60 protein-coding genes and 1 pseudogene (1 of these 61 running past the window's edge) are annotated in these 54,308 nt (G+C 68.4%); 33 read left to right on the top strand and 28 right to left on the bottom strand.

The genetic code is table 11. The features are described from left to right. The 6 genes from ACRC20_RS13455 to ACRC20_RS13430 all read left to right on the top strand — a co-directional run. Window positions 1-256 carry the final stretch of a hypothetical protein gene (locus ACRC20_RS13455; protein WP_438686892.1) on the top strand. 776 nt of this gene lie to the left of the window's left edge, so only the last 256 of its 1,032 coding nucleotides appear in the window; its start codon lies off the left edge, out of view; its stop codon occupies window positions 254-256. Between the two features lie 69 nt (window positions 257-325). Then, a complete protein-coding gene (locus ACRC20_RS13450; protein WP_438686891.1) occupies window positions 326-601 on the top strand; it encodes a helix-turn-helix domain-containing protein in 276 nt (91 codons plus the stop codon). A gap of 91 nt (window positions 602-692) precedes the next feature. After that, on the top strand, window positions 693-1,001 hold the full coding sequence (locus tag ACRC20_RS13445) for a type VII secretion target (RefSeq protein ID WP_438686890.1): 309 nt from the start codon (window positions 693-695) through the stop codon (window positions 999-1,001). Between the two features lie 32 nt (window positions 1,002-1,033). Beyond that, a complete protein-coding gene (locus ACRC20_RS13440; RefSeq protein ID WP_438686889.1) occupies window positions 1,034-3,562 on the top strand; it encodes a hypothetical protein in 2,529 nt (842 codons plus the stop codon). A 15-nt stretch (window positions 3,563-3,577) separates the two neighbouring features. After that, the gene (locus tag ACRC20_RS13435) at window positions 3,578-4,123 is read left to right on the top strand and encodes a hypothetical protein (protein ID WP_438686888.1); all 546 of its coding nucleotides are present in this window, start codon (window positions 3,578-3,580) and stop codon (window positions 4,121-4,123) included. 24 nt (window positions 4,124-4,147) lie between these two features. Continuing rightward, entirely contained in the window at window positions 4,148-5,050 is a 903-nt protein-coding gene (locus ACRC20_RS13430; protein WP_438686887.1) for a hypothetical protein, read from the top strand. Window positions 5,051-5,056: 6 nt separating this feature from the next. Here ACRC20_RS13430 and ACRC20_RS13425 read toward each other — a convergent pair whose 3' ends face one another. The 5 genes from ACRC20_RS13425 to ACRC20_RS13405 form a co-directional block, all read right to left on the bottom strand. Then, complete coding sequence (locus tag ACRC20_RS13425) at window positions 5,057-6,157, bottom strand: LLM class flavin-dependent oxidoreductase (protein ID WP_438686886.1); 1,101 nt, start codon at window positions 6,155-6,157, stop codon at window positions 5,057-5,059. Between the two features lie 56 nt (window positions 6,158-6,213). Further along, window positions 6,214-6,657, bottom strand: a complete 444-nt coding sequence (locus tag ACRC20_RS13420; protein ID WP_438686885.1) for a nitroreductase family deazaflavin-dependent oxidoreductase — start codon at window positions 6,655-6,657, stop codon at window positions 6,214-6,216. A gap of 109 nt (window positions 6,658-6,766) precedes the next feature. Continuing rightward, window positions 6,767-7,717, bottom strand: a complete 951-nt coding sequence (locus ACRC20_RS13415; protein ID WP_438686884.1) for an alpha/beta fold hydrolase — start codon at window positions 7,715-7,717, stop codon at window positions 6,767-6,769. An 8-nt stretch (window positions 7,718-7,725) separates the two neighbouring features. After that, window positions 7,726-8,670, bottom strand: coding sequence for an alpha/beta fold hydrolase (locus ACRC20_RS13410; protein ID WP_438686883.1), 945 nt, complete (start codon window positions 8,668-8,670; stop codon window positions 7,726-7,728). 3 nt (window positions 8,671-8,673) lie between these two features. Continuing rightward, window positions 8,674-9,123 (bottom strand): LapA family protein, encoded by a 450-nt coding sequence (locus ACRC20_RS13405; RefSeq protein WP_438686882.1) that lies wholly within the window; start codon window positions 9,121-9,123, stop codon window positions 8,674-8,676. 240 nt (window positions 9,124-9,363) lie between these two features. Here ACRC20_RS13405 and ACRC20_RS13400 point away from each other — a divergent pair, with 240 nt between their 5' ends. Further along, complete coding sequence (locus tag ACRC20_RS13400; protein WP_438686881.1) at window positions 9,364-10,077, top strand: SDR family NAD(P)-dependent oxidoreductase; 714 nt, start codon at window positions 9,364-9,366, stop codon at window positions 10,075-10,077. Window positions 10,078-10,090: 13 nt separating this feature from the next. Here ACRC20_RS13400 and ACRC20_RS13395 read toward each other — a convergent pair whose 3' ends face one another. After that, window positions 10,091-10,621, bottom strand: coding sequence for a MarR family winged helix-turn-helix transcriptional regulator (locus ACRC20_RS13395; RefSeq protein WP_438686880.1), 531 nt, complete (start codon window positions 10,619-10,621; stop codon window positions 10,091-10,093). 127 nt (window positions 10,622-10,748) lie between these two features. Between ACRC20_RS13395 and ACRC20_RS13390 the strand changes: the two genes are divergently transcribed. Further along, window positions 10,749-12,296 carry an NCS1 family nucleobase:cation symporter-1 gene (locus ACRC20_RS13390; RefSeq protein WP_438686879.1) on the top strand — a complete coding sequence of 516 codons (1,548 nt, stop codon included), beginning with the start codon at window positions 10,749-10,751 and terminating at the stop codon, window positions 12,294-12,296. A 71-nt stretch (window positions 12,297-12,367) separates the two neighbouring features. Further along, window positions 12,368-12,994, top strand: coding sequence for a TetR/AcrR family transcriptional regulator (locus ACRC20_RS13385; protein WP_438686878.1), 627 nt, complete (start codon window positions 12,368-12,370; stop codon window positions 12,992-12,994). A gap of 135 nt (window positions 12,995-13,129) precedes the next feature. On the opposite strand, the gene ACRC20_RS13380 is transcribed toward ACRC20_RS13385, so the two are convergent. Beyond that, window positions 13,130-13,351: a DUF3107 domain-containing protein gene (locus ACRC20_RS13380; protein WP_438686877.1), complete on the bottom strand. Its 222-nt coding sequence runs from the start codon at window positions 13,349-13,351 to the stop codon at window positions 13,130-13,132. 119 nt (window positions 13,352-13,470) lie between these two features. On the opposite strand from ACRC20_RS13380, the gene ACRC20_RS13375 reads away from it, so the two are divergent. From ACRC20_RS13375 to ACRC20_RS13360, 4 genes are all read left to right on the top strand, one after another. Further along, entirely contained in the window at window positions 13,471-14,373 is a 903-nt protein-coding gene (locus ACRC20_RS13375; RefSeq protein WP_438686876.1) for an SDR family oxidoreductase, read from the top strand. Between the two features lie 18 nt (window positions 14,374-14,391). Further along, window positions 14,392-15,312, top strand: coding sequence for an SDR family oxidoreductase (locus tag ACRC20_RS13370; protein ID WP_438686875.1), 921 nt, complete (start codon window positions 14,392-14,394; stop codon window positions 15,310-15,312). Between the two features lie 198 nt (window positions 15,313-15,510). Next, entirely contained in the window at window positions 15,511-16,317 is an 807-nt protein-coding gene (locus ACRC20_RS13365) for an SDR family oxidoreductase (RefSeq protein ID WP_438686991.1), read from the top strand. Window positions 16,318-16,366: 49 nt separating this feature from the next. Continuing rightward, a complete protein-coding gene (locus tag ACRC20_RS13360) occupies window positions 16,367-17,302 on the top strand; it encodes an SDR family oxidoreductase (protein WP_438686874.1) in 936 nt (311 codons plus the stop codon). 6 nt (window positions 17,303-17,308) lie between these two features. Here the strand turns inward: ACRC20_RS13360 and ACRC20_RS13355 are convergent, their stop codons facing one another. Next, entirely contained in the window at window positions 17,309-17,980 is a 672-nt protein-coding gene (locus ACRC20_RS13355; RefSeq protein ID WP_438686873.1) for a ferritin-like fold-containing protein, read from the bottom strand. Between the two features lie 100 nt (window positions 17,981-18,080). On the opposite strand from ACRC20_RS13355, the gene ACRC20_RS13350 reads away from it, so the two are divergent. From ACRC20_RS13350 to ACRC20_RS13340, 3 genes are read left to right on the top strand one after another with little or no spacing between them, the layout of a single operon-like run. Then, window positions 18,081-19,634 carry a DEAD/DEAH box helicase gene (locus tag ACRC20_RS13350; RefSeq protein WP_438686872.1) on the top strand — a complete coding sequence of 518 codons (1,554 nt, stop codon included), beginning with the start codon at window positions 18,081-18,083 and terminating at the stop codon, window positions 19,632-19,634. Window positions 19,635-19,658: 24 nt separating this feature from the next. Continuing rightward, window positions 19,659-20,957 carry an Rv3212 family protein gene (locus ACRC20_RS13345; RefSeq protein ID WP_438686871.1) on the top strand — a complete coding sequence of 433 codons (1,299 nt, stop codon included), beginning with the start codon at window positions 19,659-19,661 and terminating at the stop codon, window positions 20,955-20,957. 51 nt (window positions 20,958-21,008) lie between these two features. Continuing rightward, complete coding sequence (locus tag ACRC20_RS13340; RefSeq protein WP_438686870.1) at window positions 21,009-21,644, top strand: acid phosphatase; 636 nt, start codon at window positions 21,009-21,011, stop codon at window positions 21,642-21,644. A 57-nt stretch (window positions 21,645-21,701) separates the two neighbouring features. On the opposite strand, the gene ACRC20_RS13335 is transcribed toward ACRC20_RS13340, so the two are convergent. Then, window positions 21,702-22,199: a nitroreductase/quinone reductase family protein gene (locus tag ACRC20_RS13335; RefSeq protein ID WP_438686869.1), complete on the bottom strand. Its 498-nt coding sequence runs from the start codon at window positions 22,197-22,199 to the stop codon at window positions 21,702-21,704. Window positions 22,200-22,380: 181 nt separating this feature from the next. Next, a complete protein-coding gene (locus tag ACRC20_RS13330) occupies window positions 22,381-22,809 on the bottom strand; it encodes a formate--tetrahydrofolate ligase (protein ID WP_438686868.1) in 429 nt (142 codons plus the stop codon). 31 nt (window positions 22,810-22,840) lie between these two features. On the opposite strand from ACRC20_RS13330, the gene ACRC20_RS13325 reads away from it, so the two are divergent. Further along, on the top strand, window positions 22,841-23,830 hold the full coding sequence (locus ACRC20_RS13325; RefSeq protein WP_438686867.1) for a diacylglycerol/lipid kinase family protein: 990 nt from the start codon (window positions 22,841-22,843) through the stop codon (window positions 23,828-23,830). A gap of 338 nt (window positions 23,831-24,168) precedes the next feature. Further along, window positions 24,169-24,423 (top strand): WhiB family transcriptional regulator, encoded by a 255-nt coding sequence (locus ACRC20_RS13320; RefSeq protein WP_438686866.1) that lies wholly within the window; start codon window positions 24,169-24,171, stop codon window positions 24,421-24,423. 230 nt (window positions 24,424-24,653) lie between these two features. Here the strand turns inward: ACRC20_RS13320 and ACRC20_RS13315 are convergent, their stop codons facing one another. Next, entirely contained in the window at window positions 24,654-25,526 is an 873-nt protein-coding gene (locus ACRC20_RS13315; RefSeq protein WP_438686865.1) for an HAD family hydrolase, read from the bottom strand. Between the two features lie 4 nt (window positions 25,527-25,530). Then, window positions 25,531-26,316: a lysophospholipid acyltransferase family protein gene (locus ACRC20_RS13310; RefSeq protein WP_438686864.1), complete on the bottom strand. Its 786-nt coding sequence runs from the start codon at window positions 26,314-26,316 to the stop codon at window positions 25,531-25,533. A gap of 61 nt (window positions 26,317-26,377) precedes the next feature. Here ACRC20_RS13310 and ACRC20_RS13305 point away from each other — a divergent pair, with 61 nt between their 5' ends. Then, on the top strand, window positions 26,378-27,340 hold the full coding sequence (locus tag ACRC20_RS13305) for a septum formation family protein (RefSeq protein ID WP_438686990.1): 963 nt from the start codon (window positions 26,378-26,380) through the stop codon (window positions 27,338-27,340). Between the two features lie 197 nt (window positions 27,341-27,537). Here ACRC20_RS13305 and ACRC20_RS13300 read toward each other — a convergent pair whose 3' ends face one another. The 7 genes from ACRC20_RS13300 to ACRC20_RS13270 all read right to left on the bottom strand — a co-directional run bounded on the left by ACRC20_RS13300 (window position 27,538) and on the right by ACRC20_RS13270 (window position 35,846). Beyond that, a complete protein-coding gene (locus ACRC20_RS13300) occupies window positions 27,538-28,251 on the bottom strand; it encodes a LamB/YcsF family protein (RefSeq protein WP_438686863.1) in 714 nt (237 codons plus the stop codon). Window positions 28,252-28,618: 367 nt separating this feature from the next. Beyond that, window positions 28,619-29,317: a hypothetical protein gene (locus ACRC20_RS13295; protein WP_438686862.1), complete on the bottom strand. Its 699-nt coding sequence runs from the start codon at window positions 29,315-29,317 to the stop codon at window positions 28,619-28,621. Between the two features lie 40 nt (window positions 29,318-29,357). Beyond that, window positions 29,358-30,200, bottom strand: coding sequence for a metal ABC transporter permease (locus tag ACRC20_RS13290; RefSeq protein ID WP_438686861.1), 843 nt, complete (start codon window positions 30,198-30,200; stop codon window positions 29,358-29,360). Continuing rightward, window positions 30,197-30,991, bottom strand: coding sequence for a metal ABC transporter ATP-binding protein (locus tag ACRC20_RS13285; protein ID WP_438686860.1), 795 nt, complete (start codon window positions 30,989-30,991; stop codon window positions 30,197-30,199). The genes ACRC20_RS13290 and ACRC20_RS13285 overlap by 4 nt, the downstream gene beginning before the upstream one ends. After that, a complete protein-coding gene (locus tag ACRC20_RS13280; protein ID WP_438686859.1) occupies window positions 30,975-31,976 on the bottom strand; it encodes a metal ABC transporter solute-binding protein, Zn/Mn family in 1,002 nt (333 codons plus the stop codon). Before ACRC20_RS13280 ends, ACRC20_RS13285 begins: the two co-directional genes overlap by 17 nt. 130 nt (window positions 31,977-32,106) lie before the next feature. Further along, on the bottom strand, window positions 32,107-33,942 hold the full coding sequence (locus tag ACRC20_RS13275; RefSeq protein WP_438686858.1) for an acyl-CoA dehydrogenase: 1,836 nt from the start codon (window positions 33,940-33,942) through the stop codon (window positions 32,107-32,109). Between the two features lie 68 nt (window positions 33,943-34,010). Continuing rightward, window positions 34,011-35,846 (bottom strand): acyl-CoA dehydrogenase, encoded by a 1,836-nt coding sequence (locus ACRC20_RS13270; protein WP_438686857.1) that lies wholly within the window; start codon window positions 35,844-35,846, stop codon window positions 34,011-34,013. A gap of 111 nt (window positions 35,847-35,957) precedes the next feature. Here ACRC20_RS13270 and ACRC20_RS13265 point away from each other — a divergent pair, with 111 nt between their 5' ends. Genes ACRC20_RS13265 through ACRC20_RS13255 form a run of 3 tightly spaced genes read left to right on the top strand, consistent with a single transcriptional unit; the run spans window position 35,958 to window position 38,026 of the window. After that, window positions 35,958-37,025, top strand: a complete 1,068-nt coding sequence (locus ACRC20_RS13265) for an isopenicillin N synthase family dioxygenase (RefSeq protein WP_438686856.1) — start codon at window positions 35,958-35,960, stop codon at window positions 37,023-37,025. A 10-nt stretch (window positions 37,026-37,035) separates the two neighbouring features. After that, window positions 37,036-37,530, top strand: a complete 495-nt coding sequence (locus ACRC20_RS13260) for a glutathione peroxidase (protein ID WP_438686855.1) — start codon at window positions 37,036-37,038, stop codon at window positions 37,528-37,530. A gap of 55 nt (window positions 37,531-37,585) precedes the next feature. Continuing rightward, a complete protein-coding gene (locus tag ACRC20_RS13255) occupies window positions 37,586-38,026 on the top strand; it encodes an acyl-CoA thioesterase (RefSeq protein WP_438686854.1) in 441 nt (146 codons plus the stop codon). A gap of 28 nt (window positions 38,027-38,054) precedes the next feature. Here ACRC20_RS13255 and ACRC20_RS13250 read toward each other — a convergent pair whose 3' ends face one another. From ACRC20_RS13250 to ACRC20_RS13240, 3 genes are read right to left on the bottom strand one after another with little or no spacing between them, the layout of a single operon-like run. After that, window positions 38,055-39,359 (bottom strand): MFS transporter, encoded by a 1,305-nt coding sequence (locus tag ACRC20_RS13250; RefSeq protein ID WP_438686853.1) that lies wholly within the window; start codon window positions 39,357-39,359, stop codon window positions 38,055-38,057. 35 nt (window positions 39,360-39,394) lie between these two features. Next, complete coding sequence (locus ACRC20_RS13245) at window positions 39,395-41,107, bottom strand: DUF7832 domain-containing protein (protein WP_438686852.1); 1,713 nt, start codon at window positions 41,105-41,107, stop codon at window positions 39,395-39,397. 56 nt (window positions 41,108-41,163) lie between these two features. Next, window positions 41,164-41,781 (bottom strand): TetR/AcrR family transcriptional regulator, encoded by a 618-nt coding sequence (locus ACRC20_RS13240; RefSeq protein WP_438686851.1) that lies wholly within the window; start codon window positions 41,779-41,781, stop codon window positions 41,164-41,166. A 217-nt stretch (window positions 41,782-41,998) separates the two neighbouring features. Here ACRC20_RS13240 and ACRC20_RS13235 point away from each other — a divergent pair, with 217 nt between their 5' ends. Then, on the top strand, window positions 41,999-42,970 hold the full coding sequence (locus ACRC20_RS13235; protein ID WP_438686850.1) for a WXG100 family type VII secretion target: 972 nt from the start codon (window positions 41,999-42,001) through the stop codon (window positions 42,968-42,970). Window positions 42,971-43,082: 112 nt separating this feature from the next. Beyond that, window positions 43,083-43,430, top strand: a complete 348-nt coding sequence (locus ACRC20_RS13230; protein WP_438686849.1) for a hypothetical protein — start codon at window positions 43,083-43,085, stop codon at window positions 43,428-43,430. Between the two features lie 8 nt (window positions 43,431-43,438). Here the strand turns inward: ACRC20_RS13230 and ACRC20_RS13225 are convergent, their stop codons facing one another. Beyond that, window positions 43,439-43,789, bottom strand: a complete 351-nt coding sequence (locus tag ACRC20_RS13225; protein ID WP_438686848.1) for a metallopeptidase family protein — start codon at window positions 43,787-43,789, stop codon at window positions 43,439-43,441. Between the two features lie 23 nt (window positions 43,790-43,812). On the opposite strand from ACRC20_RS13225, the gene hpxO reads away from it, so the two are divergent. After that, on the top strand, window positions 43,813-44,973 hold the full coding sequence (gene hpxO / locus ACRC20_RS13220; protein ID WP_438686847.1) for an FAD-dependent urate hydroxylase HpxO: 1,161 nt from the start codon (window positions 43,813-43,815) through the stop codon (window positions 44,971-44,973). Here the strand turns inward: hpxO and ACRC20_RS13215 are convergent. Together ACRC20_RS13215 and ACRC20_RS13210 are read right to left on the bottom strand one after the other, a co-directional pair. Beyond that, window positions 44,963-45,913, bottom strand: a complete 951-nt coding sequence (locus ACRC20_RS13215; protein ID WP_438686846.1) for an LCP family protein — start codon at window positions 45,911-45,913, stop codon at window positions 44,963-44,965. The genes hpxO and ACRC20_RS13215 overlap by 11 nt on opposite strands. Further along, the gene (locus ACRC20_RS13210; RefSeq protein WP_438686845.1) at window positions 45,910-47,238 is read right to left on the bottom strand and encodes a citrate synthase; all 1,329 of its coding nucleotides are present in this window, start codon (window positions 47,236-47,238) and stop codon (window positions 45,910-45,912) included. The genes ACRC20_RS13215 and ACRC20_RS13210 overlap by 4 nt, the downstream gene beginning before the upstream one ends. Before the next feature lie 134 nt (window positions 47,239-47,372). On the opposite strand from ACRC20_RS13210, the gene ACRC20_RS13205 reads away from it, so the two are divergent. From ACRC20_RS13205 to ACRC20_RS13185, 5 genes are all read left to right on the top strand, one after another. Next, window positions 47,373-47,972, top strand: coding sequence for a 5-oxoprolinase subunit B family protein (locus tag ACRC20_RS13205; protein WP_438686844.1), 600 nt, complete (start codon window positions 47,373-47,375; stop codon window positions 47,970-47,972). Between the two features lie 15 nt (window positions 47,973-47,987). Then, window positions 47,988-48,836: a biotin-dependent carboxyltransferase family protein gene (locus ACRC20_RS13200; RefSeq protein ID WP_438686843.1), complete on the top strand. Its 849-nt coding sequence runs from the start codon at window positions 47,988-47,990 to the stop codon at window positions 48,834-48,836. A gap of 211 nt (window positions 48,837-49,047) precedes the next feature. Continuing rightward, entirely contained in the window at window positions 49,048-49,701 is a 654-nt protein-coding gene (locus ACRC20_RS13195; protein WP_438686842.1) for a sensor domain-containing protein, read from the top strand. A gap of 52 nt (window positions 49,702-49,753) precedes the next feature. Next, on the top strand, window positions 49,754-50,416 hold the full coding sequence (locus ACRC20_RS13190; RefSeq protein ID WP_438686841.1) for a sensor domain-containing protein: 663 nt from the start codon (window positions 49,754-49,756) through the stop codon (window positions 50,414-50,416). A 12-nt stretch (window positions 50,417-50,428) separates the two neighbouring features. Continuing rightward, window positions 50,429-50,767 (top strand): hypothetical protein, encoded by a 339-nt coding sequence (locus tag ACRC20_RS13185; RefSeq protein WP_438686840.1) that lies wholly within the window; start codon window positions 50,429-50,431, stop codon window positions 50,765-50,767. Here the strand turns inward: ACRC20_RS13185 and pdxH are convergent. Then, window positions 50,764-51,435: a pyridoxamine 5'-phosphate oxidase gene (pdxH, locus tag ACRC20_RS13180; RefSeq protein ID WP_438686839.1), complete on the bottom strand. Its 672-nt coding sequence runs from the start codon at window positions 51,433-51,435 to the stop codon at window positions 50,764-50,766. The two genes, ACRC20_RS13185 and pdxH, sit on opposite strands and share 4 nt — an antisense overlap. A 38-nt stretch (window positions 51,436-51,473) precedes the next feature. Here pdxH and serC point away from each other — a divergent pair, with 38 nt between their 5' ends. Next, window positions 51,474-52,592, top strand: a complete 1,119-nt coding sequence (gene serC / locus ACRC20_RS13175) for a phosphoserine transaminase (RefSeq protein WP_438686838.1) — start codon at window positions 51,474-51,476, stop codon at window positions 52,590-52,592. Between the two features lie 50 nt (window positions 52,593-52,642). Next, window positions 52,643-52,759 (top strand): annotated as a pseudogene (locus ACRC20_RS13170) (phosphoserine transaminase); the annotation flags it as partial. Here the strand turns inward: ACRC20_RS13170 and ACRC20_RS13165 are convergent. Beyond that, the gene (locus tag ACRC20_RS13165) at window positions 52,756-53,214 is read right to left on the bottom strand and encodes an SRPBCC family protein (RefSeq protein ID WP_438686837.1); all 459 of its coding nucleotides are present in this window, start codon (window positions 53,212-53,214) and stop codon (window positions 52,756-52,758) included. The pseudogene ACRC20_RS13170 and the gene ACRC20_RS13165 sit on opposite strands and share 4 nt — an antisense overlap. Before the next feature lie 70 nt (window positions 53,215-53,284). On the opposite strand from ACRC20_RS13165, the gene ACRC20_RS13160 reads away from it, so the two are divergent. Then, window positions 53,285-53,776, top strand: coding sequence for a tetratricopeptide repeat protein (locus ACRC20_RS13160; protein ID WP_438686836.1), 492 nt, complete (start codon window positions 53,285-53,287; stop codon window positions 53,774-53,776). Here ACRC20_RS13160 and ACRC20_RS13155 read toward each other — a convergent pair. Then, a partial coding sequence (locus ACRC20_RS13155; protein WP_438686835.1) for an LLM class flavin-dependent oxidoreductase occupies window positions 53,773-54,308 on the bottom strand: 536 nt, incomplete at its 5' end. The genes ACRC20_RS13160 and ACRC20_RS13155 overlap by 4 nt on opposite strands.

The raw sequence follows: 54,308 nt of genomic DNA, 5'->3' as shown, positions 1-54,308 counted from the left end.
CGCCGACCAGGGGCCCGACACGCCCCCGCCCGAGAGCGGCGGGCCCCCGAAAGGGGGAGCCGGCCAGTCGGGCGCATCCCCGCCCGACCAAGGCACTGCCAAAGGCAGCATCGACGACATCGGCCCGGACCGGCTGCCCGCCCCAGGAGTGGGCCCGGTCGAGCACAAATTGAACCCGCAAAGCGCGGGCGATCCAGCGGACAAGCTCAAACAAGCACAGGCAGACGCGAACGGCTCCGGCGAGGACCGCGAGTAGCGCGCATACTCACGGGTCTCTGGCCTCTCGGCTCGTGCCACTTGCCGAAACGCGTGATATTGTGCCTATATGGGAGAGCTCAACGAAACTGTGAGCCTGGAGATCCGGGGACACCTGGCCAGGCTCCAGTTGACGCGGTCGGAGGCCGCGGAGGCTCTCGGGGTGAGCTCGCGGGCCATGACCGATCTGCTGGGGAACCGCCGCACATGGCGGGTGGACGAGATCGACAAGGTCGCCGAGTGGCTCGAGGTCAACCCCGAGGACTTGTTCTTCCCAAAGCGCGACGGCGCGGACGACCGCTCCCATCGGCAGCCGCCGAAGAAGGGGGCTGCGGACGACTCATGAGGCGCGCACAGCACACGACGACACGGACAACAGCACAGCACTGACGGATTGTAGGGACCGAGGGAAGGAAACAACGATGTCATGGGTAAAGATGTCGGACCCCGACGGGGTTCGCAAGCACGGGGACAAGTTTCACAAGGCGAGCGAGCACGTTGACTCCGTCACCGACCGGATGGACAATATCAACTTGGGCAGCTCGGTTGTCGGGGAGTACTGGCAGGAGCACGGGGAAGCGCTTCAAAAGACTATTCCAATAGTGCAAGACCCCTGGCGAGGACTCGCGAAAAACCATAAAAACTACGGCAACAACCTGCACTTTGCGGTGGACACCTACCAGGGCACCGATGAAACCCATGCGGACAACTTGAAGAACACAGAAATACCCGACGGGAAGCTCTGAGCGCGCGCAGGGACTGAGAGAGGACTGGGGAATTGGGAAAAGTAATGTTTTTTGAAGGTTTTGAAGAGCTGCCAACAAGCGGAGCCGTGCGCAAGCCGCCTCTCAAGAAAGGCAAGCACCGCACCCCTCACGAGCGCCGCGACGACAGGCACGGGCATGGCTCCAACGGCAGCACCCAGCAAGATCAACGGCAGCACCAGCACGCGGGCGACGGGAGCCGCCAAAACCAAACCAACCAGCAGCAAAGCGGCCATCACAACTCCCAGCACACCGACAACCGCGACCAGAGCAACCACTACAACGACAATCGCGACCACAGGCAATACAACGACAACCGCGACCACAGCAGGCACCACACCGACAACCGCGACCAGAGCAAACACTACGACCCCAATATCAGCATCGGCACAGGCGGTGGCGACAAGAACGACGGGGGCCGTGGCAATGACGATGGCGACTATGACAGCGGCAGCGGCCACAACGACGACGGTGACGGATACGACGGCGACGACGAATCCCCCGCGGACGATCTCAATCCGGACGACGGCGGCGGCAAGACCGACTACGACAGGCAGACGGAACACGGCAAATACAAGACTGGGGCCGATGTCCTCACCCCCACCAAGTCTTCCGTATGGGGTGGCGACGTCGACGTCCTCGAGGTGCTCTACGGCTACATCAAGTCTCGTGTGGCGAACAAAGGCGCGCTCAATGCCAACGGCATTCAATGGAACGAAGAGTACGACAACATCGACAAAGTCAAGAGCTGGTACGAATCCGGAAAAGATATCAATCTTGCCGCTATTTGGGACGCCTCGAAAATCCTTCTGGACGCGCACGGTAATTACAAAGCCGCCCAAGACGAGCTGAAAAGCAACATGTCGAGCATAGAATCGTCTTGGGCGGACAACGCGCAAAAGGCCGCGAGCGAGCGCTTCGACCAAGACCATCAGCTGACTCAGGAGAACCTGACGCATCTCCACAGCAAGGCAACAGCCGTGAACGACGTGGGCGACGACATCGTGGACGCTCTTGAGCAGAAACGCGACGCCATCGGGGAAAGCGCGACCAAGCTCGCAAGCGACTACATCAAGAACAACAATTCTGATTTTGATTTGCGAATCTCCAGCGGTATCGCTGTCATGCAGTGGAAATGTCCTTCTTTCCATAAGAAGAGCGAACACCATGGCGTCGACATGCGGAGCGACAAGTCTTTCGATTTCGACCCGAGCGGGAAGGGCGTGAGCGCCAAAGACATCGCTGGCTACTTGAAGGCTAAAAAAGGCTACGAGAAGGACCAGTCAGGCTTGATGGACGCCGCTATGGACGCGGTCGGCGACGCAGTCGGCGCTGTTTGGAACGAAGTGAAAGACATCGCCACCAACCCCGAGGTGGTCTGCGGCGTCATCGGTGGCGTCGCCGGTTCCGTCCTTGGGCCTGCGGGCACCGTGGCCGGGGCGGCTTTGGGAGCCTCGATGGGCAGCGCGTTCGAGCAAAAGCCCGCCAACCCCCAGGTCGAGTCCGACGAGGCAGGTGTGCGAAAACTAGGACAAGACGCCGCGGGCGACCTCGCGGACATGGGCGTGCCGAAATACGCGCAGTACCACGCCGAGGAGTACCACGCCGCGTCGTATGTGAAGAGCGATCTCATCAGTTGCGTGCAAGACATCGACCTTGTTTGCAGATACATGAACCGTATGCATGACGCCTTTGTGGATTCCGTCGGACAAGGTTACGACACCCTGAAAGAGGCGCTCAGCGGCACTGATGGCGATAAATACTCCAACGGGACCGGCGGCGGCGGAACCGGCGGCGGCGGGACGGGAGGCGGCGGAACCGGAGGTGGTGGGACCGGCGGCGGCGGAACCGGCGGCGGGACGCCTGCCGCGTCTGACCTCTCCAGCGGCGGGAGCGATGTCGGCTCCGGAACCGGGGGGTCGGGAGGTTCTGGTTCCGGCGGCGGGGCCGGGGATATCGGAAAGGCGCTCGGCGAGGTCGGGAAATCACTCGGCGAGGTCGGGAAATCACTCGGCGAAGCAGTCAGCGGCCTCGGCTCCGCGCTCGGCGGAGCCCTGCAGGGGCTGATGGGCAGCATCGGGCAAATCATCCAAGCCGCCACCCAAGCCGCCCAGCAGCAACAGCAGCAGGACAAAGACAAAGACAAAGATGAAAAAGACAAGAAAGACGACGAAGACAAGGACGAGGAAGACAAACAAGACGGCGACGAGGACGGCTCGGACCAGGAAGACAAAGACGGCGAAGCCGCAGACGACAAGAAGGACAAAGACGGCGAGCACAAGCCCGCCGGGGCGTCCCCAGCTGGCGCGTCCCTGAGCTCCGGCCCTGCCGCCAGCACGCAGCACGCCGCCCCTCTCGCCCAAGCCAGCCCTACTCTCGCCACCGCGCCCGCAGGAATGGGGCACGCTCCCGCCGCCGCCAGCAACGACGGCGCTGTCCACAAGCAGGCCAGCAACGACCACGGCGACTTCGAGGTCCAAGCCAACGTCCGCCAAGTCGGAGCCAGCGCTGGCGGCCAAGGCCATCTCACCGGGTTCGAATAAAACCAGGAGGACAACATGAACGTGCTCGAACAGCTGCTCGCAAAGCGACGGCGCTACCACGAAACTGTTCAGCGGCTCTCGGCAGAAACAATCCAGGCCTTGGACACGGTCAAAGCCAGCCAAGACAAGCTCGACCAGGCCGTTGAGGAGAAGATCGAGGAGATCAACGAGCGTATCGAGGATTCGAAATCTGAAGCCCAGAGGCAAGCGGAGCAAGACTGGTCCGGCGGCGGGCAGAAATTCGGCAACCTCGAAGAGGACGAGCCCGAGGCGAGCAAGCCGGTCCGCCGAGCTATGCGCGATGACGACTCGACGCGCAGTTTCGGAGCCAGTCACGACGAGGAGGAGGAATCCGAGCCCTATCGTCGTCCACAGCGCTGGGACGACGAAGACGAGTCCGAGTCGGAGAACACGCCCGAGCCCGTCTCCGCGAGGTCGGCCAAGCACAGTTGGGACGAGGAGGAAGAAGAGGGGGAGTCCCCCAGCGCCTCCCGAAGCGACGACTGGGGCGGCTCGACTCGACGATTCGGCAACTACGGAGACGACGAGGACCGCGACTAGAACCGCCACGGTACGATTTGCACTATGCGCATCACACTTGCAGGGAAAATCTTGATCGTCTGGCTGACGTTGGCTTCCGCGCTCACAAGCTGCTCCTTGCTCGAAAAAGCGCGTGAGATAAAGCGGGGCGGCAGCACGGCATCCAGCCAAGACAGCAACTCCACTACCCATGGCAATACCAGCCAGACCACGGTCGAAGCACTCAAGAGCCTTCCCCTTTTCAAGGACGTCGCCACGAGCATGGAGCAGCAAGACTGCGTATTCGACTTCGCGGACGCGAAAGAGCGAGAGCAATCTTTGAAGCGGTACATCAAAGAAGAAGTCGAATGCCTCAATCATGCGTGGCAAGAACCGCTCAAGGCCACTGGGTCAAGCCCTTCTCCTCAGCACCCGAACATCAGATACACAGACAAGACCGCATACGACACAGCATGCGAAAAAGGCTTGAGCGAAGCATCTGCTGAATGTTCACAGCAAGGACTCACCTTCCAGATAAGCAACACTTCCTACTATGCTGATTCTAATTCTCTCGATACAACCTGGGCCCTCGTCGAGGTGGTGTCCACCTATAGCTACTGGCTGCTCGACGCCCTCGGCGAAGAGGAAATCATGAACAACCTCGCGGACAAAACAGGCCCCCAGTCTTCACAAGGGCACGAGATCTACCGCCGCCACAACTTAAGCGCCTGGTGCCTGAGCGGAGTGTATGTCGGCGCTCAAACCGGACACAATCCAGATGAGCAAGAATTCTTTCATTCCGTTTACAACAACCAAAACAATGTCGTAGCCAACACGTCGTCTTCCCCTGAAAACGGGGACACCCCCACTGGCCAGCACCAACTCGACTGGTTCCGCAAGGGCGTCGACTCGGGCGGGCGGCCCTCCGCGTGCAACACCTGGGCCGCGCCCGCGTCCGAGGTCTCCTGACTTCGGCTAGCCCTTCGCGGCCAAGCCTTTCGCGCGGCCCTTGTCCTGCGGGCCCCAGAGCGTGGTCGTCACCTCGCGTTTGACGAGGGGGATGACTTCTTCCGCGAACCGGCGCAGCACGTCGTTCTGCTGCTCGACGTCGAGCACGTGGTTGATCGACACGGATTGCAGGACGTGTCCGAAGCTCTCGTGGTAGTCGAGGATCTTCTCGGCGACCCGCTCTGGCGAGCCGACGAGCGCTGGGCCGCGCGCCACGGCGTCCTCGATGGTCTCGAAGTCCAGGGTCTTGCCGAGCACGCGCTGCCCGCCTTGGCGTTTGAGCGCCTGGGCGACCTGGCCCTCGTAGAACGGCCGGTATTGCTCGACGGCGGCTTCGGTGGTGTCCGCGAGGAACAGCCCGCCCGAGCCGGAGCCGACGTACTGCGCCTCGGGGTCGTGCCCGGCTTCGTCGTAGAGCTCCCGGTACTTGTCGATGAGCGTTTTGTAGTTCTCCCTCGGCTGCAGCGCGTTGGCCGTCACGATGGGGTCGCCCCATTTCGCGGCGAGTTCGACCGCGAACGCGGAGGTGGCGGAGCCGTGCCAGATCCGGAACGGCCCGTCGTAGGGCCGGGGCAGCGTGGTCGCGCCTTCGAGCTTCGCCCGGTGCTTGCCCTCCCAGTCGACGTGCTCTTCGCGCAGGAGCCTGCGCAGGAGCTCGTAGTTCTCTTGCAGGTACTCGTACTGCTTGTCGATGTCCTTGCCCGCCAACGGGTATTGCAGGACTTCGTTGCCTTTGCCGATGACGATCTCCAACCGGCCCCGGCTCAGGTTGTCGATGGTGCAGTAGTCTTCCGCCACGCGGACCGGGTCGTGCAGGGAGAGCACGGTGACCCCGGTGGAGAGGAGGATCCGGCTGGTGGAGGCCGCGATCGCGCCGAGGATGACGGCGGGCGAGGACGAGAGCACCTCGCCCGCGTGGCGCTCCCCCACCGCGAACGAGTCGAAGCCGAGCCGCTCGGCGAGGACGGCGGTCTCGACGACCCGGTTCAGCCGGTCCGCTGGCGGCACCGTCTCGCCCGTGACCGGGCTCGGGGGGTTGAAGACGATATCGAGGACTTGGAAGCGCACGAGTAAAGCCTAGCGCCGAAACCACTCTTCGGATGTGCGGGCGATCTGGCGGCGGGCTAGCTCCGGGGCGGCCGGGCTTCGACGAAGTCGATGCGCACGGTCACCGGGGCGGTCCCTTGTGCGGCGATCCAAGGCCCGGAGGTGGAGGCTTGGCGGACGCGGGCGCGGACGTCGTCGTCGGGCACGAACGAGGCGACGCCGTCGCGCCACCGCTTTCCTTGCTGGATGCGGACGTTCGGGTTGGCCGCGATATTGGCGCCCCATCCGGAGAGGGTGCCGTGCCCGCAGATGACCCAGGCCCCGGACTCGTCGAAGATCGGCGACACCGGCACGCGCCGCAGCTCGCCGGTTTTGCGTCCGACTGTCTCTAATTCGGCGACCTGGTTCGTGGGCACCAAGCCCAGTTTGGCGAAGAACCTCACGGACGGGTTCAGCGCGTACCGGCCGACGGCCCGGATGACGCGGAACTTCCGCAGATCCTTCGCGGTGTGCTCTGCCATTGCGAAACGCCTTTCTCTGCCGAGCGCCTCCTTGGCGCTGCCACGGCACTATTCTATAGTAAATAGTATATTCCGTGTTCTGGCAGGCCCGCCTCGGACCGCGGCCTCGTCACGACGAGGCGGCACGGGCGAAGTTCGAGGTCAGCTCCCCGATCACCAGGTCCCACACTTGCTCCGGCAGGGTGTGGCCCATGCCGGGCACGATCTTCAGGCGCGCGCCGGGGATCGTCTTGGCGAGGTCTTTGCCGCAGGCGGGGCGGATGAGGGGGTCGGAGTCGCCGTGGATCACCACGGTGGGGCGGGCGATCCGCCGCGCGCGCCCGACGAGGCTGCCGGTGCCGAGGACGCCGTCGAGCTGCCGCGCCGCGCCGCCCGCGTCGCCTTTGCCCCGGTCGAGCATCGCCCCGAGCTCTTCGCGCAGCACGGCCTCGTCCATCGGGATTTTCCCGGTGAGGGTCCGGTAGGTCGCGACCAGGCGCTCGACCGACTGCTCCCTCGTCTCGTTGGCGGGCGGCGGGGCCAACAGGACCGGCAGGCCCCGCAATGTGGCGGGCAGGACGAAATTCCGCAGCGGCGAGGTGAAGATCGCCCCGAAGCTGAGCACCCGGTCGGCGTGGTCGGCGGCGAGGATCTGGCCGATCATCCCGCCCATCGAGGCTCCGACCACGTGCGCCCGATCGATCCCGAGGTGGTCGAGCACGGCGGTCGCGTCCTGCGCGAGGTCGGTGAGGTCGTAGTTCGGGGCGCTCCCGTTCGCCCCGACGAAGGCCCGCAGCACGCTGGGCAGCAGCGGCCTCGGCCGCTTGCCCCAGAACTTGGTGGACTGGCCGATGTCCCGGTTGTCGAACCGGACCACCCGGTGCCCCGCCTCCGCGATCCGCTCGCAGAAGGCGGCGGGCCAGCCGAGCATCTGCGTGCTCCACCCCATGACGAGCAGGACGGCGGGGTCGGACTCGGAGCCGAACTCCTCGTAGCACAGCTCGACGGGGCCGCCGCGCGCCCGATCGCTTCGGGCGAAACCGGCGCGGCGGGGGACGGTCGGCGATGTGTCAGACGTCATGCCCGCAATTATGCCCGCGCCCTCGCGAAGTTCGCCGTCAGCTCCTCGACGAAGAAGTCCCACAGCCCGAACGGCAAGGTGTGCCCCATGCCCTCGACCACGTTGAGCTTGGCCCCCGGGATCAGCCGGGCGAGGGATTTCCCGCAGGAGACGCGCACCAGCGGGTCGTCGGTCCCGTGGACGATCACCACGGGCCGGTCGATGGCGGCGGCGGAGGCCGCGAGGCTGCCGGTGCCGAGGATCGCGTCGAACTGGCGCAGGGGCCCTTCGCCGTCCGGGTAGCGGTCCCACATGGCGTCGAACTCCGCGCGCAGCCATTCGGTCTCGGCGGGGTAGTCGCGCCCGGCGATCCGCTCGTAGCCCCGGACGAACCGGACGGCCTCCTGCTCCTTGGTCGGGGACTTCGGCCGCTTCTCGGCGAGGCCCGCGAGCAGGCGGGCCCGGATCGGGACGACGAACCGCTCGTTCGCGCAGGTGAAGAAGAGGCCGAGGCTGCGCACCCGCTCGGGGTGCTCGGCGGCGAGGATCTGGCCGATCATCCCGCCCATCGAGGCGCCGACGACGTGGGCGCGCTCGACCCCGAGGCAGTCGAGCACCGCGACGGCGTCGCCCGCCATGTCGCGCAGGCCGTAGGGTTTGGCGCTGGGCAGGCCGAAGAAGTAGCGGACGGCGCGGACCGGCAGCGTGCGCGCGGGCTGGAGGCCGTCCAGCTTGGTGGAGAGCCCGACGTCGCGGTTGTCGAACCGGACCACATGGAACCCTCGCCCCGCGAGCTGCTCGCAGAACCCGCTCGGCCACAGCAGCATCTGCGCGCCGAGGCCCATGACGAGCAGCACGGTCGGGTCCTGCGCCGAGCCGAATTCCTCGTAGCACAGCTCGACCGGCGGCTTGCCGGGAGATTCGTTGCGCGCGAAACCGCTCCGGCGCCGGGCGGCCTCCGAGGCTGCGGTCACTCGTTACGCCTTGTGGCTCTTGCGCGCCGCGCGCCACACCTGGAACATGCGGGCCGCGCCGACGAGCGCGGTGCCGAGGACGCCGATGATCGCGGCGGCGAGCAGGAGCACGCCGAGCGGCAGCGAGACGTCCCAGGAGAGGAAGACGACTTTGGTCGGCTCCTGGTTCTGCACGATGAAGATCAACAGCACGATCAACAGCAGCGTGCCGAGGATGATGCCGGTCCAGGCCGCCCCGGTGCGGGTGTGCTTGACCGCGTCGAGGTGCTCGGTGCCCTTGCCCTTCTTCCCAGGCTTGCCCTTGCTCTCCGCGATGGCGGGCGGCGCAGAGTCCGCAGCCGGGACCGGCGCGTTCTTCGGCGAGTCCGGGCCGAGCGAGACGGGGGCCGCCGGGCCTGCAGGCGCGGCGGGCGCGATCGGGTTCGCTGCGGGATCTGCGGATTCAGTGCTCATAGGAAGTTATCTTTGTGCATCTTGGCGCATCTGACAAGTCATACGGCCGACGACACGGGGCCCGCGCGCCGAGAGGCGCGGATTCGCCAATATGTCAATTCTATTGACTCTTGGGCTTTCGCCCGCTAAATTGAGTGACACATCAATTATTGACGTGTCACGCAACCGCCGTGCGGCGGCCGAGGCCGCCGACGCGGACTGGCGCGCCCACGCCCTGACGAGGAGAAAAGGAAGGTCGCCATGGCGCACCCGCAATCGCACGCCCCGTATCTCTGGCTCGACAAAACCGTGCTGATCACCGGGGCGGGCCAGCGAGTCGGGCGGGAGCTGGGCGAGCTGCTCGCGGGGAAGGGCGCGCGCGTCTGGCTCGGAACCAGAAAGCCCGAGGAGTTCGACCAGCTCGTCGGCATGCTCCGCACGCGGTGCCGGAATATCACGGCCATCGCCCTCGACATCGCCGACGACGAGTCCATCGCCGAAGCCGTCGCCGAGGTCGGCAGGAGGGAAGGCAGGATCGACGTCTTGATCAACATCGCGGACATCGCCCCCCACCGGGGAAATCCCGCCCTCGGCCTCGACAAGGACATGACGCGCGCCTGCCTCGACGTGAATTTTGTCGGCCCCTGGCTGGCGGCCCAGCACGCGCTGCCGCTCTTGCGGCGCTCGTGCTCGGCGATGGTCGTCAATGTCACCTCGGGCATGGACGGCACGGGCTTCGAGGAGGAGCCCGCTCCGGAACGCGGCGGCGCGGGAAACCGGGCGCCCGCGGCCGGGCTGCACTTGCTCTCCCGCGTCGTGGCGACCGAGCTGCGCATGGAGGCGGGGCTCCGCAAGAGCGGAGCGGTGCGGATCCTGTCCGTCGCGCCCCCGGCAGGGGGCGCCGGCATGGCCGCGGCGGAACAAATCGTCGCCGCCATCGCCAGGCCGTCGTCCGAGCCGAGTCGCCCGAGCTAGGGGCAGGCGCCCCTCAATCGCCCTCGGGCTGCGAGGGCGCCGGGAGATCGGGGAAATCCTCGGAGCCTGCCAAATAATCGAGCAACGACCGGTGCGCTTCGGCCAGCGCGGCGAGCTGCTCCGGCGCGAGCTGGTCGAAAAAGTGCCGCCGAACCCGCTCGGCCTGGCCCGGAGCAGCGGCTCGCAGCCGCCGCAGCCCCGCCGGGCCCAGGCGCACGATGGAGTTGCGGCGGTCGGCCTCGCCCGGCGCGCGCTCCACGAGCCCTCGCGCCTCCATGCGCCGCACCTGGTGCGAGACCCTGCTCCTCGACCATCCGAGCGAAGCCGCCAATGCGGTCATCGTCGTCTGCTCGCCTTCGACGTCCACCAAAGTGATGAGGATCTGGTAGTCCACGAAGGAAAGCCCCGACTCCACCGCGAGCTCGCGGCCGATCCGGGAGAACAAGATGTCGATCATCTTGACCATGGCCTGCCACGTCTGCGACTCGCTGTCGCTGAGCCAACGCGCATGGCCCGGATCGGCGATCCAGTCCTGGCGTTTCACGCGCTCAAACTATCAGAGAAGCCGTTTTCGGCCCTTCTGGCGCGGAAGCCGAGCACGAGCGCCCTTCGCGCGGCCCGCGTTTCACCTCGGCAACATAGGGGCAATATCGGTCCGTTAGCTTCTGTGGATGACTGCTGTGCTCGGCGAAGAGTCCGCCGCCCCTGCCGCCGCCGCTCGGCGGGACCCCCGGCTCTCGAACAAGGACTTGGCCCCTGTCGAGCAGCAGAACTGGGGGGTGTACAACTTCGTCGCGTTCTGGATGACCGACATCCACAGCGTCGCCGGGTACACCACGGCGGGCAGCCTGTTCGCGCTCGGGCTGGCGGGCTGGCAGGTGTTCGTCGCCCTGATCGTGGCGGTCGCGCTCTCCTACGCCCTCGCGAACCTCGTCGCCGAGCCCAGCCAGCGCACCGGAGCGCCCTACCCCGTGGTCTGCAGGCTCTCCTTCGGCGTGCTCGGCGCGAACATCCCGGCCATTTTGCGCGGGATCAACGCGGTGGCCTGGTACGGGATGCAGACCTACCTCGCCGCGAACGCGGTGACGCTGGTCCTGGTCAAGCTGTTCCCCAGCCTGGTCCCCTACGCCGAAGCCGGGGCGCACGGCTTCCTCGGGCTCTCCGCCCTCGGCTGGGCGACGTTCATGGGGGTCTGGACCGCCCAGGCCCTGATCTTCTGGCACGGGATGGACTTCATCCGCAAGTTCGTCGACTGGGCGGGCCCCGCCGTCTACGCCGTCATGATCGTCCTGTGCGGCTGGCTGGTCTACCAGGCCGGATGGGGCGCGGTGAACTTCAATCTCAGCGAGCACAGCAATCTCAGCGAGCACGGCGGACTCGGCGGGGCGGACCAGCCGAAGACCGTGGCCGGGGCGGCGTTCGCCATGGTCGGGGCGGTCGGGCTGGTGGTGTCCTACTTCGGCGGGCCGGTGCTGAACTTCGGGGACTTCGCCCGCTACGGCAAGTCCATGCGGGTGATCCGCACGTCCGGATTCTTCGGCTTGCCGGTGAACTTCTTGTTCTTCTCGCTCCTGGTCGTCGCCACCGCCTCGCTCACCGCCCCGGTGTTCGGGGAGCTGGTGGTCGATCCGAACGGGGTCGTCGTCCGGATCCCGAACTCGACGGCCATGGTCGTCGGCGTCCTCACCATCCTCGTCGCGACCGTCGGCATCAATATCGTGGCGAACTTCGTCTCCCCCGCGTTCGACTTCTCCAATGTCCGGCCGCAACGGATCAGCTGGCTCGGCGGCGGCATGATCGCGGCGGTCGCGTCGGTGTTCATCGCGCCGTGGAAGCTCATCGAGAACCCCACGGCCATCCACTACACGCTCGAGACCCTCGGGGCGTTCCTCGGCGCGCTCTACGGGGTGCTCGTCGTCGACTACTACTTGGTGCGGCGCAGGCGGATCGTGCCGGAGGACCTGTACAGCATGTCGGAGACCGGCAGCTACTGGTACACGCGGGGGTTCAACCCGACGGCGATCGCGGCAACGGCTTTCGGCGGGGCGGTCGCGGTGGCCTGCGTGCTCGCGGGCGGCCCCGAGGCGGCTCCGGTCCTGCATATGATCGCGCAGTGCAGCTGGTTCGTCGGGGCCGCGCTCGCCGGGCTCGCCTACTGGGTTTTGGCCCGTCCCTCGGCCCGAGCGGGCGGCGCGGAGGAATTGTCACCGAACGATTAAGTTCCGTCACCGTGAGCGAATCTACTCCCGATAATTGGCCCTGAGCCGGGATTATTAGGTATCGTCAATGAATGACCGCGCAAACCGCCACCCCGCGCCCCGCCGGTCGGGGCCGCCTCACCAAGTTGGACCGCCGCAAGCTTCTGCTTGACGCGGCGAACGAGGTCTTCGCGGAGCAGGGCTTCCACAAAGCCTCGGTCGAGGAGATCGCCGAGCACGCCGGAGTCAGCAAACCGGTCCTCTACCAGCACTTCCCCTCGAAGCTCGAACTGTACCTGACTGTGCTCGACCAGCACGTCGGGGAGCTGATGCTCCGGGTCCGCCAGGCGATCCGCGCGAGCACGAACAACCACGACCGGCTGATCGAGGCGGTGCGCGTCTTCTTCGACGTGATCGACACCAACACCCGGGGCTACCGGCTGCTCTTCTCCACCGACCTCCTCCAGCCCGAGGTGCGCACGCGCATACAGAAGGCCACCGACGCCTGCGTGGACGCCGTGTTCGACATTGTCCGCCACGACTCGGGCCTTGAGCTGTACCACGCGAAGATGATCGCGGTGAACCTCGTCGGCCTCATCCACGTCAGCGCGCAGCACTGGCAGGACAGCGGCAAGCCGATCCCGAAGGAAGAGGCGATCATGGCCACGGTCGCCTTCGCCTGGGGCGGCCTCGCCCGCGTCCCGAAAATCGAGGTCTAGCCGCTCACGCCGCGAGGATTTCCCGGCAGATCAAATGGATGAGATGCAAGGCAGCGGAGCGCGACGTGTATTGGGGCGCGGAGCATACATGAGCGCTCCGCTAACGCCGCAGATCGCTATTTGAGCGCCGGGAAACTAGCCTGCGAAGCCGACGCGGCGCGTGTCCGAAGAGCCGATCTCGATGTAGGCGATACGGCTCGCCGGGATCAGGTATTGGCGGTCTTTGGAGTCCAGCAGGGTCAGCACCGAGTCGTCGGCGAGCGCGGACGAAATGAGCTGGGCGACTTCGGTCGCCGACTGCGCGCTGTCGATGGTCAGCTCACGCGGGCTGTGCACGATGCCGATCTTCACGTCCACCGGTTCTCCAAACTCTCGGGCGGTCCTCTTGGGTTCGCCTGCCAGCCTATCCCACAAAGGGAGAAGCCGGGCGCTCTGCCGACTATGCCGAGCGCGAAAGCTCCGCTACAGTGGACGACATGGAATATAACACCGTTACGTCTCACCTTGGCGCCAGTTCGCTCCGCAGGGCCTCGGACCTCCTCACGAGCTGGGGCAGCCACCCGGCGCTCGGCAGGAGGCTCCGCAAGGCTCGCAAGGACCCCTCTCTCGGCCGCTCGCTCCGAGACAAACGGGTGCTCGTCACCGGGGCTTCCTCCGGCATCGGCGAGCAGGCCGCCTACCAGCTCGGGAAGCTCGGCGCACAGCTGATCCTGGTCGCCCGCAGGGCCGAGGAGCTCGAAAGCGTGGCGAAACGAATCCGGGTCGCGGGCGGGCGGGCCGAGGCGATCTCCTGCGACCTTCGCGACCTGGACGCGATCGACGCGCTCGTCGCCGAGGTCGTCGGCAAGCACGGCGGCGTGGACGTGCTGGTCAACAACGCGGGCCACTCGATCCGCCGCAGCCTGCCCGAGCAGCTCGAACGCTGGCACGACGTCGAACGGGTCATGCAGATCAACTATTTCGGAGCGGTGCGCCTGATCCGAGGCTTTTTGCCCGGCATGCTGGAGCGCGGCGACGGGCACGTCGTCAACGTCACCACCGGGGGCGTGCTCTCGGAGGGCGTGCCGAAATTCGCCGGGTACATCGCGGCGAAGGCGGCGCTCTCGACCATGGGCCGGAACATCAATATGGAGCTGCGCCACAAGGGCGTGAGCGCCACGACTTTGTACTACCCGCTCGTGCGCACCCCGATGATCGCCCCGACCGAGAAGTTCGCAGACATGCCCGGGCTCTCTTCGGAGCAGGCCGCCGAGTGGATCGTGCTGGCCGCAAGGGCGCGGCCCAGCCGAATCGCGCCCCGGCTCTTCGCCCTCGCCCCCGGGTTCACCGCGCTGTTCCCGGAGCTGAGCGAGAAAATCACCGGCTCGCAAGCGCGATGACCCCCTCCGCCCGCTACAATGCTACTCGTGAGTAACTTAGCCGCCCCGACGGTCGCGAAACGGCGCAGCCCGCTCAAGCGGGCGCTCCTCGCGAGGGACCTCTGGTTCATCAAGGCCGTGAACGGCAAAGAGCTGCGCGCGGCGCGCAAAGACCCCTCCTACGGGGCGCCGCTCCGGGGGAAACGCGTGCTCATCACCGGAGCCTCGTCGGGGATCGGCGCGGCAGCCGCGTACCAGTTCGGCAGGCTCGGGGCGAAAGTCGTCGTGGTCGCCCGCCGGGCCGAGGAGCTCGAAGCCGTCGCCGCCAAGATCCGGGCCGAGGGCGGGGAGGCCGAGGCCATCACCTGCGACCTGCGCGACTACGACGCGGTGGACAAGCTCGCCGAGACGGTCAACGCCCGGTTCGGCGGGGTGGACGTCCTGGTCAACAACGCCGGGCACTCGATCCGCAGGCCGGCGGCCGAGTCGCTGGAGCGCTGGCACGACTTCGAGCGCATCATGCAGATCAACTTCTTCGCGCCCCTTCGCCTGACCAGGGGACTGCTCCCCGGCATGCTGGAGCGCCGCGACGGGCACGTCATCAACGTCGCGAGCCTGGCGGTCGCCAACCAGGTCGCGCCGTATTTCACCGCGTACGCGGCGGCGAAGGCGGCGCTGTCGATCGCCACCCGGATCATGGGCTTCGAGCTGCGGCGCGAGGGCGTGCACTTCAGCACGCTGTTCTACCCGCTGGTGCGCACGGAGATGATCGCGCCGACCGGGGAGTACGACCGCGTCGCCACCCTCTCGCCGGAGGAGGCCGCCGAATGGATGACCCTCGCCGCCCGCATCCGGCCCATCCGCGTCATCCCCAGGTTCTCCGGAGCCGTCGGCTTCTTCAACGCCGTGTCCCCCAAGCGCGTCGACTACTTCTTCCGCCGCTCCGGCATCCGTTTCTAAGCCCTGCCCGCACCCCCTCCAACCCCCGTCCCGCTGAAAATACAGAGATGTAGGATATCCATTATGAGCAACGGCGTCATCCCCGCTTCGCAGATCGACCCCAAGGGCACTCCGCCCGCGCCGAAGCCGCGCGGGCTCGCCGCCAGGGCGAACCAGGTCGTCGGGCGCTGGATCCTGGGGGCCGCCACGACCCGCGACATGCGCAAAGCCCGGAAGGACCCGTCTTACGGGCTCCCGATCCGGGGCAAGCGGGTGCTCATCACCGGCTCCTCCTCCGGTATCGGCGAGCACGCGGCCTACCGGTTCGGCAAGCTCGGAGCCCACGTGCTCCTGGTCGCCCGCCGGGCCGAGGAGCTCGAAGCCGTCGCCGAGCGGATCCGCGCGGCGGGCGGACAGGCGGACTTCTTCCCCTGCGACCTGCGCGACCTGGACGCGCTGGACGCCCTCGTCGCGGACGTCGTCGCGAAGCACGGCGGCGTGGACGTCTTGATCAACAACGCCGGGCACTCCATCCGCAGGCGCACCGTCGAGCAGCTCGAGCGCTGGCACGACGTCGAGCGCACCATGCAGATCAACTACTTCTCCGCGATGCGACTGATCCGGGGCTTCCTGCCGGGGATGATCGAGCGCGGCGACGGGCACGTCATCAGCGTCGCCAGCTGGGGCGTCGTCCACGAGGTCAACCCGCGTTTCGCGCCGTACATCGCCGCGAAGTCCGCGCTCGCCCAGGTGACCAGGACGATCGGCACCGAGCTGCTGAGGAAGGGCGTGCACGGCACGACCCTGTACTTCCCGCTCGTGCGCACCCCGATGATCGCCCCGACCGAGGAGTACAACGAGCTCCCCGCGCTCACCTCCGACGAGGCCGCCGAGTGGATGGAGCTCGCCGCGCGCACGCGGCCGGTCCGCGTCGTCGCCAAAGTCTCGTGGGGGATCGGCCTCTTCAACGCGCTCGTCCCGAAGTTCGTGAACTCCTTCCTCATGCGCGAGGCGGGCCGTCGCTGATCTTCCGCGCCCCCTAGCGCTGAGACAAAAACGCAATTATGCTTCTCGCATGAGCAGCATTGTCGAATCCGAGCTCCTGGCGGCGCCGCGCCCGAGGAGCCTCGCCGCAAGGGCGAACCACACGACGGCCCGCTGGGCCATGCAGGCGGCCGTCACCAGAAAAGTCGCCAAAGCGCGCAAGGACCCCTCGTACGGCGTGCCGCTGGACGGCAAGCGGGTGCTCATCACCGGCTCCTCCTCCGGTATCGGAAAGGCTGCCGCACGCCAGTTCGCCGCGCGCGGAGCCCACGTGCTCCTGGTCGCCCGCCGGGCCGAGGAGCTCGAAGCCGTCGCCGCCGAGATCCGCGCGGCGGGCGGGTCGGCCCGCGCGCTGCCGTGCGACCTGCGCGACCTCGACGCGGTGGACGCGCTCGCCGCCGAAGTCGTCGCCGAGCACGGCGGCGTCGACGTCTTGGTCAACAACGCCGGGCACTCCATCCGCCGCACCACGCTTGAGTCGCTGGAGCGCTGGCACGACTTCGAGCGCACCATGCAGATCAACTACTTCTCCGCGATACGCCTGATCCGGGACCTCGTGCCCGGCATGGTCGAGCGCCGCAGCGGGCACATCATCAATGTCGCCACCGGCGGGGTCATCAACGACGCGATGCCGGAGTTCTGCGCCTATGGCGGCTCGAAGGCCGCGCTCTCCCTCGTGAGCCGGACCCTCGGCTTCGAACTGCGCCAGCACGGCGTGCACGCCACCACGTTGTTCTATCCGCTGGTGCGCACCCCTATGATCACGCCGACCAGGGAGTTCGACGGGCAGCCCGCGCTCACCACGGAAGAAGCCGGAGAATGGATGGTCCTCGCCGCCCGCACCAGGCCGGTCCGCGTCGCCTCCCGCGTCTCGGCCCCCGTCGACATCCTCAACGGAGCCTCCCCGGAGCTGCTGAACAAGGCCTTGCGCGTGGCCTTCCGGGTCTCCGGCCAGGCCCTGGGCTAGCCCGCGTTACGCGGCGGGCTCTTCGAGGCCGAGGAGCTTGATCCGCTCCTCGTGGCGCTCGGTCACCTCGTCGAAGAGCTGGGCGAGCCGGTTGAGGTCGCCCGCGCTCTGCAGCAAGAGGTCGGCGAGCTCCTCGCGGCTCGCCAGCACGGCCTGCGCCTGGGCGATCGCCTCGCCGAGCAGGCGGCGGGCCCAGAGCGCGAGGCGGGAGCGCTCCTTCGGGCTCGCCAGGACGGCTTCGCGCACCGGGTCGACGACGAACTGCGCGTGCGCGCGGTCGCTCAGCACCTCTTTGACGACCGTCGCCACGTCCGGGGGCAGCCCGTCCGCGATCTCGAGGTAGAAGTCGGCGGCGAGGCCCTCGCCGACATAGAACTTCACCAGGGCTTCGAGCCAGGTGTTCGGGGTGGTCCGGGCGTGGAACATGTCGAGCACCGGCTGGAACGGCGTCATCTCCTGGAAGACGTCGTCGCCCCGCGCGGCGAGCGCCTCGCGCAGCGTCTCGAAATGCTGGAACTGCGCGGCGCCCATCCGGGCGATCGCGGCCTTCCCCTCCATGGTCGGCGCGAGCGAGGCGTCCTCGGCCAATCGGTAGTAGGCGGCGAGTTCGCCGTACGCGAGCACCGCGAGAAACTCGGGCACACCATGCCATTGCGCTGCAGCGGGGGTCTGGTCCACGGGTCTCAGTGTACCCACCGCCATGTATACTGGGCTGGCGCGTCACGGGTAGACGGGAGCCGGGGCGAGCGCCTTCATCATGGAAGAGAGCATCGCCGTGATGAGCAGTGCACGCGCGCCTCGTCCGGCGCGCCCGACGAGAGAGATACAGATCATCACAACGGAGATCGGACCGAGTTTCGCGGAACTCGGCGTACACCCCGAAATCGTCGCTTCGCTCGCCGCCGCGGGCAAGCACAACGCGTTCGCGATCCAAGAGCAGGCCCTGCCGCTGGCCCTCGGCGGCCACGACCTCATCGGCCAGGCCCGCACCGGCATGGGCAAGACCCTCGCCTTCGGCGTGCCGCTGCTCCAGCGAGTCGCCGAAGCCGAGGCGGAGGACATTCCCCGCGCCCTGGTGGTCGTGCCGACCCGCGAGCTGTGCCTGCAGGTCACGAACGACCTGATCGACGCCTCCAAGCAGCTCCGGCTCGCGGACGGGCGCCCGAGCCGGATCGTCTCCCTCTACGGCGGCAGGCCGTACGAGGGCCAGATCGCCACATTGGAGAAGGGCGTCGACGTGGTCGTCGGCACCCCCGGCAGGCTGCTCGACCTCTGGGGACGCGGCGACCTCAAGCTCAACGCGATCCGCATGCTGGTGCTCGACGAGGCGGACGAGATGCTCGACCTCGGCTTCCTCCCCGACGTCGAGAAGATCATGGCGAAGCTGCCGACCGGCAAGCAGACCATGCTGTTCTCCGCCACCGTCCCCGGCCCGGTGCTCACCCTGGCCCGGACGTTCATGACCCAGCCGACGCATATCCGCGCCGAGGGCGGCGACCTCGCCCCGGTGCACGAGCGGACCGCGCAGCACGTCTATCGCGCGCACTCCCTCAACAAAGACGAGCTGGTCTCCCGATTCCTGCAGGCCGAGGGGCGGGGGCAGACGATGATCTTCACCCGGACCAAGCGCAGCGCGGGCAAGCTCGCCGACGAGCTCACCCTGCGCGGCTTCAACGCGGGGTCCCTGCACGGCGACATGAGCCAAGGGGCGCGCGAGGAGGCCCTCTCCGGGTTCCGCAAGGGCAAGATCGACATCCTGGTCTGCACCGACGTCGCCGCCCGAGGCATCGACATCGACGACATCACCCACGTCATCAACTTCAACTGCCCCGAGGACGAGAAGGTGTACGTGCACCGGATCGGCCGCACCGGCCGCGCGGGCAAAACCGGTATCGCGGTCACACTGGTGGACTGGGAAGACCTGCCTCGCTGGGAGTACATCAACAAAGCTCTCGGGCTCGATTTCGCGGATCCGCCGGAGACGTACTCGAACTCGCCGCACATCTACGCCGAGCTCGCCATCCCCGAAGGCTCCACCGGCAGGCTCGCCCCCGCGCCGAAAGCCCCGCCCCGCGAGCCCCGCGAGCGCGGGGACCGTCCCGCCCGCCGCGGCGAGCAGGGCGACCGCGCGCCTCGGCCCGCTCGGGATCGTCAGCGCACCCGCAGGAGCAGCTCCCCCGGAGCCTCGGACGGCGCGTCCGCTCCGTCCGACGCGTCTGCGCCTGCCGCCGCCTCCGACGCGGCAGACGCTTCTGGCGCTGAGAGCGCGGCGAAGAAGCGCCGTCGGCGGCGCAAGCGCACCGGCGCGCCCGCCCAGCCTTCCGCAGAGTGACCTCGCGCAATCCAGGGTGACCCGATGAAAAGGCCTGTCTTCTGGCGTGATTGCCTGATCGCGACATCGATCGTGTTGACAGTGCTCGCCGTGGCCGCCGTCCTGTGGTGGCGCGCCCCGATCAGGCAGGCGGTCTCGCAGACCGCGTCGCGGAACGTTCCGCCGCCCCCCGACGCGGCCGCCGTGCCGGACGGCTTCGACCTGGCGTGGTCGAAGCCGAACGCCGCGAGCGCCTCCCCCATGGTCGTCGGGGGCGTCCTGGTCACCGCCGACGGAGGAAGCCTGGTCGGCTGGGAGGTCGCGAGCGGCAAAGAGGTCTGGCGTTTCGCCGAGCCGACGGCGCTCTGCGCTGCGACGGCCGCCTGGGGCAAGGTCTACGCCGTCTACCGCGAGCCGCGTGGCTGCTCGCTCGTCGTGAGCCTCGACGCGAAGACCGGGAAGAGGTCGAGCCAGCTGCACGCGGACGCCCGCAGCAGCGAGGCCGACCAGCAAGTCCGGCTCATCACCACCGTGCCGGCGGAAGGGACCGACGCGCAGGAGGCCCAGGCGGACCCGAGCTCGGACTGGTACTCCCACATGGTCCTCGCGGTCGGCTCGCGGCGGGTCGAGCTTTGGCACGACGACCTCCTGCGCAGCGTGGAGTACGGGCGCGCTCCGACCCCGTTCGAGCCGAAGCAGCAGCCGCATCCAGGGTGCGCGCTCCGATCGGCCGCGATGGGACAGGAAACATTCGCGGTCCTGGAGCACTGCCCGCATGACGGCGCGCTGCGGCTCTCCTTCCTCAAAATCTCGCCGAAAAAGGACACCAAACCGGAGCAAACCTTCTCCGCCGTGGTCTCCGAGCTCGGCTTCGCGAAAGACGCGCGGCTGCTCGCGGTGCGCGGAAGCCGCGCCTTGCTCTCGGTCCCCCCCGCCGATGGGTCTGCGGCGAAGATCATGGAGGTGGACGGGCACGGCAAGGTCGAGCAAAGCTACGACCTGACGCTGCCCGTCACGGGACAGGACGCGCAGCCGTGGCGGACCAGCGCCGTCCTCACGACCTGGTGGACGGGAGCAGGCGTGGTCGGCCTCTCCCCGCTCGACCTTGCCCCGGTCTTCCAGGTCCCCGACCTCGCGGGCCCGGCGACGGAGATGGCCCGCCAGCTCGTCGCGCCGACCGCGACCGGGATCGCGGTCCTCGACGCGAACACCGGGGAACGCCTCCGCGAGATCCCGACGGACGGGGCGGCCCTGTCGCCGAGCGGGGTCCACCTGGCGGTTTGCGGCTCCATCGTGCTCCGCCAGCAGGGCGGTCGCGTGCTCGCCTACGCTCCTCGCCGATAGGAAGACCCCGCCCCCCGCCGACCGCCCAGCGGCATGCTGCAAGATAGTGCGATGGCTTCAAAGCATCGGGTCGTGCTTATTCGGCATGGGGAGACCGAATGGTCCCGCATCGGGCGGCACACCAGCGTCACCGACCTTCCCCTCCTGCCGGTCGGACAGGCCCAGGCGAAGGCCTTGCAGGGCCCGCTCGCGCAACTGCAGCTGCACGACCCCCTGGTCTATTCGAGCCCGCGCAAACGCGCGCTGCAAACTGCGGAGCTCGCCGGGCTCGCAGTCAACGAGACGTGGAACGACCTCGCCGAATGGAACTACGGCGAGTACGAGGGGTTCACGACGCAGCAGATCCAGATGATGGAGCCGAACTGGTCGGTGTGGACGCATCCTTCTCCCGACGGGGAGAGCGAGGAAGAGGTGCTGCACCGGGCCGACCGGGTGATCCGCGAGGCCGTGTCGAGACTGGCGTACCACGATGTGGTGCTGGTCGGCCACGGGCATTTCAGCAGGGCGCTCGTCGTCCGCTGGCTGGAGCAGCCGCTGATCCTCGGCAGACGGTTCGCTTTCCCCGCCGCGTCGATGACCGTGCTCGGCCATGAGCACGATATCCGCGTCGTCGAAGGCCTCGGCATCCGGAACGCCCCAACTGGCTATCTCGACGGCGCCGGGCTCCCCGTCGCCCCTCTGGCATAGGGTTTTCGCCGCGCTTGGAGTTCGAGGAACGCGAGCCGCGCGCAGGCCCGCGTCCGATCAAGCCGAAGTGAGCCGGATGACGGGGATGGCGCGGCCGGCGGCCGCGGCGCGGGCGCGATAGTCGGGGAACAACGGGAATGCCTGGTCGGCCAGCGCCCAGAGTCGGGCCAGCTCGGCACCCTCCGCCACTATTTCGGCGACCGTGGGGATGCCGTCGCCCGATTTGGAGATCGCGACCTGGGGATTCTTGCGGATGTTGTAGTACCAGCCCGGATGCCTTTCGCGGCCGTAGCTGGAGGCGACGACCACCACCGCGTCCCCGTCGTGGAAATACAACACAGGGTTGGTGCGCCGCTCGCCGCTCTTCGCGCCCATTGTGGTCAGCAGCGCCATCATCTTCGCGGGCCCAGTGCAGAGCCGCCCGCCGCTCACGCGCATAAGCCAAGGGTCGACCCTCGGCGAGACGTTGATGACGAACCATCTGAAGGGCGAGGTTCTCAGCATGGCAAATCCCATCGATATCAGCCACCCCTTCGGGGCGGTCGGATCGAGCACAGGGAGCGCCGAGCCATGCGTGGCCGTTCTGGAATGCCGGGAAGGCTTCATGAGTTCCTCGAATCTGATCGCGGTTCTTCACAATCCAGCATGACACAAATTCGTAAGATTGTCTCGCGCGTGGAATCGGCCGCCCGACATCCCCAACCGGCCAGCGCCACCCCGCCCGCCCAGGCCGACCTCAGAACGTGCGGTTCCCCTGGGTCCACCGCAAGGCGGACGGGACAAAGAGGCAGACGAGGTTGGCAAGGGCCGCAATGCCGAGCGGATAACCGATCAACGGCTGCTGGGAGTCTTTGACCGTGCCGTAGGCGATGGGCAGCAAGATCAGGCAGAAAATGACGATCACGCCCCTGCCCCACGCCTTGCCCTTCAGAAGCGACCAGCCCGCCGCGCCGAACGCTCCGCCGAAAGCGAGGAACGCGATTGCGGTCGCGGGAGAGGAAAGACCGGGGAAGCTCCTCCCCAGAACTGCGGCCACCCCGACCGCGACGCCGAAACCGGCCGCGATGAGGCCCAACAGAATCGACACGGCGCCCGCCACGACAACAGGTTTCGGAGGCGGGACGGCGAGGTTCGGGCCGGAGCCGGAATGAGGGTCAGAGTTCATCGCCCTCAAGCGTAGGCGCTACGCTTGGCGGGTGCGCGCGGTCCTGGTCGTCAATCCCCGTGCCACGACGACCACGCCGCACACGAGGGCGCTGCTGATCTCCGCGCTCGAGCGCGAGCTCGACCTGACCGTCAAAGAGACCACGCATCGCGGCCATGCGGCGGAACTCGCCGCCGACGCTCGCGGCGAGGCGGACCTCGTCATCGCCCACGGCGGGGACGGAACCGTGAACGAGCTGGTGTCCGGCCTGCTCGGAGCGCCCCAGGAGTTCACGACGGCGGAACCCGGCCAGGCAGGCACGACGCCCGCGATCGCAGTGATCCCCGGGGGCTCCGCGAACGTGTTCGCCCGCTCCCTCGGGATCAGCCCAGATCCGAGCCGCGCCGTCGACCAAGTCCTCGAAGCGCTCCGGACCGACGGGCGCAGACGCATCTCTGTCGGACTGTGCGACTCGCGATTCGAAGACGGGCGGCACGAGGAGCGCTGGTTCATCTGCAACGCGGGCCTGGGCATCGACGCGGACGTCATCGCCATGATGGAGGCCGGACGCTGGTCGGGCCGCCCGGTCACGCCGACGCGGTACCTGCTCGCCACCGTGTCCGCGTTTTTCCGCTGGGCCTTCCGCCCCGGCCCGCTCACCCTCGAACTGCCTGGCGAGACGCCAGTTGACGGAGTACGGCTCGCGTTCGTGAGCAATTGCACCCCATGGACCTACCTCGGCAGTCGCCCCATCACCACCAACCCAGGGGTCAGTCACGAAAAAGGCCTCGGCGTGTTCGCCACCACAAAACTTGGCCTCTGGCACGGGATTCCGCTCTCCATCGCGCTGCTCTCGCCGAAGAAAGCCCCCGACACGGCAGGCTCGATCCGCATCGACGACCTCCACAAACTCGCCCTGACCAGCAAGGAGCCCCTCCGCTGCCAGATCGACGGAGAGTATGTGGGCCAGCGGGTTCGAGCAGAATTTCGCTCTATTCCGTCCGCGCTCAACGTCGTCGCTCCCCGTTTGTTACCGAACTGAGCCAGCCATATTTCGTTTTCTCGTGCGAGCTGGGAAATTTTGGAGTAGAACTGGTAGGGCCAGCTACAAAACGACACGCCAGGCCGCCCGAGAAGCAGGAAGGTGACAAAGACCACTCTCCCCTCTTGAGCACTTGACTTCCGTCGAGATTGTGCGACCATACAAAGGCAACATTGCGGAAACAATGGGCCATGGAACATGAACTTCGAGTTACGGCCGCACGCGTGCGAGACGGGTCGTGCGTAGCGCGTTTTTGTGGCGGATAACAACGAACCACCCCAGACGATGCGACCAAGCATGGCCGCACTCAGAAGAACAAGAATTACGAGGAGCAAAGAATGGACTGGCGCCATGAGGCCGTGTGTCGGGACGAGGATCCGGAGCTGTTCTTCCCAGTCGGCAACAGCGGCCCAGCGCTTGAGCAGATCAAGCGTGCCAAGGTTGTCTGTCAGCGCTGTCCGGTGAGCGCCGAGTGCCTTTCCTGGGCATTGGCTTCCGGACAGGACTCCGGCATCTGGGGAGGTTTGAGCGAAGACGAGCGTCGCGCCCTCAAGCGGAGGAACGCGCGAGCCCGCGCCCGCACGGTCGTCTGACCGTATCGCATATCGTCAAAAAGAAGCCCTGCGACCGCAGGGCTTCTTTTGTTTTTCCGGACTGAAAAAAGAACACCCCGAAGCCCCCGTCGATCCAGATGGACGCATCGCAAGGCCGCAGGCGACGACCGGGGGCACCTCCCGCTTGCGGGGGAGCACAGATATAGCGAGGAACGAGCAGGCACACGAGGAGCCGAGAACGCCGCGAGGCGCCATCTGGCCGGTGGGACCTAAGCGAACCAGCGCTCAAGCACCTGCGCGACGCCTTCTTCTGTGTGCGGCGCGGTGGTTTCGGAAGCGGTCTCCAGCACCAGCGGGTGCGCGTTGGCCATTGCCACCGAGCGGCCCGCCCAACGCAGCATGGTGATGTCGTTCGGCATGTCGCCGAAGGCGATGGCGTCTTCCGCCTCGACGCCGAACAAGGCGGCGAGCTCCGAGAGGGCGCTGCCCTTGCTCACTCCGGGCGGCCCGATCTCCAAAAGCCCCTCCGGGGTCGAGAAGCTGACCTCCGCGAAGTCGCCCACCTCGGGCCCGAGGATCCGCGCCATCGAGTCCGAGGAGTCGCCAATGGCCCTGACCAGGAATTTCACCGCAGGCCTTGCCAAGAGCTCCTCTTCCGGCGCGGGGTTGTAGTCCGAGGTCACCCATGGGTGGATATAGCCGGGGGTGCTCACGTATGCGAGCGGGTCGGTCCCGTGGTCCACACGCTCGACGGCGAATTCCGCGCCTGGCAGCACCCGCTTGGTGGCCTCGGCGAGGCGGTGCAGCGCCGCGATTTCGAACTCCCTGGCCTTCAGCACGACGTCGTTGGCCGAGTCGTACGTGATCGAGCCGTTCGCGCAGATGGTCATCGGCGGCACTTCGAGCTGCCGGACGACGCGCATCAAGCTGCGCACGCCCCGGCCGGAGGCGAGGACGAAGTGCGCTCCCGACTCGACAGCCGCGCTGATCGCTTTGCGGGTGCGCGGCGTGACCAGCTCGTTCTCGTCGAGGAGCGTGCCGTCGACATCGCTGACGATCAGCTTCGGCGGGTGGCCGTACGGGGCGTCCGCGCTCTCGCGCGGTTGGTGGTGGGTGTGGACGTGTGCGTGTCGTGCTGGCATGCCGCTAATGCTTCTTCTGTTCCTCTGCAGCTCGAACCGCTGCCCGCTTGGCGCGCTTCTCTTCAATTTCCGCTTCGTCGAGCGCGTTCGCCTCTTCCAGGCTCGGCGCCCCGCCGCCGAGGCGTTTGGGCACCCAGAACGCGCCAGCGGGGTACGGTCCGAAGGTCTTCGCGTATTTGTCCTGGACTTCGTGGAGTTTCGCCTCCATGCTCGCCTTGAGCTTCACGGTGAGCTCGTCTGCGGGCAGATCCGGCGCGATGGGCTCGCCGACCTCGATCCAGATCGGGAACTTCGTGCGCCCCATCGCTTTCGGGTGCCCCTTGGTGATGATCCGCTGCGACCCCCACACAATGACTGGGACGATCGGCACCTGCGCGTCGACGGCCATGCGCGCGGCCCCGCTCTTGAACTCGCGCAATTCGAAGCTCCGCGAGATCGTCGTCTCCGGGTACACCGCGACGAGCTCGCCGTCTTTGAGCAGCTGGACGGCCTGGTCGTAGCTCGTCTTCCCGTAGTCCCGGTCGACGGGGATGTGGCGCATCTTGTCCAAGAACCATCTCGCTGTCGGGTTCGCCCGCATCTCCGTCTTGTACATGAACCGCATGTTGCGCTTGTGCAGGAACGCCGTGAGGCCTGCGAACGGGATGTCGAGATGCCCGGTGTGGTTCGTGGCCACGACCGCGCCGCCCTTCGCGGGCATGTTGCCGACCCCGACGATCTTGAGCTTTAAGCCCTGATAGAGCCACATGAGCCGTGCGGCAGTATTCACCGATCCGTACACGATTTCCATGCCGCCCAGCCTAGCCGGTTTCATCGGGGGCAGCCACAGCAGGCGGTATGATCGACACGTGATGGCGTTGCGCGCGGTGCTCGCGGGAGTTGGGCTGGGAGCCGTCGCTCTCGCAGCCCTCACCGTTTCGACTGACCGTCCGCTCATTCCCGACCTCGTCCAGGACAAGCAGGCGGAGGCGCAACGCGCCGAAGCCCCCGGCGCATGCTTCGCCTCGGGCCCGTCCGGGCGGCCCGGCTCGGTCGTCGACTGCGCAGCGGAGCACGTCTTCGAGCTCGCTGCGGCGCTCGACCTCGGCGAATACCCCGGCTCGGCGTTCTCCTCCGCCGCGTACCCCGACCAAAAGCAGATCGCGGCATGGAGCCAGCAGCTCTGCGAAGGCACGGTGAACACCTACCTCCGGGGCAGGCTCGACGCCCATGGCCGGTTCCGGATCGGCGCGCTGCTCTCCAGCGAGAAAGCATGGTCGAGCGGCGAGCACGTCCTGCGGTGCGGGCTGGAAGTGCCGGGCGGCAGCCGCAAGCTCCTCCCGTCCACCGGCCGCGTGGCCGACCAGGACCAATCGCTCACCTACGACACCGGGGTGTGCGTCGGAGCCGAGCACAACATGCCGACCGATCCGGTCGACTGCGGCCAGCCCCACGCCTTCGAAGTCATCGGGCAGGCGGACCTCGCCGCGCAGTTCCCCGACCGGACGGACGCGGCGCCCCCGTCCGAGGACGAGCAGAACAACGAGCTCAAGGGGCTCTGCGAGAAAGCGGCAGAAACGTACTTGGGCGACGCGGAGCGGCTGCGGGCGACGACGCTCGATGTGAACTGGACGATCGTCAAACCGCAGAGCTGGCTCGTCGGCAGCCGCAAGGCCGTGTGCTTCTTGGCCAAGCACAACGACCAGGGGTTCGCCATCATCAGCGGCAGCGTCAAGGGGGACGTGCTGGTCGACGGCGCGAAGCCGGTTGCCCCGCCGAAGCCGACGCGGAGCACCGCGCAGCCGATTGCCCCGCCCGGCCGCCCGCCGGAATAGCGCAACTGCCGGAACGCCCCCGGTTCTGCGACGGATGAGATGCAAGGCGGCAGGCGACGACTGGAGGCGCCTCCCGCTTGCGGGGGAGCACATGTACGGCGAGGAACGAGCCAGGGCACGCGAGGTGGGGGCACCTCCCACGAGCTCTGCGAGTGGGGGACCGACAACACAGCAGGTCGCCGTCTCAGCGCCGGGCTCTACAGGAAGGAGCGGACCTCAATCCCCTCATCCGCCAGCGCTTTTCGAATGGCCCGCGCGGCGGACACCGCGCCAGGAGTGTCGCCGTGCACGCAGATCGACTCGGCTTTCCCCTCGTTCGCGAGCCGGGCCGCCTGTTCGGCGATGGCGGTCGGATCGGCCAGCACCGCGCCCGGCTCGTCGCGCGGCACCAATGTCCCCTGCGGGGTGTAGGCGCGGTCGGCATACGCTTCGGCGACGAGCCTGAGCCCTTGCGCCTCGGCCTTGGCGCTGATCGCCCCGCCGTAGTGCAGGACCGGAAGCCTCGCATCGAAATCGGCCACTGCCTGGGCGAACGCCGCAGCTTGCCCCTCGTGCTCGGTGAGCGCGTGGTACAGCGCCCCATGCGCCTTGACGTAGCGCACCCGGCTCCCCATGCACCGGGCGATGGCGTCGAGCGCCCCGATCTGGTACACCACCGCCGCAGTGAGGTCCTTCGGGGCGATGTCGAGGAAGCGCCGCCCGAAGCCCAACAGGTCCGGGTAGCTCACCTGCGCTCCGATCACGACGTTCGCGCGGGCCGCCGCCGCGCATGTCTCCCAAAGCGTCGCCGGATCCCCGGCATGGAATCCACATGCGATATTCGCGCTGGTCACAAGGTCGAGCATTGCGGCGTCGTCGCCGAGCCGCCACGCTCCGAAGCCTTCTCCCAGATCGGCGTTGACATCGACCACCGCAGGCTCACACCGCCTCACCGATCAGGGCCGGACAAATTCTCCAGACGGAGTCCGCGCATGCTCTTGCCCGCCGACGGCGGGCCAAGAGGCCCGGTGCGTGCCGCCCCCGCCGTTGCCGCCGTTGCCGCCATTTCCTCCACCCGCGTTGCCGCCGGATCCGCCCGGTTCCGTCATAGCGACATGCGGCTCGGTGAACTTGACCGAGGGCGAGCCGGTATGCGAGCCGCAACCAACCACAGCCATGCACGGCATGAGGATGAGGAGCGCCGCAAGCGGTCTACCGAAAGACATAATTGGATGGTAACCCGACGCACGTCAAGATCGCCAGTGGAGTGTCCGGACCGTGACCTTGCCTATGCGGAACTCAGCCCGAAGCGGGCGAAGCGGGGGCCAGCAGCTGTTGGACCACGGCCTTCGCGATAGATTGCGCCTCGCCGCGCAGCTCCTCTTTCAGCTGCTGCGAGTCGTAGTCGAGTTTCGCGGAGAACTGGCGGTCCACCGTGTAGTCGTTGAGGTAGTTCGCGCCCGCGACCCGGACCACCACCCGCATATTCGACACCCGCAGGCTGATCTGCCAGTTCGCCCCCTGGCTTTGCGAATAGTCCCACCAGCCGACGGCCTCGTCCCCGATCCCCGCCTCGGGCACGAGGTGCTTCGGGTCGACCAGCGGCGGTTTGAGCTCGCGCTTCGCCTCGTCGACCCCGGACGAGAGGTAGCCGCCTCGGTACAGGTCGAATTCGAGGAAGACCCTGCGGAAATTCGGCTCCCCCTGCTTCCAGTCCTTCCGGTTGACGAGATCGGCGAACGAGCGCGCGCAGTATTTCGTCGAGCCGGAGGGCCGGGAGATCGCGGTGTCCTCGGGCGACACGTCGTCCTTGCGCTCCTGCGAGGCGAGCTCGCCCACCACCGCGTCCACTGCGGCCGAGACTCCGGAGAAACAGGCTTCGGGCAGCGCGTCGAACCGCGCCGAGCCGCCGAACACAGAACACGCCGCCAAAACGGGCACGAGCAGAAAAGCCCCCGGCATCGCGCCCGCGCGGGCAGATGCTCTGGCCTTCTTCATCTGCACAACCGTAGCAGCCCTGCCCGCGACAGTCCTACCCTCAAAAGCGGCGGCTTCGAAAATGATCGGCGGCCCGCGCGCCCACATAGACGAAGAAACAGATCGCCGTGATGAGCGCGGACGGCGGCCACGAGGGCGCCAAGGAGAGCAGCACGCCGCCGACGGCAGCTGCCTGCGCGAAGACCAACGTCAAGAGCGCCCCGAGCCTGCGCGACGACGTCAACCGGGCGGCGGAGGCGGCGGGCGCGACCATTAGCGCAAGCACGAGGAGCGCGCCGACCACTTGCATCCCGATCGCCGCGGCGGCGGCCACGAGCACGGTGAACCCCACGGCGAGGAATCGGGCCGGGACGCCTTTCGCCGCAGCCGCGGCCGGGTCCACGCTCGCGAACCACAGCGGCCGCCCGGCCCAGGCGACGACGAGGCAGACGACGGCGACCGTCGCGGCCATGAGCCAAAGGTCGTCTTCCCCGACGCTCGCGAGCCCCCCGGTCAGCAGGGCCGACAAGTTGGTGGCGGCCCCCTCGCGCAGGTTCAAGAGCAGCACGGACACGCCGAGCCCGAAGGAGAGCACCACCGCGTACGCGATGTCCCGGTCGGCGGCGCGCAGGCCCAAGATCCCGAAGACGAGCCCCGCCGCGATGGCCCCGAGCATCGAGCCTGCCTGCACCGAGGCCCCGAAGAAGAGCGCCACCGCAGCGCCTGTCACGGCGAGCTCGCTGGTCGCGTGGACCGCGAAGCTCATCCGCCGCCGCACGATGAGCGGCCCGAGCGCGGCGGAGAGGAGCCCGAGGACGGCCGCCGCCAGCACCGCGCGCCGGGTCGGCCCGTAGTCGAGGAGCTCCATGGTCAGCCCCCAGTCGAAGAAGTCCGCCGAGCTCACCCGTGGCCCTCCTCGCCCGCGCCGACGACCACCAGTTTGCCGCGCACGTCGAGCACGTCGATCGGCGTCCCGTAGAGCTCGGAGAGCGACTCGGCGGTCATCACCTCGGCCACCGGCCCGAGCCGGTGCCCGCCCCGTGCCAGGTACAGCACCCGGTCGACGTGCGCGAGCACCGGGTTGAGCTCGTGGGTGATGAACACGACCGCCGCGCCCCGCTCTTTCTGCTGGCGGACGATCTGCTCGACCACGAGGCCCTGGCTCGCGAGGTCGAGGCTCACCAGCGGCTCGTCGCAGATGAGCAGCTTCGGATCGGCGATCAGCGCTTGGGCGAGGCGCAGCCGGGCGAACTCGCCTCCGGAGAGCTCGCCGACCGGCTGGTCGGCGAACTCGGCCGCGCCGAGCCTGTCCAACGTCTGCGCCACCGCGCTCCGCCTGCGCGCCGCGCGGAGGAAGCCGGGGCCGAACCGGTGGCCGTCGTAGCCGAAGCCGACGAAATCGCCGCCGCGCAGCGCGGTCGCGCGGTCTAGCTGCGCGCGCTGGGCGAGGTAGCCGACCTGGCTGCGGGCGCGGGCCGGGGGCAGCCCGAAGACCGAGGCCGTCCCCGCGTCGAAAGCGCGCAGGCCGAGCGCGGCTTGGACGAGCGTGGACTTCCCGGCGCCGTTCGGCCCGAGGACGGCGAGGAACTCGCCCGGGGCCAGCGCGAGGTCGAGCCCTTCGACCAGTGTCCGCCCCCCGGCCCGCAGCGCCGCGCCAACGAGCCGCAGCGCTGGCGCGTCAGTGGTGCTCGTCATGCTTGTCGTGGTCGTCGTGGCCGCCGCCGTGCTCGTCGTGATGGTAGTCCGGCGGCAGGGCCGGGCCGCCGAGCGCGGCGATGAACTCCCCGACGACCTCGGTGAGCCATCCGCTGTAGGTCTTTTGGCCCGGAGCAGGCGTCTCGCCGACGTCGACGGCAGGCACGCCAGCGGCTTTCGCCGCGCCGAGCACTTCGCCGACCGACTTGTTGAGGTTCTGCGGGTTGTCGACCACGAGGTCCGCGCCGTGCGATCCGAGCAGGCCCACCACCGCCGCTTGGTCGGCGAGCGCGGGGTCCGCCTCGTTGGCCACCGCCGCGCGGTAGCCCGCAGGCGTGACGTCGGTCGCCGAGAGGTAGTGCAGGAGGTATTGGCCGACCGACTCGGTCTGGATCGCGCGAAGGCCGGGGTGGTGCTCGGCGAGCAGCTGGAGCTGGTCCGCGAACACGTGCAATTGCGCGTGGAACGCCGTGAGGTTCTGCTGGTAGAGGTCTTTGCGGGCCGGGTCTTCGCGCCCGAGCTCGTCGGCGAGCTCGCCCGCAACCGCGTCGACCACCGCGAAATTGAAGAACAGGTGCTGGTTGTCGAGCGCGGCGTGCCCCTTCGGCTCCAGCCCCTTGCTGACGATCTTCGCCGACTCGGCCTTGATCACGTGCGGGCCGTTCGCGGCAGCCAGCGCCTTGTCCATGAAAGAGTCGTAATGCAGGCCGCCCATGACCACGGCGCTGGCCTTGCCGATGGTCGCCGCGTCGCGCGCGCTCAGCTCGTACTCGTGCGGGTCCTTGCCCGCGTCGACGACCACGGCGACCGGAACGCCGTCGCCCGCGACCGCCTTGGCGACGAGCGCCCACGCCTGGGTGGAGGCGACGATATTCGGCACGGGCGGCTTCGCGACGGCCGCTGTGCCGCTCTCGCACGCGCCGAGCGAGAGCGTCAGGGCGGCGAGCGCGCCCAGCTGGACGGCTCGTGACCGTGAGAGAGGCATCGTTGTCCCTTTCGCGCACGGGATCTCGTGTGACCGTATCCCTGGAAACAGCATCTTATTGAAAATTGTTTTCAATAGCTGTTCTCAATATAGCACGCGCGAGGGGGCCGCGCCCCACGGGCGAGCCCGCTCAGAGCACGGCTTCGGACAGCTCCATGATGTCGTTGTCGACGCCTTCGACGATCGTCTTGAGCGAGGAGAGCTTCGGCAGGATGTTCTTCGCGAAGAAGATCGCGGTCGCGGCCTTGCCCGCGTAGAAGTCCCGATCCGCCTCGGAGACCTCGCCCTCGAGGGCCGCGAGGGCCACCTGCGCCTGGCGCTGCAGCAGCCAGCCGATGACCAAGTCGCCCGAAGCCATCAGGAAACGCACGCTGACCTGGCCGATCTTGTACGCCTCGGCGGGGTTCTCGGCCGCCGAGAAGAGGTAGACCGTGAGCGTGCCGAGGATGCTGCGGAACTCGTCGAGCGCGACCCGCAGAAGCTCGCGGGCCTCCTTGAGCTTGCCGCCGCCCGCGTCGGAGTCCACGAACGACTGGATCTGGCCGAGGATGTGGTTCAGCGCCCCCGACTGGTCCCGCACGATCTTGCGGAACAGGAAGTCGAGGGACTGGATCGCCGTCGTGCCCTCGTAGAGGGTGTCGATCTTCGCGTCGCGGATGTACTGCTCGATCGGGTAGTCCTGCAGGAAGCCGGAGCCGCCGAAAATCTGGAGCGCGTCCGCGAGGTGCGCGTAGCCCTGCTCCGAGCCGACGCCCTTCACGATGGGCAGGAGGAAGTCGTTCACCCGGTAGGCCAGGTCCTTGTCCGCCCCGAAGAGGCGCTGGGCGATGGCCGGGTCCTGGTAGGCGGCGGCGAGCAAGTACAGCGCCCGAAGGCCCTCGGCGTACGCCTTGAGCTCGAAGAGGCTCCGGCGAACCTCGGGGTGCTGGACGATGGCGACCTTCGGGGCCTCCTTGTTGAGCATCTGGGTCATGTCCTGGCCCTGCACGCGCTCCTTCGCGAACTCAAGCGCGTTGAGGTACGCGGTGGAGAGCGTGGAAATGCCCTTGATGCCGATGAGCATGCGGGCGTTCTCGATGACTTCGAACATCTGCGCGATGCCCTCGTGGACCTCGCCGACCAGCCAGCCCACGGCGGGGGCCCCGTGCTGGCCGAAGGTCACCTCGCAGGTGGTCGAGGCCTTGATGCCCATCTTGTGCTCGACATTGGTGACGAAGGCGCCGTTGCGCCCGCCCTTGGTCCGGGTCTCGAAGTCGTAGTGGAACTTCGGCACGAAGAAGAGCGAGAGGCCTTTGGTGCCCGCCTTCCCGCCGACCGGGCGCGCGAGGACGAGGTGCATGATGTTGTCGAAGTAGTCGCCCGAGGTCGCGCTCGTGATGAACCGCTTCACGCCCTCGATGTGCCAGGTGCCGTCCGGCTGCGCGATCGCCTTCGTGGTCCCGGCCCCCACGTCCGAGCCCGCGTCGGGCTCGGTGAGCACCATCGTGGCTCCCCACCTCTGCTCGGCGATGACCTTTGCCCATTCCTTCTGCTGGTCAGTGCCGAGGTGGTAGAAAATGCTGTTGAAGACGGGCCCGGCGGCGTAGAAGTACATCGCGGCATGGCTGCCGATGGCGAACTCGCTCAACGCCCAGGCCAGCGCGCGGGGCGCGGGGATGCCGCCGAGCTCCTCGGGCAGCGCGATCTGCAGGATCCCGGACCCATAGACCAGGTCGAGGGCCTTCGCGACGCCCTCGGGCAACTCGATCTCATGCGCCTGCGGGTCGAAGACCGGGGGATTGCGGTCGGGACCGGCCCAGGTGTCGGCGAGCGGCCCTTCCGCGAGCTTGCGGCCCTCGCGCAGGATGTCCCTGACCGCGTCGACGTCGAGGTCGCCGTAGTCGCCGCTCGCAAGCGTCTCCCCCAAGCCGTACAGCTCGAAGAGGTTGAACTCGATGTCGCGGAGGTTCGCCTTGTAGTGGCCCATGCGGGTGCGCCTTTCCGGTCAGCTGTGCGATCATTCGCAAAGCTGGCCGGAACGGCCCCCGGAACAGGTCAGAACGCCGCTTCGGACAGCTCCATGATGTCGTTGTCCAGGTTCTCGATGATGTTCTTGAGCGATGCGTTCTTCGGCAGGATGTTCTTCGCGAAGAAGATCGCCGTCGCGATCTTACCCTCGTAGAAGTCCCGGTCGGACGCGGAAGCCCCATTGTCGAGGGCCGCGAGGGCGATCTGCGCCTGGCGCTGCAGCAGCCAGCCGAGCACCAAGTCGCCCGCAGCCATGAGGAACCGCACGCTGACCTGCGCGATCTTGTAGCCCTCCGGCGGGTTCTCCATCGCCGCGAAGCCGATGGCGGCGAGCGCCTGGAACGCGGCTTGGAACTCGTCCAGCGCGGAGCGCAGGAGCTGGCGGGCGTCCTTGAGCCTGCCGTTGCCCGCGTCGGAGTCCACGAACGACTGGATCTGGCCGAGGATGTGGCTCATCGCCCCGGTCTGGTCGCGGACGATCTTGCGGAAGAAGAAGTCCAGGGACTGGATCGCCGTGGTGCCCTCGTAGAGGGTGTCGATCTTCGCGTCGCGGATGTACTGCTCGATCGGGTAGTCCTGCAGGTAGCCGGAGCCGCCGAAAATCTGCAGGCTCTCGGCGAGGTGCGCGTAGCTCTGCTCCGAGCCGATGCCCTTGACCAGCGGGAGCAGGAAGTCGTTCACCCGGTAGGCGAGGTCCTTGTCCGCGCCGAAGAGGCGCTGGGCGATGGCCGGGTCCTGGTAGGTGGCGGTGAGCAGGTACAGCGCCCGAAGGCCCTCGGCGTACGCCTTCTGCTCCAGCAGGCTCCGGCGCACCTCCGGGTGGTGCATGATGGTGACCCTCGGCGCGTCCTTGTTGAGCATCTCGGTGAAGTCGGAGCCCTGCACGCGCTGCTTCGCGAACTCCAGCGCGTTGAGGTAGCCGGTGGAGAGGGTGGCCGTGGCCTTGATGCCGACCGTCATACGCGCGTTCTCGATCACATCGAACATCTGCGCGATGCCGTTGTGCACGTCGCCGACCAGCCAGCCGACCGCAGGGACCCCGTGCTGGCCGAAGGCGATCTCGCAGGTGGTCGAGGCCTTGATGCCCATCTTGTGCTCAAGGTTGGTGACGAAGGCCCCGTTGCGCTCGCCGCGCTCCTGGGTCTCGAAGTCGTAGTGGAACTTCGGCACGAAGAAGAGCGAGAGGCCCTTGGTGCCGCCCTTCGCGCCGACCGGGCGCGCGAGCACCAGGTGGAAGATGTTCTCGAAGAGGTCGCCGGAGGTCGCGCCGCTGATGAAGCGCTTCACGCCCTCGATGTGCCAGGTGCCGTCCGCCTGCTGGACCGCCTTCGTGGTCCCGGCGCCGACGTCCGAGCCCGCGTCCGGCTCGGTGAGCACCATCGTCGCGTCCCAGTTCCCGGCGGCGATGACCTTGCACCACTCCTTCTGCTCCGGGCTGGCCACGTTGTAGAAGATCTGCGCGAACGGGACGCCCCAGGTGTAGAACATCGCGGCGGCGTTCGAGCCCCACAGCAGCTCCGTGACCGCCCAGCCGAGCGCGCGGGGCGCGGCGATGCCGCCGAGCTCGGGGTCGATGCTCAGCTGGAGCGCGCCGGACTCGATGATGAGCTGGATCGCCCGCTGCAGCTCCTCGGGCAGGTCCGCCTCGAAGGTCTCCGGGTTGTAGACCGGCGGGTTGCGGTCCGGGCCGACCCACGCGTCCGCGAGGGGGCCTTCGGCCAGTTTGCGGGTCTCGCGCAGGATGTCGCGGACCGCGTCGGCGTCGAGGTCCTCGTAGTCGCCGCCCGCGAGGGTGTCGCCGAGGCCGTACAGCTCGAAAAGATTGAATTCGATGTCGCGGAGGTTGGCTTTGTAGTGGCCCATCATGCGCCTTTCAATCGGGTCCAGAAAGTCTCTAAGTTACCGTAAGTTACTGGCGAGTAACTAACGATAACTAGTTTACAACACGAGCTGAAATGTCGCACTATTGGTGCCATGGCCACTTTGCCTCTTGTCGACCTCGCCCAGGCCGAAAACCGGCCCCGCGAGTTCGCCGAAGGGCTGCGCGAGGTCATGCGCGAGGTGGGGTTCTGCTACCTCGTCGGGCACGGCGCGGAAGATCGGCTCGACGGCGAAGACGGGCTGTTCGCGCTGGCCAGGCGCTTGTTCGCACTGCCGGACAAAGAGAAGGACGCCGTGCGGATGGCCCGAAGCCCGCACTTCCGCGGGTACACCCGCCTCGGCGGCGAGCTCACCGGCGGGAGAATCGATTGGCGTGAGCAAATCGACATCGGGCCCGACCTCGACCCCATCCCCGGCGCGGTCGGATCCTGGCATTTGCAGGGCCCGAACCAGTGGCCCGCCGCGCTGCCCGAGCTGCGCCCGGCCGTCCTGCGGCATTGCGCGCACCTGGATCGGATCGGCCGCCGCCTCCTCGCGGCCCTCGCGTCCTCCTTCGGCGCCGACGAGGACCATTTCGACCGGGCCTTCCACCCCGAGCCCGGCCCCGCCGATCCGGACGGCTACCGCCCCGGGCCTGCGACGCTGCTGAAAATCGTCCGCTACCCGGGCGGCAGCAGGACAGGGCCGGGCGGAGAGCGGGGGCAAGGGGTCGGCGCGCACAAGGACTCCGGCGTGCTGACCCTCCTCGCGAGCGCCCCCGGCTCGGTCGGGCTCCAGGTCGACGTGCCGGGGCGGGGGTGGACCGACGCGCCGACCGTCCCCGGGGCCCTCATCGTCAACATCGGCGAGCTGCTCCAGGTCGCGACCGGCGGCTATCTGCGCGCCACCAGCCACCGGGTCCTCTCCCCGCCCGAGGGCGAAGAGCGCGTGTCGATCCCCTTCTTCTACAACCCCGCGCTCGGCTCGACCCTCCCCGCGCTGGAGCTGCCCGCCGAGCTCGCCGCGCGGATCCGGCCCGCGCCGCCGGAGCCCGACAACCCGATCTTCCTCACCTACGGCCAAAACGCCTGGAAATCGCGCATGCGCGCCCATCCGGACGTGGCCGAGCGCTGGCACAAGGACGCACCCGGGGCCACCCGCGAGGCCGCGGCCGAGGCGTAGGGTGGAGCGCATGAGCGCACTCGACGTACCCGTCACCACCCTGCAAGGCCAGTCCACCACGTTGCGCGAGATCGCCAAGGCTTCCGGCCCGGTGCTCGTCGTCAATGTCGCGTCCAAATGCGGGCTCACCCCGCAGTACGAGGGCCTCGAGCAGCTGGCGAAGGACTACGGGCCGCGCGGGCTGACCGTCGTCGGCGTGCCGTCCAACCAGTTCGCCGGGCAGGAGCCGGGCTCGGCCGAGGAGATCCAGGCCTTCTGCTCCACCACCTACGGCGTCACCTTCCCGCTGCTGGCGAAGACTGAGGTCAACGGCGAGGAGCGCCACCCGCTGTACGTCCTGCTCGCGCAGGCCCCCGACTCCGACGGCCAGGCGGGCGACGTCCAGTGGAACTTCGAGAAGTTCCTGGTCGCCCCCGACGGCTCGGTCGCAGGCCGCTTCCGCCCGAAGACCCCGCCGCAGGCCCCGGAGCTGGTCGAGGCCATCGAAGGGCTGCTCGGGGCCTGACCCGGCCAGCACAAACACGGGCGGCCCCTCGCAATTCGCAGTATGCTTGCGCCCTGTGACCGAATCATCCTCTGTTTATCCGCCGCAAGCCCTCGCCGTGCCGGTCCAGGTCCGGTTCGGCGATATGGACGCGTACGGGCACGTCAACAATGTGTCGGTGCTCCGCCTCCTCGAAGAGGCCCGGTCCCGGCTGCTCGTGGACGGGCTGCAGTGGACAGATTCCCGCGTGCTCGTCGCCAGGCAGGAAATCGAGTACCGCGCGGTGCTGCACTACAGCACGGCCGATCCGCAGATCCACATCTGGACCAGCCGCGTCGGCGGCGCGAGCTTCGAGCTGTCCTACGCCGTCGAGGACCCCTCCGGCCAGACGACCGCCGTCGCCGCCACGACGATCGTCGTCATCGACGAGCACAGCCGCCCAACGCCGATCCCCGACGAGGCGCGCGCCAAGCTCGACAAGCTGTCCGGCCCGCCCATCGCGTTCCGGGGGCGCTGAGCCGCGCCAGCCGCCCAAGCCCTCGCGCTCAGAGCTCGGCCGCCGCAGCTTCCCTCGAATGCGCCTGCGCGAAGCGGGTCGTCGCGACGGCGCAGGCCAGGCTGAACAGGGCGAACACCAGCAGCATGAGCCCGACGGCGGAAGCCCCGCGCGAACTGTAGAGGCTGGTCGCCAGGATCGGCGGCAACGCCCCGCCGAGGACGCCCGCGACATTGAACGCGACGGCGAACCCGGTGTAGCGCAGCTGGACGGGGAAGTCCTCGACCAGGAACGGGGCGATGGCGCCGTTGGCCACGCCCAGGGCGAGGACCGAGATCAACGTGGCCAAGGCGAAGGCCTCCGGAGCCCCGGACAGCAGCACCGGCATGACCGCGACAGACCAGATCGAGATGAGGACCAAGCCGACGATGTAGACCGCCTTGCGCGGGAACTTGTCGCTGAGATACCCGGTCGCCACCACGACGAGGAACCAGACCACGCCCCCGCCGACGTTGATTTTCAGGATCTCGGAGAACGAGAGGCCGAGCTCGTTGCGCGCCACGGAGACGAGGAAGGAGTCCCGGAAGAACGAGACCACGTAGAGCGCGCACACCGCGCCCGTCACCAGGGCGAGCTGCCCAGGACGCTCCCGCACCAGCTGGAGGAGCGGCGCGCGGACCAGGGCGCCCGACTCGCGGGCCGCGACGAACGCGGGCGATTCGGAGACCCGCCGCCGCACGACGAGGCCGATGAGGATGAGCAGGCCGCTGAGCAAGAAGGGCACGCGCCACCCCCACGCCAGGAAGGCAGAGCTCTGCGCGGCGCCGAGGAGGCTGACGGCCAAGAAAGAGAGGCTGCTCAGGAGGAAGCCGAGCGAAGCGCCGACCGCGCCCGCCGACCCCATGAGCCCGCTGCGGCCTGGCGGGGCGCTCTCGGCGGAGAGCACCACCGCGCCGCCCATCTCGCCCCCGACCGCGAACCCTTGGACCAGCCGGAGCCCGAGCACCAACGCGGGCGCGGCGAAACCGATCCGGTCCGCCCCCGGCACCAGGCCCACCCCGACGGTCGCGGCCCCCATCAGCAGCAATGTGACCACGAGGATCCGTTTGCGCCCGAGCCGGTCGCCGAAATGCCCGAAGACCATGGCGCCCGCCGGGCGCGCGACGAACGCCGCGCCAAGGGTCGCGAACGACGCGAGACGCGCCGCCTCCGTCCCGAGGCTCGGGAAGAACACCGTCGGGAACACCAAAGCGGCCGCCGTGCCGTATGCGAAGAAATCGTAGAACTCAACGGCAGAGCCTGCTGCGGCGGCGGCGAACACCACGAGCGGGCTCGGCGCTGTGCGCGTCATCATGGCAAGGAGGATACAAGGACGCCGCCGCCAGGGAGTCAGTGCCGATCCGGCCAGCCCGCCCAGAACCCGGCCCTCGCCTCCTTCGGCGCGCGCCACACCCCTGCGGCGAGCAAGGCTGCGCCCAGCACGAAGAATTTGCCGTCGCCCTTCTGCGGCCCATGGCGCCCGTCCAGCAGCATCGCGGCGGCGGGCCAGGCGTAGACGAGCATCCCCACGGCCAGGAGCGCCGCCGATTGCGCGCAGGCCGCCGCCCGGGGCTTGTTGCCCCGCGTTCCGAACGCTCGCACCAGCAAGAACACCAGGGGCAGGAACACCGCCGCCCCGCCGAAACACAACGCGGCATACGCGGGCCCGCTCAATCGGGGGCCGACGGGAGCCCACGTGAGCAGGTACGCGACCACCGTCCACGCGCACACCGTCCGCACAGCGATCCCCCGAGCCCCGGCCGCGACCTGGCCCGCGCGGGCTTCCCTCGTCGGCCTCGACCACGGCGGCAGGAGCAGCGTGCCGTCTTCCTGCGCTTTCTCCCACCACTGCGCGTAGCGCCGGTCGACGACCGCGTCCATGCGCGCCTGGTTCTCGAAGGTGTAGGGCACGTGGTTCACCGACGTGAGGCCCTTGGCGAGCGTGTCGGCGAGATCCCGGTAGAAGCCAGGCTCGTCCCCCATCTGGAAATAGGAATGCGTGAAGGCGTTCCCCTCGTCGCTGAGCATGTCGTCGATCAGACATCGGTCGAAGAAGCTCCAGAGCTCGACGGCGGTGACGCGGCGCTCCCGGTAGGCGGCGATCTCCTGGCGCGCGAATTTCATGTGGGCCCGGCTGAGCAAGCTGTGCGACGCGAGCCAGCCGAAGAAGAACGCGGTCGGCACGGCGGCCTGCTCGTCGGCCTCCTCCGGATCGAAACCGTACTCGTGCTCAAGGACGTGAGCATGGTATTCCGCCTTGTCGTAGACATGCGGCCCGTCTGCCCCCGGGGGAGGCTCAGGCGGGGCTTCCTCGGGCGGGAGCACAGACCGATAGCCGTCGGGCGGGTCGTCGCCGCCTTCGAGCGCGGCCTTGGCCATGGAGCCGAGCGGAGCGCCGCGATGGGGCGGCGGGACGTACACCTTGCTCGTGATCGTCGTGCGGCGGCCTGAAACGTCGTAGTTCGAGCCGCGCCCGATGACGTCGAATGTGTCGATGCAGACGCTTTCGTAGTCGAGCACGATCGTGGACCGCCCCGGGCCGTCGGGGGCTTTCGCCACGACCACGCGCCGATAACTGCCCATGTCGCTGTTCTCGCCTGCGAGGTCGAGCCGCCACGCGTAGTCGGGGCGTTTGCGGACCACGATCTCCCCGATGGCGATAGCGACGTCCATCAGCATCGCCAAGACGATGTGCTCGCCCTCTTTCGGGCTCGACAGCCCGGCTCCATAGCCTCGTGGGAACGCGGTCGTCCAGGCCGCAGGCCATTCCTCCCGCGCCCAACGGTCGAGCGACGCGAGGAACGGGCGCGGGTCGTCGGCGGCCAGACCGGCGCGCAGGTCGAGGCCGAACTCCCGCAGGAGGCCCCCGACGATCTCCAAACGCTCCTCGCGCACCGACAAGAAGGAGCGCAGGTTCTCCTCGCACTCGGCGAGGCCCAACGTCTGCCCATAGCCGGGGAACGGCGTCGGGTACGGCGGGTAGTCCGCCAAGAGCGCAGGCAGACGGCCCTTCGGCCTCGGGATATCCCCCGTGCCGAACCACCGGTGGAAAAACTCGAACATCTCGCCCCCTCTCAGAACCGGCCCTGATCGTACCGGCCTGCGCCGCCCTTTCGCCCCTAGCCCGGCCTCGCGGGCGAGGAGGCCGCGATGAGAATGGCCACGATGGACTGAGCGCAGAGGTCCTGGAGCTCGTCCTTGCCGATCACCGGGCCTTGCACCCAGTCGAGGACCAGATTGATCGCATAGGTGATGCACGCGCTGACCGCGAAGCGCTGCTTCGGAGTGGCCTCGACGCCTTCCGCCTGGAGCATGGCGAGCATTCGGCGTTGCAGCGCCGAATGGTTCTTCTCGATGAGGGCGCGGACGACCGGGTCTGCTCCGAAGTCGCCCCGGTGGATGGCGAGATGGGCGTTGCGATTGGCGAGGACGCAGTCGATGTAGCTGGCGATGGCGGACGACACCTTCGTGGCCAACGGGGCTTCGGCTTCGAGGTCGATCGCCGCGAGCACGGCGTCCACCTCGCGTTCGAGCAGCGTGAGCAGGAACGTCTGTTTGCTGCCGAAATACCGGTAGATGAGCCCGGCCGACACTCCGGCACGGTCCGCGACGTCTTGGAGCTTCAGCTGGTCGCAGGGCGTGTCGCGCAGCATCTGGCAGCCGATCTCCAAAAGCTGCTCCCGCCTGGCCGTCACGTCGAGACGGGATCGCGAAGGTTTCGGATTGTCGGCAATCACACGCATCACCTCGCACAGCAGAATATACCCGCAACCATAGTGTCGGCCTGCCTTCGGAGCAACGCGGCGAACGAGCCGGGGACGTTTTCGAATTCAGGGCGAAAAGTTCACGCAGCCGCGATGGCTGGTTCGGCCTTCCGCAACTTCCACGGCGGAGCATGGATGCCCAGCCCGACGCTGCTCGCCCCAGCAGAGACATTCCGAGCCCGAGGTTTCGATGGACACAGCGCAACGATTGGTCGTCGACCCCGAGCAGTTGGCAACTGCGGCCCGGAGCCTTGACGCCGCCCACCGAGAGACAGGCGCATTGCTGGCCTCCACCCGGGAAAGCCTCGCGAGCGCAGTCCCCTCGGCCCGGGGCCCGGCCGCGACGGCGTTGCGGGCGTTGCTGGAGGATTGGGAGGCCCACGAAGCCCGGCACCGCGCCGACGGCGAGCGGTTGTCCTCCGGACTGGAGTACGCGGCCAGGACGTACGAGGCGGCGGACAATCTCAACGCGGCGCAGCTCCGGACCGGCCTCGACCCGCTGGCCTCGGCCGCCACGCCTGCAGGCGTGGCGGCCGCGCCTCCCTCCGCTCCGACGGCGGACCCCGATCCATCGGACACGGTCTCGACCCCGTACGGGGAGCTCGGCGAATGGATGCTGCAATCGAACGGGCAGGTCGCGAACTGGCTCGGACAGAAGCACGACGGCAAACCGATGTACGAGCCGGTCAACGTCGTCCTGGTCGACAGGACGTCCACAACCCCGCAGGAAGCCGCAGAACGGCTCAACAAAGACCTCGCCGCCGCAGGCTTCCCCGCCCAGACCCAGCACAGCACCGGCTACCAGGGGCTGATCGACGGGACCCGCTACAGCGAGCAGCCCACCGGGTCGGGACAGGCGTACTCGGACGGGTTCTACCTCTTCCCGAACGACCACGGGCGCGTGTTCGGGCCCGCACCCGCCCCGGGCGGGGGATACGTGTGGACGGCAGCGTTCAGCAGAGAGCAGCTCGGGTTCAACGGCAGCATCATCCCCACCCACGTCTACGACTCGTTCGACACCGCCCGCGACAACCTCCGCGACTCGCTGCTCGAACACGGAGCCACAGACCTCGGAACCATCCCCATGGGCAATGCCAGAAACACAGCAACGGCCACCACCGGAGACCACGACGGCAACGCCATCGCCATCCAACTCGACTAGCCGTGCGACCGCGAGAAGGAATCAGCAGGAACTGCGGCGCCGGGACGGCCGCCATGGGCCGCCCCAGGGGAACAGCCATGCGCGACGGACGACATGCGTCTAGGCTCTACCTATGGTCGAAGAGGCGGGGGACGAACTCGCGAGACAAAACGCGCTCCTCGAACTGCTCACGCTCTACGGGATGGCGATAGGCCTGGAAGACGGCGGCGTGCTCGACGACGCGAACCCCTTGATAGCCCGCGTCGTCGGGCGCAGCACGGAAGAAGTCGCGGAATTCCGCGAGAAGTTCGCCGACCGAATAACCGCGCTGATGCATCTCGAACTCGAAAACCCGAGCCCCGAGTTCACCCTGTGGGCCAACCACGCCATGTACGAGCTGGACCGCGCCATGGGCTCGCATGAACGCGACCGCGCCCGCCTCTGGGCCTCGCAAGCAGAGCAGGCCCCCGGCTCCTCCTAGCGGGTGGATCAGCCCCAGCCCCATTCGTGCAGCCGCTCGTCGTCGATCCCGAAATAGTGGGCGAACTCGTGGATCACGGTGACCGCCACCTCGTCCACCACGTCGTCCTCGCTCTCGCAGATCTCCAGGATCGCGTCCCGGTAGATGTGGATCACGTCGGGCAGCGACCCGCCGTAGTCCGAGCCCCGCTCGCCAAGCGGGATCCCCTCGTACAGGCCGAGCAGGTCGGGCTCGTCGGGGTGGCGGTCCGCGACGAGCACGACGACGTTGTCCACCGCCTTGGCCAGCTGCGGCGGGATGAGGTCGAGCGCCTCGTTCACCAGCCGCTCGAACTTGCGCTCGCTGATCTGCACCGCCATGCGATCAAGGCTACTGTGAGACGGTGAAAGCGATCGTCATCGGCGCGGGCATGGGCGGCACGAGCGCGGCTCTCGCGCTCCGGCAGATCGGCTTCGACGTCGAGATCTACGAGCAGGTCCGCGAGAACAGGCCGGTCGGAGCCGCGATATCGGTGTGGTCGAACGGCGTGAAATGCCTCAACCACCTGGGCCTCGAGGCCCAGACGCGCGAGATCGGCGGCATGGTGGACAGCATGTCGTACATCGACGGGCTGACCGGCGAGGCCATGTGCCGGTTCAGCCTGCTGCCGCTGATCGAGGCCGTGGGGCAGCGCCCCTACCCGATCGCCCGCGCGGAGCTCCAGCTGATGCTCATGGAGGCGTTCGGCCTCGACGAGATCAACTTCGGCAAGAGGATGGCCGCCGTGTCGGACGGGCCGGACGCGGCGACGGTCGAGTTCGCCGACGGGAGCTCCGCCAGCGGGGACGTCGTGATCTGCGCCGACGGCGCGAAGTCGTCGGGGCGGGCGTACGTGCTCGGGCGCGAGGTCCCGCGCCGCTACGCCGGGTACGTCAACTTCAACGGCCTCGTCGAGATCGACGAGGCGGTCGGGCCGAGGGCCGAATGGACCACGTATGTCGGCGAGGGGAAGCGCGCGTCCGTGATGCCGGTCGCGGGGAACCGCTTCTACTTCTTCTTCGACGTCCCGAAGCCCGAGGGGCTGCCGTACGAGCCGGGCACGGCGAAGGAGGTCCTCGCCGCCGAGTTCGGCCACTGGTCCGGCGGGGTGCGGGCGTTGGTCGAGGCCGTCGACCCCGCGACGACGAACCGGGTCGAGATTTTCGACATCGACCCGTTCGACACGTGGGCGAAGGGCCGGGTCGCGCTGCTCGGGGACGCCGCGCACAACACCACCCCGGACATCGGCCAAGGCGGGTGCAGCGCGATGGAGGACGCGATCGCGCTGCAATTCGCGTTCCAGGAGCACCCGGACGACCCGCGGGCCGCGCTCCTGGCGTACGAGCGGTCGCGGACCGAACGAGCGGGCGAGCTCGTCTTGCGCGCCCGCAAGCGGTGCGACGTGACCCATGCCAAAGACGCGGCGGCGACCCAGGCCTGGTACGACGAGCTGCGCCGCGAGGACGGGTCGAACGTCATCCGGGGCATCGTCGGCAACATCCTCGGCGGCCCGCTCACGTCATAGACTGGAACAGCGCCTTGGCCTTGTCCTTGTCCCACACGACGACGTTCCCGACATCGGTGTCCTCGAAACCGCCGATCGGCACGACGGTCGCCTCGACCGGGCCGCCCAGCGCCTTCGCCAGCGAGGCGAGCTGCCACACGTGCGCGCTGTCGTCGAAGGACACGTCGTCCACAAGCGCGCGCCACAGCGCGCTCGCCCGCAGCGGGTTGGCCAGCGTCCACCCCGAGTCGAGCTTCGCCATCAGCGCCGCCATGAGAACGCGCTGGTGGAGCATCCGGTCCAAGTCCGCCCTCGGCGTGGCGCGCGAGCGGGACAGCCCGAGGGCCTTCGCGCCGTCCAGGTGCTGGCAGCCCTTCGGCAGGTCGACGCCCGCGAGCGGGTCGCTCAGCGGCTCGTCGAGGCACATGTCCACGCCGCCGACGGCGTCGACCACGTCCGCGAGCCCGCCGAAGCCGATCTCGGCGTAATGGTCGAGCCGCAGGCCGGTGGCCAGCTCCACCGTCTGCGCGAGCAGCCTGGCGCCGCCCCGAGCGTACGCGGTGTTGAGCTTGTCCCTGCTCGGCTCGCCCGGAATCGGCACGAAGGAGTCCCTCGGCAGGCTCACCACCACAGTCTGGCCGGAGCCGGGCTGATGCACGAGCAGCACCGTGTCCGAGCGCGGCGGCCCGACGTCCCCGCCGGTTGCCAATTGCTCCTGCCGCCGGTCCGAGAGCCCGACCCGCGAGTCGGACCCGACGAGCAGCCAGTTGACGCCCCCGGCGGATTCCGGCCTGCCCGGATAGTCGCCGAACACGTCCGAGCGCCGCAGCTTCGCTTCGAGCACGATCGCGGCCGCCACCGCCGCGACGGACAGCACGAGCGCGAGGACGACAAGCCGCCTCGCCAGGCGCAGCAGCCTTCGGAACAGCCCAGGCCCTCTCTCGGCCTCGGCCGAGGTCACACCCGGTCGGTGATCGAGCTGTAGGCGCGCTCGGGCTGGCCGGTGTAGATCTGGCGCGGGCGGCCGATCTTCAGCGGCCCGGACTCGTGCATCTCCCGCCAGTGCGCGATCCAGCCGGGCAAGCGGCCGAGGGCGAACAGCACGGTGAACATGCGGTCTGGGAAGCCCATCGCGCGGTAGATGAGGCCGGTGTAGAAGTCCACGTTCGGGTACAGCTTGCGCGAGACGAAGTAGTCGTCGGTGAGCGCCGCCTGCTCCAGCTCTTTCGCGATGTCCAAGAGCGGGTCGACCACCTTGAGCTGTTCGAGCACCTGGTCGGCGGTCTTCTTGACGATCGCGGCGCGCGGGTCGTAGTTGCGGTACACGCGGTGCCCGAAGCCCATGAGCTTGATCTTGGTCTTCTTGTCCTTGACCTTCGCGAGGAAGTCCGAGGCGCTCTCGCCGGAGGTCTTGATCTGGTCGAGCATCTCAAGGACGGCCTGGTTCGCGCCGCCGTGCAGCGGGCCCCACAGCGCGTTGATCCCGCCGGAGACCGAGGTGAACAGGTTCGCGTTCGAGGAGCCGACCAGGCGGACGGTCGAGGTGGAGCAGTTCTGCTCGTGGTCGGCGTGCAGGATGAACAGCATGTCCAGCGCCTTGGCCACGTTCGGGTCGATCTCGTACGGCTCGGCGGGGAAGCCGAAGGTCATCCGCAGGAAGTTCTCGACCAGGTTGAGCGAGTTGTCCGGGTACAGGAACGGCTGGCCGACCGACTTCTTGTAGGCGTAGGCCGCGATGGTCGGCAGCTTCGCGAGGAGGCGGATCGTGGACAGCTCCACCTGCCGGGGGTCGGAGGGGTCCAACGAGTCCTGGTAGTAGGCGGAGAGCGCGTTCGCCGCGGACGAGAGCACGGGCATCGGGTGCGCGTTGCGCGGGAAGCCGTCGAAGAAGCGCTTGAGGTCCTCGTGCAGGATCGTGTGCCGCGAGATCTTGTGCGAGAAGTCGTCCAGCTGCGGCTTCGTCGGCAGCTCGCCGTAGATGAGCAGGTAGGAGACCTCCAAGAAGGTGGACTTCTCCGCCAGCTGGTCGATCGGGTAGCCCCGGTAGCGCAGAATGCCCTGCTCCCCGTCGATATAGGTGATCGCCGACTTCGACGCGGCGGTGTTCATGAAGCCCTCGTCGTAGGTGACGTACCCGGTCGAGGCCAGCAGGTTGCCGAGCTCGATGCCCGAGTTCCCCTCGACTGCCGGGGCGATGTTCAGCTCTTTCTCGCCACTCGGGTAGCGCAATGTCGCCGCGCCGACCGCGCTCTGGTCGATCTGCTCTGCAGGCTGGCCTACGGACACGAGAGCTCCTTCACCGTCCTGGGCCAGACCATCTCGTCCGGCCTCTGGTTCGTACCAAACTAATCGGCCTGCGCCAACTGTGCTACTTGAGGGTAGTTTGAGTCGGTGAACACCAGTCAAACGGCCCTCGCGCAATGCGCGTGACCCGGGCGGGCGCGGGCGCGCTCCTGATCGACTGCGAGGACCAAGAACAGGTCTTTCAGCTGTACGGGCGACTGCGCGAGGACCCGAGGCTGGCCGAGGTCGTGCCCGGCGACCGCACGCTCATGGTGATCTCCGACCATGCCGAGGCCCTCAGTGACGCGGCACTCGTCCAGCCCGTCCGGGCCGGGGCCGAGCCTCCCGCCCGCGCGGCCGAGCCGGTTGTCGTCGAGGTCCGCTACAACGGCCCCGACCTTGCCGAAGCCGCCGAGCTCGCGGGCAAATCCGTCCAGGATCTCGTCGCGGCGCACACCGGGTCGCCGTGGACGGCGCAGTTCCTCGGCTTCTGTCCCGGCTTCGCGTATCTCGTCAACCCGGACGCGGGGCTCGCCGTGCCGCGCCGCACGTCGCCGAGGGCCCGGATCCCGATGGGCGCGGTCGCGGTCGGCGCGCAGTACTCCGCCGTCTACCCCATGGCCACGCCGGGCGGGTGGCAGCTCATCGGGACCACCGACGCGCCCATGTGGGATCCCGAGCGCGATCCGCCCTCGCTCCTCTCGCCGGGCTGCCTCGTCCGGTTCGTGGCGGTGTAGCGGATGGGCGAGCGCATGGTCAGGATCCTGACGCCGGGGCCGTCCGCCCTGTTCCAAGACTTGGGCCGCCCCGGGCTCGCCCATCTCGGGGTGCCAAGGAGCGGGGCCGCCGACCGGGGCGCCCTCGTCACGGCGAACCAGCTCCTCGGCAACGACCCCGGCGCGGCTGCGATCGAATGCCTCTTCGGCGGGCTCTCGCTGCGGGCCGAGGCCGCGCTGGAGGTCCTGATCGCGGGAGCCCCCGCGCCCGCGACGGTCAACGGCGTGCCCGTCGAGCACGCCACCAGGGTCGAGCTGCGCAAGGGCGAGACGTTGATCCTCGGCTTCCCGCCCTTCGGGGTCCGCACCTACATCGGCGTGCGCGGCGGGTTCGAGCCGCCCGCGGCCCTCGGCTCCCGGTCCACCTGCGTGCTCAGCAAGCTCGGCCCCGCGCCGATCCGCGCGGGCGACCGGATCGCGGTCGGCACGCCGGCGTCCAGCCCGCCGCCGTGGGACTTCCTCTCGCTCGGGCCGCAGCCGCCCGATGGGCCGTTCGTCCTCCGAGGGCTTCGCGGGCCGAGGGCGGAGCGCGCCCTCGGGCTCGACCCCGCGCTCGGGACGTGGGCCGTCCAGGAGAAGAGCGACCGGGTCGGCGTCCGGCTGCGCAGGCCGGACGGGCGCTCGGACTGGGATGTGGCGACATATTCGAGCGAGCCGATCACGCACGGCTCGGTGCAGGCCACGCCATCGGGCGAGCTCGTCTGCTTCCTCGCCGACCATCCCACCACCGGCGGCTACCCCGTGGTCTGCGTGTTGGACGAGCCTGCGGTCAACCTGCTCGCCCAAGTGCGCCCCGGCCAGGAGGTCCGCTTCGAGCTGGCCTGACCGCGCCTTAACGAAACCGAGCGTCTAGCATCTGCCGCATGAGGTGCTCACAGCTTCTCGCCCCCCTTCGCCGCCGCAAAACAGCCCAGGACCAGGACGAGGCGGCCCAGCAGGCCGTCGCGGCCATGGCCGCGAAACTGCCATGAGCGCCGCCGCCGCACCGCTGACTGGTGCATGCTCCTGTGGCGCATGGGGCTAGACTGACGGACTTATGAAACGCTCGCCGATCGCCTCCCTGCTCGCTTCCGCGGCGGTCCTCTGCGCGCCGTCGCCCGCCTCCGCCGCCCCCGACGGCGTCCTGCTCTCCGCCGACGAATTGAGCGCCGCCATCGGCGCGGACCTCTCGGTCGAGCAATGGGCGCTCAGCTCCCCGAACGGCCCGAGCCAGACCACGCCCCAAGAGTGCCGGGCCGCGAGCAACGCCACCACCACGCTCGTCTACGGAGCCATGTGGACCAGCTACCAGGGGTCGAGCTTCGCGGACGGCGAAGGAGACGACTACCACGTCGTCGCGGGCCAGATCGTCGGCGTCTTCCCCACGGCGAAAGCCGCCTCGGACGTGTTCGCCGCCCTCACGAAGGGCCTGCGCTCTTGCGGCTCCAAGACATCGGTGGAGCACCGGGCGGGAGGCAACCTGACCTGGCGCAACGCGGTGGACCAGATCGGCACGACCACCGCCAGCTGGCACAGCCTCCTCGACAACCGGCCGCGCTGGCGGTGCTCGCTCGCCGCGCAGCTCAGCGACAACGCCGTGGTCGAGGCTTCGGTCTGCCGGTTCGTCGACCCCGCCTCGGCGACACAGGCGAGCACTCTCGCGAACCAGGTCAGAGGCATCGCCAAGAAGCTCGTCGCCCGCGCCTCCTGAGCTCGGCGACTCTCAGAGACGCTGAGTCTCGTTTCATGTTATGCTCTGCCCCGTGGGGATTCGCGCGCTCGTCCGAGGCATCGCGGTCCTCGCCGTCCTCGCGCCGCCCGCCGTCGCAGACCCCGCCGAGCCGCTGCTGCCGGTCGACGTGTTGAGCCGCCTGGCGGGCTTCCCGCTCGTCGAGACGCAGCAGGCCAGCGACGCGCCGAACACCCAGATCACAGACACCGCCCCGGACTCGTGCCGGACGGTCTACAACTCCGGCACCGCGCTCGTGTACGGCGACGACTACGCCTCGTATCAGAGCGAGATCGACAGCGACGGCGTGCACCGGCTGACCGACGAGCAGTCGCCGCACACCGCCAGCCAGTCCGTCGCCGTGTACCCCACGGCGCAGGATGCCGCGGCCGCGTTCGGCAGGCTGGCCGAGGGCGTGCGCTCTTGCGCGGCCCAGACGTTCGTCGCGCACGAGCCGGACGGCGATATCGTGTGGCGCTTCGACCGCGCCCAGGTCCAGCCGGACCGGGTCCGCTGGTACAGCCGCCAGGACGGCTACGAGGCATGGCCCTGCGCGAACGACCACCGGCTCCACGGGCGCTCCATCGTCTCGGCCACCATCTGCCAGGTCGTGCATGCCGAGTCCCCCGCCGAGGCGCAGGCCGTGGACGCGAGGCTCGACCGGATCACCGCCGCCCTCGCCGCGCGGACCGACTGAGGAGGACAGACCGTGAAGACTCCCCTCCGAGGCCTCGCCGCCGCCGTCATGGCCGCGCTGGCCGAGGCCGTGCGCTCCTGCGGCCGGGCGACCTTCACGGCGAACGGCTCCGACGGGGAGCGCACCTGGGCCCATGCCGTCGACTCCGTGGAAAAAACCGGGCTCCACCAGCACGGCGTCTATACCGATGTGCCCGATTGGCGTTGCGACGAATCGACCCTGCTGCGGGGCCGCGTCCTGACGCAGTCCTCCGTCTGCGCATACGTCGACCCCGGCTCCGCCGCAGAGGTCCTCGCGCAGCACGAGGCCGCCGACTGGCTGGCCGGGCTTCTCGCCGCCCGCTCCCGCTAAGGCTGCAGGCGCGTCGCCCGCCACTGCGCGCCGTCGCGCGTCAGCAGCACCCGGTTGTGCAGCCTGCTCGCCCGGCCCTGCCAGAACTCCACCTCGGAAGGCACGAGCCGGTAGCCGCCCCAGCCCGAGGGCAGCGGCACCGGCTCGTCCTCGGGGAACCGTTCGGCGGCCGCGCGCAGCTTCGCCTCGAGCTCCTCCCGCGAGCCGATGGGCCGGGACTGCTCCGAGGCCCACGCCCCGAGCTGGCTGCTCCTCGGGCGGCGCGACCAGTAGCCGTCCGAGAACTCGTGGTCGAGCCGGGACACCTCGCCCCGGAGGTGGACCTGCCGGGAAAGCCCGTACCAGGGGAAAGTCGCCGAGGCGAGCGGCTGCTCGGCCAGTTGCGCGCCCTTCGCCGAGGCGTAGTGCGTGTAGAAGTCGATCCCGTCCGGATGGATGCCCTTGCACAGGACCGAGCGGCTGTGCGGGCGGCCCTCGCGGTCCGCAGTGGCGAGCACCATAGCGTTCGCGTCCGGCAGTCCCGCCGCCCACGCCTGCGCGAGCCATTGCTCCAAAAGCACGTGCCAGCCGACCTGGACGTCTGCCACGTCCAGGTCCGGCGTGGCGTCCTGGTACTCCTCGCGGAGGTCGGGCAACGCGGGCGGGCCCGCAGTCGGGTCGGCGGTCATGGATCTAGCTTAGGCCGCGCCACGGTAGGCTGATAGCCGTGACCGCTTTCGAGATCCCCGCCGACCTCAAACCCAAAGACGGACGCTTCGGCGCAGGCCCCTCCAAGGTGCGCCCCGAGCAGATCCAGGCCATCGTCGCGAACGCGACGGCTGTGATCGGGACCAGCCACCGCCAGTCCCCCGTCAAGAACGTGGTCAAGCGGATCCGCGCGGGCCTGAAAGAGCTCTACTCCCTGCCGGACGGCTACGAGGTGCTGCTCGGCAACGGCGGCGCGACCCTCTTCTGGGACGCCGCCGCGTTCGGCCTGGTCCGCGAGCGCTCCCTGCACCTCGCCTTCGGCGAGTTCAGCTCGAAGTTCGCGAGCGTCGTCGCGAAGCACCCGGACCGCAAGGAGCCGGTGATCGTCAAGTCCGAGCCGGGCACCGCGCCCGCCCTTCCGGAAGCCGCCCCCGGCGAGCCGGTCGACGTGGTGGCGTGGGCGCACAACGAGACCTCCACCGGCGTGACCGTGCCGGTCGTGCGCCCCAGCTGGGCCACCGACCAGCTGGTCGTCATCGACGGCACCTCCGCCGCCGCCGGGGTTCCGCTCGACGCGACACAAACCGACGTGTACTACTTCTCCCCGCAGAAGGGCTTCGCCTCGGACGGCGGCCTGTGGCTCGCGCTCTTCTCCCCCGCCGCGCTCGAGCGCGTGAACGAGCTCTCGGACCGCTGGGTCCCCGAGTCGCTCTCCCTGCCCATCGCGCTGGAGAACAGCCCGAAGGACCAGACCTACAACACCCCCGCGCTCGCCACGCTCATCCTGCTCGCCGAGCAGCTGGAGTGGATCCTCGGCCAGGGCGGCCTCGCCTGGTCCACCGCGCGGACCAAGGACTCCTCGTCCCGGCTCTACGACTGGGCCGAGAAGAGCCAGTTCGCCACGCCGTTCGTCTCGGACCCGGCGCTGCGCTCCCCGGTGGTCGCGACCATCGACTTCAACGACGACGTCGACGCCGCCAAGGTGGCCTCCGTGCTGCGGGCGAACGGGATCGTGGACACCGAGCCCTACCGCAAGCTGGGCCGCAACCAGCTGCGCGTCGGCGTGTTCCCCGCCGTGGATCCGGACGACGTCACCGCCCTCACCCAGTCCATCGACTGGATCGTCGAGCGGCTCTAACCCGCCCGGACGCTCCGGGCGAACGGCATCGTCACAGCGCCAGGGCACGCGAGCCCTACCGCAAGCTGGGCCGCAACCAGCTGCGCGTCGGCGTGTTCCCCGCCGTCGACCCGGACGACGTCACCGCCCTCACCCAGTCCATCGACTGGATCGTCGAGCGGCTCTAACCCGCCCGGACGCCCTGGACCAGGGCGTCGAGCGCGGCGAGGTCTTTCGTCATCGCTTGGCGCATCGCGAGGCCGATGAACGGCGCGACCAGCTTGGAGAAGCCCGTGGGCTCCCCCGAGTTGCGCAGCGTCATGACAGTCTGCGCGCCGCCGCCCGCCTGGCGCTCCTCGAACAGGTACTCCGTCCGCATCGGGAAGGGGCCGGACGCGGTGCGCATCTCGAACCGCCGTCCGCGCTCCCAGGCCGTCACCTCGTAGGCGTAGACGAGCGAGCGCCCGAGGAACCGCGCGCGGAAGTCGACGACCGAGCCGACCCGCAGCGGCCCGCCGCCCTGCGGCACGGCGCTGTCGATCTTGGCGTACCAGCGTGGGACGGTCGCCGGGTCGACCGCGACCGACTCGACGAGGGACACGGGCGCGTCAATGGTTCGGACGACCGACACGTCGACGGACATAGGCAGCTCCTTCGGCTCGGCGCGGCACGCGCCAGCCGAGCCTACTCCGCGAGCGCTTACTGTTGTCCCGATGGACGCACCATGGCAACAGCGGATCGACGCGCTCTGGGACGCGTTCGACGACTACGAGCCGGACGGGTTCCTCGCCGCAGTCGCCCTGCTCGTCGCCGAGCTGCCCGACGGCGACCCGGTCGGGCTCTTCGAGCTCGGCGGGGCGCACGACTCGACCGGCCACGAGCGGCAAGCGGCGGAGTGCTATCGCCGCGCCCTCGCGGGCGGGCTCGACAGCCCACGACGAAGACAGGCCGTGGTCCAGCTGGCCAGCACGCTGCGCAACCTCGGCGAGCCTGCGGCAGGCGCCGAGCTGCTCCGAGCCGAGCTCGGGCGCCCTGCCGAGGACGAGGACACCGCCGCGCTCCACGACTGCGCCGTCGCCTTCCTCGCTCTTTGTCTCGCGGACCTCGGGCAGGAGCGCGAAGGCCTCGGCCTCGCGCTCACCGCCCTCGCCGGGCGTCTCCCGAGGTACCGCCGCTCCCTCGCGAACTACGCGGCAGGGCTCTAGCCGTTCGCCTTGTCCCGCCAGGCGAGCGCCTCTTTGACCAGGGAGAGGTCGTCGTCCACGTTGACGAAGGGGGCCTCCACGGGATTGAACAGGGAGATGTTGAAGAACGTCACCCCGGCGGCGACGTACTCGTCGGCCCGCTCGATCCCCGGCCACTCCTGGGAGATCTCGACAGCGTCCGCCGGGCGGCCGTTCTGCTCCAACAGCCCGCCGAGGATGTCCTTGCGGCGCTCCAGCGAGGGGATGTCGCCGAAGGAGTGCCAGATGTCGGCGTACTTCGCCACCAGCGGCAACGTCTTCTTCTCCCCCGTCCCGCCGATCAGGATCGGGATGTGCCGGGTCGGGGCGGGGTTGAGCTTCGCGAACCGTGCGACAATTCGCTCCAATCCCTCTTCGAACAGCTTGAACCGCGTGGTGAACGTCCCGAACTCGTAGCCGTACTCGTCGTAGTCCGGCTGGTACCAGCCGGCCCCGAGCCCAAGGATGTGCCGACCGCCGGAAATGTGGTCAATAGTCCGGGCGATATCTGCCA

The sequence above is a fragment of the Segniliparus sp. genome, from assembly GCF_051660745.1.
Taxonomy (GTDB): domain Bacteria; phylum Actinomycetota; class Actinomycetes; order Mycobacteriales; family Mycobacteriaceae; genus Segniliparus.
Note: the sequence above shows the minus strand (reverse complement) of the source record. Positions and strands in the feature narration are given on the sequence as shown.

Coding starts and splice junctions, on each gene's coding strand:
- ACRC20_RS13230 (WP_438686849.1), top strand. CDS start 43,083: ATGGTCGAAGAGGCGGGGGACGAACTCGCGAGACAAAACGCGCTCCTC.
- ACRC20_RS13195 (WP_438686842.1), top strand. CDS start 49,048: ATGAAACGCTCGCCGATCGCCTCCCTGCTCGCTTCCGCGGCGGTCCTC.
- ACRC20_RS13275 (WP_438686858.1), bottom strand. CDS start 33,942: ATGGGCCACTACAAGGCGAACCTCCGCGACATCGAGTTCAACCTCTTC.
- ACRC20_RS13390 (WP_438686879.1), top strand. CDS start 10,749: ATGACTGCTGTGCTCGGCGAAGAGTCCGCCGCCCCTGCCGCCGCCGCT.
- ACRC20_RS13370 (WP_438686875.1), top strand. CDS start 14,392: ATGCTACTCGTGAGTAACTTAGCCGCCCCGACGGTCGCGAAACGGCGC.
- ACRC20_RS13345 (WP_438686871.1), top strand. CDS start 19,659: ATGAAAAGGCCTGTCTTCTGGCGTGATTGCCTGATCGCGACATCGATC.
- ACRC20_RS13330 (WP_438686868.1), bottom strand. CDS start 22,809: ATGAACTCTGACCCTCATTCCGGCTCCGGCCCGAACCTCGCCGTCCCG.
- ACRC20_RS13385 (WP_438686878.1), top strand. CDS start 12,368: ATGACCGCGCAAACCGCCACCCCGCGCCCCGCCGGTCGGGGCCGCCTC.
- ACRC20_RS13360 (WP_438686874.1), top strand. CDS start 16,367: ATGAGCAGCATTGTCGAATCCGAGCTCCTGGCGGCGCCGCGCCCGAGG.
- ACRC20_RS13445 (WP_438686890.1), top strand. CDS start 693: ATGTCGGACCCCGACGGGGTTCGCAAGCACGGGGACAAGTTTCACAAG.
- ACRC20_RS13280 (WP_438686859.1), bottom strand. CDS start 31,976: ATGCCTCTCTCACGGTCACGAGCCGTCCAGCTGGGCGCGCTCGCCGCC.
- ACRC20_RS13400 (WP_438686881.1), top strand. CDS start 9,364: ATGGCGCACCCGCAATCGCACGCCCCGTATCTCTGGCTCGACAAAACC.
- ACRC20_RS13265 (WP_438686856.1), top strand. CDS start 35,958: ATGGCCACTTTGCCTCTTGTCGACCTCGCCCAGGCCGAAAACCGGCCC.
- ACRC20_RS13350 (WP_438686872.1), top strand. CDS start 18,081: ATGAGCAGTGCACGCGCGCCTCGTCCGGCGCGCCCGACGAGAGAGATA.
- ACRC20_RS13200 (WP_438686843.1), top strand. CDS start 47,988: ATGGTCAGGATCCTGACGCCGGGGCCGTCCGCCCTGTTCCAAGACTTG.
- ACRC20_RS13295 (WP_438686862.1), bottom strand. CDS start 29,317: ATGAAGAAGGCCAGAGCATCTGCCCGCGCGGGCGCGATGCCGGGGGCT.
- ACRC20_RS13405 (WP_438686882.1), bottom strand. CDS start 9,123: ATGAGCACTGAATCCGCAGATCCCGCAGCGAACCCGATCGCGCCCGCC.
- ACRC20_RS13250 (WP_438686853.1), bottom strand. CDS start 39,359: ATGATGACGCGCACAGCGCCGAGCCCGCTCGTGGTGTTCGCCGCCGCC.
- ACRC20_RS13160 (WP_438686836.1), top strand. CDS start 53,285: ATGGACGCACCATGGCAACAGCGGATCGACGCGCTCTGGGACGCGTTC.
- ACRC20_RS13365 (WP_438686991.1), top strand. CDS start 15,511: ATGCGCAAAGCCCGGAAGGACCCGTCTTACGGGCTCCCGATCCGGGGC.
- ACRC20_RS13340 (WP_438686870.1), top strand. CDS start 21,009: ATGGCTTCAAAGCATCGGGTCGTGCTTATTCGGCATGGGGAGACCGAA.
- ACRC20_RS13315 (WP_438686865.1), bottom strand. CDS start 25,526: ATGCCAGCACGACACGCACACGTCCACACCCACCACCAACCGCGCGAG.
- ACRC20_RS13450 (WP_438686891.1), top strand. CDS start 326: ATGGGAGAGCTCAACGAAACTGTGAGCCTGGAGATCCGGGGACACCTG.
- ACRC20_RS13305 (WP_438686990.1), top strand. CDS start 26,378: ATGGCGTTGCGCGCGGTGCTCGCGGGAGTTGGGCTGGGAGCCGTCGCT.
- ACRC20_RS13285 (WP_438686860.1), bottom strand. CDS start 30,991: ATGACGAGCACCACTGACGCGCCAGCGCTGCGGCTCGTTGGCGCGGCG.
- ACRC20_RS13375 (WP_438686876.1), top strand. CDS start 13,471: ATGGAATATAACACCGTTACGTCTCACCTTGGCGCCAGTTCGCTCCGC.
- ACRC20_RS13205 (WP_438686844.1), top strand. CDS start 47,373: ATGCGCGTGACCCGGGCGGGCGCGGGCGCGCTCCTGATCGACTGCGAG.
- ACRC20_RS13270 (WP_438686857.1), bottom strand. CDS start 35,846: ATGGGCCACTACAAAGCCAACCTCCGCGACATCGAATTCAATCTTTTC.
- ACRC20_RS13165 (WP_438686837.1), bottom strand. CDS start 53,214: ATGTCCGTCGACGTGTCGGTCGTCCGAACCATTGACGCGCCCGTGTCC.
- ACRC20_RS13435 (WP_438686888.1), top strand. CDS start 3,578: ATGAACGTGCTCGAACAGCTGCTCGCAAAGCGACGGCGCTACCACGAA.
- ACRC20_RS13260 (WP_438686855.1), top strand. CDS start 37,036: ATGAGCGCACTCGACGTACCCGTCACCACCCTGCAAGGCCAGTCCACC.
- ACRC20_RS13430 (WP_438686887.1), top strand. CDS start 4,148: ATGCGCATCACACTTGCAGGGAAAATCTTGATCGTCTGGCTGACGTTG.
- ACRC20_RS13245 (WP_438686852.1), bottom strand. CDS start 41,107: ATGTTCGAGTTTTTCCACCGGTGGTTCGGCACGGGGGATATCCCGAGG.
- ACRC20_RS13415 (WP_438686884.1), bottom strand. CDS start 7,717: ATGACGTCTGACACATCGCCGACCGTCCCCCGCCGCGCCGGTTTCGCC.
- ACRC20_RS13225 (WP_438686848.1), bottom strand. CDS start 43,789: ATGGCGGTGCAGATCAGCGAGCGCAAGTTCGAGCGGCTGGTGAACGAG.
- ACRC20_RS13320 (WP_438686866.1), top strand. CDS start 24,169: ATGGACTGGCGCCATGAGGCCGTGTGTCGGGACGAGGATCCGGAGCTG.
- pdxH (WP_438686839.1), bottom strand. CDS start 51,435: ATGACCGCCGACCCGACTGCGGGCCCGCCCGCGTTGCCCGACCTCCGC.
- ACRC20_RS13235 (WP_438686850.1), top strand. CDS start 41,999: ATGGACACAGCGCAACGATTGGTCGTCGACCCCGAGCAGTTGGCAACT.
- ACRC20_RS13310 (WP_438686864.1), bottom strand. CDS start 26,316: ATGGAAATCGTGTACGGATCGGTGAATACTGCCGCACGGCTCATGTGG.
- ACRC20_RS13420 (WP_438686885.1), bottom strand. CDS start 6,657: ATGGCAGAGCACACCGCGAAGGATCTGCGGAAGTTCCGCGTCATCCGG.